The 57,479-nt window shown below is 63.5% G+C and carries 46 protein-coding genes and 2 pseudogenes (1 of these 48 running past the window's edge); 29 read left to right on the top strand and 19 right to left on the bottom strand.

Annotation, left to right across the window (positions count from 1 at the left end; translation table 11 throughout):
• Together ABD842_RS06340 and ABD842_RS06335 are read left to right on the top strand one after the other, a co-directional pair.
• Positions 1-24 carry the 3' end of a class I SAM-dependent methyltransferase gene (locus tag ABD842_RS06340; RefSeq protein ID WP_345111616.1) on the top strand. It extends 762 nt beyond the left edge of the window, so the window shows 24 of its 786 coding nt (coding positions 763-786); its start codon lies off the left edge, out of view; it ends in the stop codon at positions 22-24.
• Between the two features lie 259 nt (positions 25-283).
• Positions 284-1,030 (top strand): YqjF family protein, encoded by a 747-nt coding sequence (locus ABD842_RS06335; RefSeq protein WP_345111613.1) that lies wholly within the window; start codon positions 284-286, stop codon positions 1,028-1,030.
• Positions 1,031-1,048: 18 nt separating this feature from the next.
• Here the strand turns inward: ABD842_RS06335 and ABD842_RS06330 are convergent, their stop codons facing one another.
• Positions 1,049-1,324, bottom strand: coding sequence for an acylphosphatase (locus ABD842_RS06330; protein WP_345111610.1), 276 nt, complete (start codon positions 1,322-1,324; stop codon positions 1,049-1,051).
• 131 nt (positions 1,325-1,455) lie between these two features.
• Between ABD842_RS06330 and ABD842_RS06325 the strand changes: the two genes are divergently transcribed.
• Positions 1,456-2,187, top strand: a complete 732-nt coding sequence (locus ABD842_RS06325) for a DoxX family membrane protein (protein ID WP_345111607.1) — start codon at positions 1,456-1,458, stop codon at positions 2,185-2,187.
• Here ABD842_RS06325 and ABD842_RS06320 read toward each other — a convergent pair.
• Entirely contained in the window at positions 2,150-2,956 is an 807-nt protein-coding gene (locus tag ABD842_RS06320; protein ID WP_345111605.1) for a TrmH family RNA methyltransferase, read from the bottom strand. The genes ABD842_RS06325 and ABD842_RS06320 overlap by 38 nt on opposite strands.
• A 101-nt stretch (positions 2,957-3,057) precedes the next feature.
• On the opposite strand from ABD842_RS06320, the gene ABD842_RS06315 reads away from it, so the two are divergent.
• The 7 genes from ABD842_RS06315 (at position 3,058) to ABD842_RS06285 (ending at position 8,259) form a co-directional block, all read left to right on the top strand.
• Positions 3,058-4,560: a sensor histidine kinase gene (locus ABD842_RS06315; protein WP_345111602.1), complete on the top strand. Its 1,503-nt coding sequence runs from the start codon at positions 3,058-3,060 to the stop codon at positions 4,558-4,560.
• Positions 4,561-4,641: 81 nt separating this feature from the next.
• Positions 4,642-5,052, top strand: coding sequence for a response regulator (locus tag ABD842_RS06310; RefSeq protein WP_345111600.1), 411 nt, complete (start codon positions 4,642-4,644; stop codon positions 5,050-5,052).
• 95 nt (positions 5,053-5,147) lie between these two features.
• A complete protein-coding gene (locus tag ABD842_RS06305) occupies positions 5,148-6,017 on the top strand; it encodes a hypothetical protein (protein WP_345111597.1) in 870 nt (289 codons plus the stop codon).
• Between the two features lie 33 nt (positions 6,018-6,050).
• Positions 6,051-6,794, top strand: coding sequence for an endonuclease III domain-containing protein (locus ABD842_RS06300; RefSeq protein WP_345111594.1), 744 nt, complete (start codon positions 6,051-6,053; stop codon positions 6,792-6,794).
• 70 nt (positions 6,795-6,864) lie between these two features.
• Positions 6,865-7,065, top strand: a complete 201-nt coding sequence (locus ABD842_RS06295; protein ID WP_345111591.1) for a hypothetical protein — start codon at positions 6,865-6,867, stop codon at positions 7,063-7,065.
• 8 nt (positions 7,066-7,073) lie between these two features.
• Complete coding sequence (locus ABD842_RS06290; RefSeq protein WP_345111588.1) at positions 7,074-7,349, top strand: DUF167 domain-containing protein; 276 nt, start codon at positions 7,074-7,076, stop codon at positions 7,347-7,349.
• A 112-nt stretch (positions 7,350-7,461) separates the two neighbouring features.
• A complete protein-coding gene (locus ABD842_RS06285) occupies positions 7,462-8,259 on the top strand; it encodes a ZIP family metal transporter (protein ID WP_345111586.1) in 798 nt (265 codons plus the stop codon).
• A 77-nt stretch (positions 8,260-8,336) separates the two neighbouring features.
• Here ABD842_RS06285 and ABD842_RS06280 read toward each other — a convergent pair whose 3' ends face one another.
• The 3 genes from ABD842_RS06280 to ABD842_RS06270 all read right to left on the bottom strand — a co-directional run bounded on the left by ABD842_RS06280 (position 8,337) and on the right by ABD842_RS06270 (position 12,246).
• The gene (locus ABD842_RS06280; RefSeq protein WP_345111584.1) at positions 8,337-9,716 is read right to left on the bottom strand and encodes an ammonium transporter; all 1,380 of its coding nucleotides are present in this window, start codon (positions 9,714-9,716) and stop codon (positions 8,337-8,339) included.
• 363 nt (positions 9,717-10,079) lie between these two features.
• Complete coding sequence (locus ABD842_RS06275) at positions 10,080-11,276, bottom strand: threonine synthase (protein ID WP_345111581.1); 1,197 nt, start codon at positions 11,274-11,276, stop codon at positions 10,080-10,082.
• A 64-nt stretch (positions 11,277-11,340) separates the two neighbouring features.
• Positions 11,341-12,246, bottom strand: coding sequence for a LysR family transcriptional regulator (locus ABD842_RS06270; RefSeq protein WP_345111578.1), 906 nt, complete (start codon positions 12,244-12,246; stop codon positions 11,341-11,343).
• Positions 12,247-12,452: 206 nt separating this feature from the next.
• Between ABD842_RS06270 and ABD842_RS06265 the strand changes: the two genes are divergently transcribed.
• Positions 12,453-16,769, top strand: a complete 4,317-nt coding sequence (locus ABD842_RS06265) for a bZIP transcription factor (protein ID WP_345111575.1) — start codon at positions 12,453-12,455, stop codon at positions 16,767-16,769.
• 26 nt (positions 16,770-16,795) lie between these two features.
• On the opposite strand, the gene blaOXA is transcribed toward ABD842_RS06265, so the two are convergent.
• A complete protein-coding gene (blaOXA, locus tag ABD842_RS06260; protein WP_345111572.1) occupies positions 16,796-17,653 on the bottom strand; it encodes a class D beta-lactamase in 858 nt (285 codons plus the stop codon).
• A 121-nt stretch (positions 17,654-17,774) separates the two neighbouring features.
• Between blaOXA and ABD842_RS06255 the strand changes: the two genes are divergently transcribed.
• The 4 genes and pseudogenes from ABD842_RS06255 to ABD842_RS06240 all read left to right on the top strand — a co-directional run bounded on the left by ABD842_RS06255 (position 17,775) and on the right by ABD842_RS06240 (position 22,395).
• A complete protein-coding gene (locus ABD842_RS06255) occupies positions 17,775-19,958 on the top strand; it encodes a penicillin acylase family protein (RefSeq protein WP_345111570.1) in 2,184 nt (727 codons plus the stop codon).
• Positions 19,959-20,032: 74 nt separating this feature from the next.
• Positions 20,033-20,173: a hypothetical protein gene (locus ABD842_RS06250; RefSeq protein WP_345111567.1), complete on the top strand. Its 141-nt coding sequence runs from the start codon at positions 20,033-20,035 to the stop codon at positions 20,171-20,173.
• A 310-nt stretch (positions 20,174-20,483) separates the two neighbouring features.
• Positions 20,484-21,914: an amidohydrolase family protein gene (locus ABD842_RS06245; RefSeq protein WP_345111565.1), complete on the top strand. Its 1,431-nt coding sequence runs from the start codon at positions 20,484-20,486 to the stop codon at positions 21,912-21,914.
• A 24-nt stretch (positions 21,915-21,938) separates the two neighbouring features.
• Positions 21,939-22,395, top strand: a pseudogene (locus ABD842_RS06240) (peptide deformylase).
• Positions 22,396-22,490: 95 nt separating this feature from the next.
• Here ABD842_RS06240 and ABD842_RS06235 read toward each other — a convergent pair.
• From ABD842_RS06235 to ABD842_RS06225, 3 genes are all read right to left on the bottom strand, one after another.
• The gene (locus tag ABD842_RS06235; protein ID WP_345111562.1) at positions 22,491-23,024 is read right to left on the bottom strand and encodes a hypothetical protein; all 534 of its coding nucleotides are present in this window, start codon (positions 23,022-23,024) and stop codon (positions 22,491-22,493) included.
• A gap of 133 nt (positions 23,025-23,157) precedes the next feature.
• The gene (locus tag ABD842_RS06230; protein ID WP_345111559.1) at positions 23,158-23,967 is read right to left on the bottom strand and encodes an aquaporin; all 810 of its coding nucleotides are present in this window, start codon (positions 23,965-23,967) and stop codon (positions 23,158-23,160) included.
• A gap of 257 nt (positions 23,968-24,224) precedes the next feature.
• Complete coding sequence (locus tag ABD842_RS06225) at positions 24,225-24,530, bottom strand: hypothetical protein (RefSeq protein ID WP_345111556.1); 306 nt, start codon at positions 24,528-24,530, stop codon at positions 24,225-24,227.
• A gap of 109 nt (positions 24,531-24,639) precedes the next feature.
• On the opposite strand from ABD842_RS06225, the gene ABD842_RS06220 reads away from it, so the two are divergent.
• Entirely contained in the window at positions 24,640-30,222 is a 5,583-nt protein-coding gene (locus tag ABD842_RS06220; protein WP_345111553.1) for an alpha-2-macroglobulin, read from the top strand.
• Between the two features lie 430 nt (positions 30,223-30,652).
• Here the strand turns inward: ABD842_RS06220 and ABD842_RS21180 are convergent.
• The 4 genes and pseudogenes from ABD842_RS21180 to ABD842_RS06205 all read right to left on the bottom strand — a co-directional run.
• Positions 30,653-30,829, bottom strand: a pseudogene (locus tag ABD842_RS21180) (transposase); the annotation flags it as partial.
• A 171-nt stretch (positions 30,830-31,000) separates the two neighbouring features.
• Positions 31,001-31,621 carry a hypothetical protein gene (locus ABD842_RS06215; protein WP_345111550.1) on the bottom strand — a complete coding sequence of 207 codons (621 nt, stop codon included), beginning with the start codon at positions 31,619-31,621 and terminating at the stop codon, positions 31,001-31,003.
• 35 nt (positions 31,622-31,656) lie between these two features.
• Entirely contained in the window at positions 31,657-33,237 is a 1,581-nt protein-coding gene (locus tag ABD842_RS06210) for a SusD/RagB family nutrient-binding outer membrane lipoprotein (protein WP_345111548.1), read from the bottom strand.
• A gap of 15 nt (positions 33,238-33,252) precedes the next feature.
• A complete protein-coding gene (locus tag ABD842_RS06205; RefSeq protein WP_345111742.1) occupies positions 33,253-36,399 on the bottom strand; it encodes a SusC/RagA family TonB-linked outer membrane protein in 3,147 nt (1,048 codons plus the stop codon).
• Between the two features lie 328 nt (positions 36,400-36,727).
• Between ABD842_RS06205 and pbpC the strand changes: the two genes are divergently transcribed.
• The 6 genes from pbpC (at position 36,728) to ABD842_RS06175 (ending at position 43,321) form a co-directional block, all read left to right on the top strand.
• A complete protein-coding gene (pbpC, locus tag ABD842_RS06200) occupies positions 36,728-39,031 on the top strand; it encodes a penicillin-binding protein 1C (RefSeq protein WP_345111545.1) in 2,304 nt (767 codons plus the stop codon).
• A 422-nt stretch (positions 39,032-39,453) separates the two neighbouring features.
• A complete protein-coding gene (locus ABD842_RS06195; RefSeq protein WP_345111542.1) occupies positions 39,454-39,642 on the top strand; it encodes a nitroreductase family protein in 189 nt (62 codons plus the stop codon).
• Between the two features lie 315 nt (positions 39,643-39,957).
• A complete protein-coding gene (locus ABD842_RS06190) occupies positions 39,958-40,674 on the top strand; it encodes a hypothetical protein (protein ID WP_345111539.1) in 717 nt (238 codons plus the stop codon).
• Positions 40,675-41,103: 429 nt separating this feature from the next.
• Entirely contained in the window at positions 41,104-42,024 is a 921-nt protein-coding gene (locus ABD842_RS06185) for an alpha/beta hydrolase (RefSeq protein ID WP_345111536.1), read from the top strand.
• A gap of 200 nt (positions 42,025-42,224) precedes the next feature.
• On the top strand, positions 42,225-42,767 hold the full coding sequence (locus ABD842_RS06180; RefSeq protein ID WP_345111533.1) for a glycine zipper domain-containing protein: 543 nt from the start codon (positions 42,225-42,227) through the stop codon (positions 42,765-42,767).
• An 86-nt stretch (positions 42,768-42,853) separates the two neighbouring features.
• The gene (locus ABD842_RS06175; RefSeq protein WP_345111531.1) at positions 42,854-43,321 is read left to right on the top strand and encodes a YybH family protein; all 468 of its coding nucleotides are present in this window, start codon (positions 42,854-42,856) and stop codon (positions 43,319-43,321) included.
• Between the two features lie 53 nt (positions 43,322-43,374).
• Here the strand turns inward: ABD842_RS06175 and ABD842_RS06170 are convergent, their stop codons facing one another.
• The 3 genes from ABD842_RS06170 to ABD842_RS06160 form a co-directional block, all read right to left on the bottom strand.
• Positions 43,375-43,683 carry a hypothetical protein gene (locus tag ABD842_RS06170; RefSeq protein WP_345111529.1) on the bottom strand — a complete coding sequence of 103 codons (309 nt, stop codon included), beginning with the start codon at positions 43,681-43,683 and terminating at the stop codon, positions 43,375-43,377.
• A 70-nt stretch (positions 43,684-43,753) separates the two neighbouring features.
• The gene (locus ABD842_RS06165; RefSeq protein WP_345111526.1) at positions 43,754-44,164 is read right to left on the bottom strand and encodes a DUF779 domain-containing protein; all 411 of its coding nucleotides are present in this window, start codon (positions 44,162-44,164) and stop codon (positions 43,754-43,756) included.
• A gap of 156 nt (positions 44,165-44,320) precedes the next feature.
• Positions 44,321-45,850 (bottom strand): aldehyde dehydrogenase family protein, encoded by a 1,530-nt coding sequence (locus ABD842_RS06160; RefSeq protein WP_345111525.1) that lies wholly within the window; start codon positions 45,848-45,850, stop codon positions 44,321-44,323.
• Positions 45,851-46,035: 185 nt separating this feature from the next.
• On the opposite strand from ABD842_RS06160, the gene ABD842_RS06155 reads away from it, so the two are divergent.
• Both ABD842_RS06155 and ABD842_RS06150 read left to right on the top strand, forming a co-directional pair.
• Positions 46,036-46,965: an AraC family transcriptional regulator gene (locus ABD842_RS06155; protein WP_345111522.1), complete on the top strand. Its 930-nt coding sequence runs from the start codon at positions 46,036-46,038 to the stop codon at positions 46,963-46,965.
• A gap of 226 nt (positions 46,966-47,191) precedes the next feature.
• On the top strand, positions 47,192-48,409 hold the full coding sequence (locus ABD842_RS06150) for an MFS transporter (RefSeq protein WP_345111519.1): 1,218 nt from the start codon (positions 47,192-47,194) through the stop codon (positions 48,407-48,409).
• On the opposite strand, the gene ABD842_RS06145 is transcribed toward ABD842_RS06150, so the two are convergent.
• The 3 genes from ABD842_RS06145 to ABD842_RS06135 form a co-directional block, all read right to left on the bottom strand.
• Positions 48,383-49,327, bottom strand: coding sequence for a TIGR03915 family putative DNA repair protein (locus ABD842_RS06145; protein ID WP_345111516.1), 945 nt, complete (start codon positions 49,325-49,327; stop codon positions 48,383-48,385). The genes ABD842_RS06150 and ABD842_RS06145 overlap by 27 nt on opposite strands.
• Before the next feature lie 73 nt (positions 49,328-49,400).
• Positions 49,401-49,580: a hypothetical protein gene (locus ABD842_RS06140; RefSeq protein WP_345111513.1), complete on the bottom strand. Its 180-nt coding sequence runs from the start codon at positions 49,578-49,580 to the stop codon at positions 49,401-49,403.
• A gap of 96 nt (positions 49,581-49,676) precedes the next feature.
• Complete coding sequence (locus ABD842_RS06135) at positions 49,677-50,942, bottom strand: putative DNA modification/repair radical SAM protein (protein WP_345111510.1); 1,266 nt, start codon at positions 50,940-50,942, stop codon at positions 49,677-49,679.
• Between the two features lie 255 nt (positions 50,943-51,197).
• Here ABD842_RS06135 and ABD842_RS06130 point away from each other — a divergent pair, with 255 nt between their 5' ends.
• From ABD842_RS06130 to ABD842_RS06110, 5 genes are all read left to right on the top strand, one after another.
• The gene (locus tag ABD842_RS06130; protein ID WP_345111507.1) at positions 51,198-53,117 is read left to right on the top strand and encodes a BamA/TamA family outer membrane protein; all 1,920 of its coding nucleotides are present in this window, start codon (positions 51,198-51,200) and stop codon (positions 53,115-53,117) included.
• 99 nt (positions 53,118-53,216) lie between these two features.
• Positions 53,217-54,053: a CvfB family protein gene (locus ABD842_RS06125; protein ID WP_345111505.1), complete on the top strand. Its 837-nt coding sequence runs from the start codon at positions 53,217-53,219 to the stop codon at positions 54,051-54,053.
• Positions 54,054-54,152: 99 nt separating this feature from the next.
• On the top strand, positions 54,153-54,833 hold the full coding sequence (locus ABD842_RS06120; protein WP_345111502.1) for an NAD-dependent epimerase/dehydratase family protein: 681 nt from the start codon (positions 54,153-54,155) through the stop codon (positions 54,831-54,833).
• Between the two features lie 93 nt (positions 54,834-54,926).
• Positions 54,927-55,496 (top strand): hypothetical protein, encoded by a 570-nt coding sequence (locus tag ABD842_RS06115; RefSeq protein ID WP_345111499.1) that lies wholly within the window; start codon positions 54,927-54,929, stop codon positions 55,494-55,496.
• 328 nt (positions 55,497-55,824) lie between these two features.
• The gene (locus ABD842_RS06110) at positions 55,825-57,195 is read left to right on the top strand and encodes a T9SS type A sorting domain-containing protein (protein ID WP_345111496.1); all 1,371 of its coding nucleotides are present in this window, start codon (positions 55,825-55,827) and stop codon (positions 57,193-57,195) included.
• Positions 57,196-57,479 lie beyond the last annotated feature (284 nt).

Here is a 57,479-nt window from a genome sequence, read left to right as displayed (position 1 = left end):
TTGCTTGGCATGCCGAAAGCCTAGTGCTTCACAAAGAGCATTTTCTGAAGCAGCGGCCCGTAGTACGGGCCACTCGGTTGGGGTTGCCTCGGTGAAACTGCAGCACCCAGAGCAGTCCTCAAATTTGGGTACTGCTTTTTTCGGCAGTAGTTCAACCGGCAATGATTCCGGTTGAACTACTGCTCACTCTTTTTATCGGTAAGCGGGCAGCCCATTGGCGGGCCCGGCGGTTGTACTGGCGTTGCCAGGCCGCCTCAACCGCCGTGGCCATTCCCCTTCGCCAATGCCATCCGACTCCCTCATCCCGACTTCCCGCCGCCTGCACCTGATGCAGCAGCGCTGGAGCCAGCTGCTCTTTGCTCACTGGCCCGTAGACCCGGAAATACTGCGGCCCTACCTGCCCGCCCGGCTGGAACTGGACTTGTTTGAGGGGCAGGCGTGGCTGGGCGTGGTGCCGTTTACCATGAGCCACATCCGGCCGCTGGGGCTGCCCGCCGTGCCGGGCCTGAACCGCCTGCACGAGCTGAACGTGCGCACCTACGCCACGCTGGACGGCGTGCCGGGCGTGTGGTTTCTGTCGTTGGATGCCACCCAGCCGCTGGGCGTGTGGGCGGCCCGCACCCTGTTTCACCTGCCCTACCTGCACGCCCGCATGAGCCTGACGGAAACCGACGGCACCTTGCGGGCCATGGCCGAACGGACCCACCGGGGCGCCGCCCCCGCCCGCTTTGCCGCTACCTGGACTCCGGGCGCAGTGCTGCCCCCTGCCCGCCCCGGGTCACTGCCGCATTTTCTGACGGAGCGCTATTACCTCTACACCGCCGGCGCCGACCTGGCCGCGGCGGTGCGGGGCACCGATCTGTGGCGGGGCCGGCTTTTCCATGAGCCCTGGACGCTGCGCGCCGCCACGCTCAGCGAGTGGGAGTCGACGCTGCTGGAAAGCCACGGCCTGCCCACTCCCGCCGGCCCCCCACTGCTGTACGCCGCCGACGCGCTGGACGTGCAGGTGCAGGAGCTGCGGCGGATTTAGGCTGCCGCGGCCCCGCGCCTACTCCCGGCGGACCTCAAACCGCTGATACCCTTGCAGCGGCCCGGCGGTGGCTTCCATCTCGTCGACCCGGGCCGCCGGTGGGCCGTGCCGGCACCAGGCTTCGAGCGTATCCAAGGCTGCCGCCGGGCCTTCGGCCTCGATGGTGACGGTGGCGTCGGAGTTGTTGCGGGCGTAGCCGGTCAGGCCTAATTTCTCGGCCTGCTGCTGGGCGCTCTGGCGAAAGAATACGCCCTGCACGCGGCCGTGAATGCGGAATATGCGGTGTTCAGTCATGGCAAAAAGGGGGTGGCGGCGGTTAGGCAGCACTAACAGAAGTGGCCTACGGCTACCGGAGCTATGCGGCGACCAGCTGCTGGTATCAAGGAGTAATTTCTTTACTTGGCGTCAATAAATACCTTGTGCCGATGCTGAATCCTGCCCCTACCCTGGTCTACAGCCTCCTTATTATGCTGCCAATGCTGGCAACCGCAATAGCCCTGTGGGCCGGCGGCTGGCTGCGGCGGCTTTACGTGCTGGCCGCGCGGGTGCTGCTGGGCGCGTTTATGCTGGGCGGCGGCCTGTATAAGCTGTCCGACAACCACCTCCACGGCCTGATGGGGCCGCCCATGGACCACGCTTTCCTGGCCAAAAACGGGCTGGAAATTTTTGCTCAGTTCGTTGGGGTGGCCCAGCTGATTATCGGACTGCTGCTGCTCACGGGCCGGTTTGCCCTGCTGGGGGCCCTGATGCTGGTGCCCATGTGGCTCGGCATCATCATGCTCACCTGGTCGCAGCACTGGGTCGGCACGCCTTACCTGACCACCGGCTTTCTGGTGCTCACCCTGGGGCTGCTGCTGCACGACTATCAGCGGCTCAAATACCTGCTCTACCCGCCTGCGGAGCCCGAAATCATCCGGGCGGTGCCGGTGCGCACCGGCCCGCGGGGGGCGGAGCTGCTGTGGTGGCTGGGCGTGGCCGTATTCATGGGCGGCAGCCTGCTGTACCCGATTTCGCTGGCCGTGATGGAGGGCACCATGCTGGCCGGCCTGGCGCTGCTGCTGGGGGCGGGCGGCTGGCTGTGGCAGTACCGGAAGGCCGCCGCGGGGATTTCCTCCGGGGCTACCCCCGCTGCCGCACCGCTTCAAAGGTCAGAATAGCCGTGGCGGTGCTCACGTTGAGCGAATCGATGTAGCCGGCCATCGGGATGATGATGGTCTGGTCGCAGGCGGCCATCAGCTCGGGCGTGAGGCCGTCGGCTTCGGTACCCATCACGAAGGCGGTGGGGCCGCGAAAGTCGAACTCGGTGTAGGGCCGGGCCTGGGGCGTGAGGGCAGCGGCGTAGGTGCGGATGCCGCGCTGGGCGCACCAGGCCAGCAGCTCGGCGCGGGTGGTGGCCACGGTGGGCACCGTGAAAATGCAGCCGATGCTGGAGCGGATGGCGTTGGGGTTGTAGAGGTCGGTGCGCGGGTCGCAGATGATGACGGCGTCGGCCCGGGCGGCATCGGCGGTGCGCAGGATGGCGCCCAGGTTGCCGGGCTTCTCCACCGCTTCCAGCACCAGCAGCAGCGGATTGGAAGGCAGCGGCAGGTCCTGCAGCGTGTGGTGGGGCGGGCGCACCAGGGCCAGCACGCCGTCGGAGCCTTCACGGTAGGCCACTTTCTCAAACACCGCCTTCGACACCACGAACCAGTCCTGAAGCGTCCCAAACAGAGTTTCCAGCGCGCGCAGCTGGACTTCGCCGGCCAGCTCAGGACACACAAACAGCGCCTGTACCGCCACGCCGGCCTGGTGGGCAATGGTCAGCTCCCGGTGGCCTTCAATGATGGTCAGGTTTTGCTGCCGACGCTCCGACGACTTCTGCTGCAGGCGCAGCAGGTTTTTGATGCGCGGATTCTGGGGGCTGGTAATGTGGTCAGCGGCGGGCATGGTGGAGAGGGACGAAAACGGCCCCGAAGATACACCAGCCGCCGGTGCCGGCCCCACCCCGGGCTAGCGTATGTAAACGGAAGGGCGTAGGTTTGTGAGCTATGCGCCTAAAACTCAATACGAAAATTCTGATGGGCTTTGCCATTGCGGCGGGAGTGCTGCTGCTCACAGCCCTTGTCTCTTTTCGCACTATCCGCCAGCTTACCATTCATACCCGCTCGGTAGAAAACACCTACCAAGTGCTGCAGGAAGCCGAAGAGCTTACGTCGCAGGTGCGCGAGGCCGAGCGCCGGGTCCGTGGCTACCTGCTCACCAACGACGTGGACTATCTGCAGGACTACCCGTCGTCGGAACAGCAGGTAGAGAAAAGCTTCGTCCACCTGCGGCAGCTCATGGTCGATAATCCGGTCCAGACTCAACGCCTGGACTCGATGCGGCTCCTGGTACGGCAGCAGTTTCGAAACATGCAGACGCTTATCACCCCCCAGACGGCCCTGACGCCACCCGTGACCCGAACCATTCTGGATACTGGCCGCCAGACCATGCGGGCGATTCGTGGGCTTTTCAACCGCCTCAAAGCCTCGGAGCTGCAGCTGCTGACGCTCCGCAACCGCCAGCAGAATATCTACGAAACCATTGCTCCCATTACCATTATCGTTTCGGCCGTGCTGGCCATTCTGATTGCCCTGTGGCTGTTTTTCAAGATTTCCCGCGAGCTGACGGCCAACGAGCAGCTCCAGCAGCAGCTCACCCACGGCAACCAGGAAACCAGCCGCCGCATTGAGATTGTGGAGCACCTGGCCGAGCAGGTGCTGGGGGGCGACTACAAGGTCAAAATCAAGGACAAGGAGAAGGACAGCCTGGGCAACCTGGCCAACCTGCTCAACCGCATGACCCAGAAGCTGGACGAAAGCTTCGGGGCCCTCGAAAACCGCAACAAGGAGCTCGACCAGTTTGCCTACGTGGCTTCCCACGACCTGAAAGCGCCCCTGCGCGGTGTGACCACCATCGTGAAGTGGATTGAGGAGGAGCTCTCGGGAGAACTGAGTCCGCAGATGCGCCAGTATCTGGACATGATGAAGGGCCGCCTGGCCCGGCTGGAAGACCTCATCAACGGCCTGCTGGCCTACGCCCGCATTGGCCGCACCGAGCAGAAAATCGAGCCGGTCGACGTAGCCGAGCTGGTCCGCGAGGTTACCGACCTGGTTGTGCCCCCGGAGTTTACCGTAGCGGTATCCGGTACGCTGCCGACGTTTCTGGCGGACCGGCTCAGCCTGCAGCAGGTATTTACCAACCTGTTCAGCAATGCCGTGAAGTACCACCACCAGGGCGCCGGCACCATCACCGTGCGCTGCCAGGAAACCAAGAAGGAGTACGAGTTCAGCGTGGCCGACGACGGGCCCGGCATTGCGGCGGAGTACCACGAGAAGATCTTCCTGATGTTTCAAACCCTGCGCGACCGGAACACGGCCGAAAGCACCGGCATCGGCCTGAGCATCGTCAAGAAGATAATTGATGAGCAGAAAGGCACCATGCGCGTAAGCTCCGAGGTAGGACACGGCACGGCGTTTATCTTTACCTGGCCGAAACTACCCAGCCAGTGACCAATCGGCGTAAGCCCTACTTATCGGCCCGCTTTGTGCTAGCCGCCCGCTTCCCTTTTATCCCTTTTTTCCGTTCCCGCTATGCGTTCCGTTCTACTCGTGGAAGACGACTTTTTTGACACGATGACCGTGCAGAAGTCCTTTGAGAAATTCAGTGTTCAACACAAGCTCTACACCGCCTTCAACGGCCTGGAGGCGCTGGATCTGCTGCTGGGCCGCAACGGGGCCGCAGCCCTCAGCCCACTGCCCGAGGTGATTCTGCTGGACCTGAATATGCCCAAGATGAACGGGCACGAGTTTCTGGCCGAAATCCGCCAGCACGACCAGCTGCGCGACATTCCGGTTTTTGTCATTACCACCTCCGCCATGGACGTCGACCGGCTGAGCGCCCAGAACCTGGGCGTGGAAGGCTACATCATCAAGCCCCTGGACTTTGAAACCAGCACCAACATGGTCGACAGCATCAGCCTGCTGGAACGGCTGCTGAAGTAGCCCCGGCTGCTTCTTCCACTAGCCAGTCCGGCCGCGGCGCCGTCCGGGCGGCCTGCTTCTACTTCCCCCACCGGATCTTTCCCTGCTGCTCTCCCGTGAAACTCCTGCCCGTCCGCCGCTTTTGCCTGCTGCTCCCGCTGCTCGTTGCCCCGGTGGCGCTGACGCTGGCCCAGACCACGCCGCGCCAGCTCAACACCCTGCCCACGGTATCCGATTCGGTGCAGCCCGCCGCCACCCACCAGCCGGCCCCGGCACCCGCCGCGGCGCCGCCCATCGAGGCCTCGCGCTATTCGGTGGGGCTGAAAAACGGCCAGACCTACCGCGTGTTCGACGTGGAAACCAAGCAGCCCGTCTTTGGGCGCTCCTTCCTGCTCCTCGACGGGCAGCAGCGCATCGACCTGAGCGAGGTGAAATACTACGAGGACGAAACGGGCCACTACGTGCGCACCAAGCTGCCCAAAGGCAACCGCGACGTGACGCTGCGCCGCGAGAAAGTGGGCCGTATCAGCCAGTACTCAGCCTACACCAACCAGTTTTCGGGCGGCTACCCGGGCGGCTTCAGCCCCTACGGCTACGGGGGCCGGTACGGGGGGTTTGGGGGCTACGGCATGGGCGGGCCGATGTACCGCCCCATCAAGGTGGAGTACTTCACCAAGGACAATGGCCCGGTGCAGGACCTGAGCCTGAAAAACCTGAGCCTGGCCACGGCCGACAACCCGGCCAGCACCGAAATGCTCCTGCAGGCCCGCCGCTACCAGCAGTACGCCACGGCCAGCTACGTAGTCGGGGGCGGACTGCTGGTGGCCGGCCTGCTGAACAGTCTGAGCACGCGCGACGGCGGGACGTTGATTTCTCCCCTGATGTACGCGGCCGTGCCGTTTCTGATTGTGCCCGTGGTGGTGCAGGGCAAGCAGCAGCGCAGCATCAGGCAGGCCATTTCGCTGTATAATCGGGGGCCCCAGTAACCCCGCCCGGGCCGCTCTGCGTAAGCCGCTACCATGCCTACCCCTGCTGCTGCTGCCCAGCCCGATTTTGCCAGTTGCCAAACCAAAGCCCTGCTGGTGCACGAGCGGCTGTGCCAGGCCTATGGCGCCCCCTTCCGGTTTTTCAGTGACAAGGATGCGCTGAGTGAGCTGATCAGCGCTCTGCTTTCCCACCGCACCAAAAACGCCGACTCCCACCGTGCCTACCAGCAGCTGCGGGCCCGGTTTCCGACCTGGGACGAGGTGCGCGACGCCCCGACGGCCGCGGTGGAAGCCGCCATCAGCACCTGCACCTGGCCCGAGCAGAAGGCCCCGCGGCTGCAGGCCGTGCTGCGCGAAATCGGTACCCGCTGCGGCGGCCCCTGCAACCTGGACTTTCTGGCCGACCAGCCCGTAGCGGAAGCTCGGGCCTGGCTGGAGTCCATTTCGGGCGTCGGCCCCAAAACCAGCGCCGCCACCCTGCTCTTCAGCACCCTGCGCATCCCGGCCATGCCCGTCGACAGCCACCACCACCGCGTGGCCCAGCGGCTGGGGCTCATTGGCCCCAAGGTGGGCGAAGGGCCGGCGCACCGGCTGCTCGAAGCCCTGCTCCCGCCCGGCTGGGATGCCCAGCAGGTGTACGACCACCACGAGGCGTTCATGTTTCACGGGCAGAAGTGCTGCTACTTTCACTCCCCGGCCTGCGCCCGCTGCGTGGTGCTGGACCAGTGCCCGTTTGGGCAGGCGCGGCTGGGGCCGCCGGTAGCGGCCGCTTCGTAGCCTTCCCGGGCGTTTCACGCGGGGCCGGCGCCCGCAACTTCCTATCTTCGCTCTTCAACTCTGCACTGCCATGAAAGCTACCTACGGTGTTCCCGCCCTGTTTTCCTTTTTCATTCCCGGCCTGGGTCAGCTCATCAAGGGGCATATTCTGAAAGCGTTCCTCATCTGGGCCGTGGGCGGCGTGGTGGGCTTCCTGCTCGCCTGGACGCTGGTGGTACCCTTCCTGATCTGGGCCTGGAACGTGTACGACGCCTACAACTCCCAGGCCTGAGCTGCCCCGTGGCCGTCCTGCACCTCAAAGCCCGGCCCAACGCCCGCGCCAACCAGCTGCTGGTAGCCCCCGACGGCACCGTAACCGTGCGTCTGAAGGCCCCGGCCCAGGACGGCAAAGCCAACGCCTGCCTGCGGGCTTACCTGGCGGAAGTGTTCGGCGTGAGCAAAGCCAGCGTCACGCTGCTGACCGGCCACTCGGCGCCGTTCAAGAAAGTAGGCCTCAAAACCGTGGACGACGCGACCCTGCACGCCCTGCTGGCCCGCCACCAAAGCGCGGCCTGACCTGCGGGGAGCCAACGGAGCAACTCTGCCGCGCCCGCACGTATAACGGCGCAGCTACCCGGCGCAGGGCCGGCATTTCATCCGCTTTACTCTTTCCGGCTTGCTTGTTTCCATGAACTTTCCCACCTGGGCGCTGGCCGGATGCTGGGGCCTGGTGTCGGGCTCGGCGCTGCTGCTGGGCGCCGCTATTGGCTACTACGCCCACGTGCCCCAGCGCCTTATTGCCGCCGTCATGGCTTTCGGCAGCGGGGTCCTGATTTCAACCCTTTCGCTGGAGCTGATGGAGGAAGCCTACAAGCAGGGCGGCCTCGACTCCACTTCCCTAGGCTTCGTGGGCGGCGCAGTAGCCTACACGCTGGCCAACTGGCTGCTGGCCCGCGCCGGCGCCAAGCACCGCAAACGCTCCGGGCAGCATCAGCACGAGGAGCGCCAGAAAGTAAAAGCAGGCAGCAAGCCGGGCGCCGACCCCGGCGACGACAACAGTATGGCCCTGGCCATCGGCGCCCTGCTCGACGGCATCCCCGAAAGCATCGTCATTGGCCTGAGCATGCTGGTGGGCGGCAAAGTAAGCGTGGTGGCTGTGGTAGCCATTTTTCTGTCGAACCTGCCGGAGGGGCTGTCCAGCTCGGCGGGCATGAAAAAGGCGGGACGCTCGGCCCGCTACGTGTTTTTGCTCTGGGGCGGCATCATGCTGATATCCGGGGTATCCTCGCTGGTCGGCTACTCGGTGTTCAGTCACTTCTCCCCCGATGTAATAGCGGCCACGACGGCCGTAGCCGCCGGTGCCGTGCTGGCCATGATTGCCGACACCATGATTCCGGAGGCCTTCGCCACGGCCCACAATTTCACCGGCCTGATTACGGTGCTGGGCTTTCTGGCCTCATTTTTCCTGAGCAAGATGGGCGAATAGCCGAACAGGCCGCCGGAACTACTTCCGGCGGCCTGTTCGCTTGCGCTAACTATTCGTTATAAACTCCCCTTTCCTGCTCAGACCTGCTCCGCTACCGTTTCCTTGCGGTAAGTCTGCTCAAACTCTTCGTCGATATGGTAGGTTGACTCCTCGTGCTGGCTCAGGTCGAGGCCCAGCTCTTCGTCGCTGGCCTTTACCCGCAGCCCGAAGCAGGCATCCGTGATTTTGAGCAGCACCCAAGAGCCGGCAAAGGTGTAGGCAATGACAATAATCAGCCCCAGCACGTGGTAGCCGAACAGCGTGGCCGTGCCGTGCACCAGCCCGCCCTTTTCGGCAAACACGCCCGTCAGCAGCATACCCACGATGCCGCCCAGCCCGTGGCAGGGAAACACGTCGAGCGTGTCGTCGATAGAGGTGTAGCTGGTTTGCCAGTGCACCGCCGCCTGGCTGACCAGGGCAGCCACTACGCCAATCAGAATGCTCTGCCCGTAGGTGACGTAGCCCGCCGCGGGCGTAATGGCGACCAGACCCACCACCGCCCCAATGCAGGCCCCGACGGCCGTTGGCTTGCCGCCCTGGGCCAGCTCAATCAGCATCCAGGCAATAAGGGCGGCAGCCGACGCCAGGTTGGTGTTGGCGAAGGACTGGGCCGCCAGCTCATTGGCCCCGAGGGCCGAGCCGGCATTGAACCCGAACCAGCCAAACCACAGCAGGCCGGTGCCCAGCAGCACGTAAGGCACGTTGGGGGTAGAAAACGACTGCTTTTTGGCACCACCGGAGCGGGGCCCCAGCACCAGCGCACCCGCCAGTGCGGCGATGCCGGCCGAAATATGCACCACCGTGCCGCCCGCGAAATCGAGGACGCCCCAGCGGCGCAAGAAGCCTTCGGGATGCCACGTCCAGTGGGCCAGCGGGCAGTAGATGAAGAGGCAGAACAGCACCATAAAGGCCAGGTAGCCCTTGAAGCGCACCCGCTCGGCGAAGGAGCCGGTAATCAGCGCCGGGGTGATGACGGCGAACTTGAGCTGAAAGGCGAAGAACAGGATAAACGGGATGCCGGGCGACAGCAGCGGGTGGGGCGCCGTGCCCACGTTGCGCAGCAGCCCGAAGGTGAGCGGGTTGCCGATGAGCCCGCGCCAGGAGTCGCCGTAGGCCAGGGAGAAGCCGACGAAGTACCACACCAGCGAAATCACGCCCAACGCCACGAAGCTCTGCAGCATCGTGGAAATAACGTTTTTGGGTCGCACCATGCCCCCGTAGAAAAACGAGAGGCCGGGCGTCATAATCAGCACAAAGGCGGTGGCGGTGAGCATCCAGGCTACGTCGGCCGCGTTCAGGGAGCCGGGCGCCGCCACCGGATGGGCCACTTCGGTGAAAGCCGCTACGCCGCTGAACAAAACCAGGCTTACCAGGGCAAACAAGCCGTAGCCAACACGAAAACCCGAAGCAGCAGCCATTAGCAGAATCAACCAGCCTGAAATATTGGCACCTTGCCATTTGATATGCAATATAGCATAAACATGTACTTATCTTCAATACACCCCTTTCAAAATCAACTTCTTTAGTCTTATATCTTATGCAAAATCCCAAAATACCCTTTACTTTTGAAGGCATTTAGCAAATTTCGCTGCAGACAGCGGCCAAACCTGAAGGCGCAAAACCAGCAAAGCCCGTAACGCCTGGTGGGCGCTACGGGCTTTGCTGGTTTTGCTGTCTTACCAAGCCGCTTTTTGGGTCTGCGGCGGTAGTACTATCAGTGACCGTAGCCACTGGCCGGTTTTTATGAAAAGCCTTCGTCTGAGCCTACCACGCCGGGCTCCTTACCCGTGCTGCCCGGCCACATTTTCCAGATACTTCTGTCCCGAGCCGGTGTTGAGCAGCAGGATCTGCTCGTCGGGCTGCAGCCAGCCCGCGGCCAGCAGCTGCCGGGCCGCCATCCACACGGCCGCGCCTTCCGGGGCTACGAACAGGCCTTCCAGCCGGCCCAGCTCACGCATGCCTTCCACCATTTCGGCATCGGTGATGCTAAGAGCCGTGCCCTGCGACTCGCGCAGCACGTCCAGCATCAGCAGCTCGCCCAAAGGGCGCGGCACCGCCAGGCCGTTGGCAATGGTGGGCTGGCCCACGTAGCTGTGGGCATTGGCCTGCCGGCCCTGGTAGGTTTCTACCAGCGGGCAGCAATTGGCCGCCTGCACGGCCACCATGCGCGGCAGCTTCACGTCGGGAGCAAGCCAGCCCAGCGCTTTCATTTCCTGGAAAGCCTTCCAGATACCGATAAGGCCGGTGCCGCCGCCGGCGGGGTATAGGATAACGTCGGGCAGCTGCCAGCCCAGCTGCTCCGCAATCTCGTAGCCCATGGTTTTTTTTCCCTCAATGCGGTAGGGCTCCTTCAGCGTGGATACGTCCAGCAGCTCACCCGCAGCGTTGACCTGCCGCACCCAGGCGGCGCAGTCGTTGATGAGGCCGTCGATAAGCTGCACTTCGGCCCCGTACCAGTAGCATTCTTCCTTAAAGGCCTGGGGCGTGTGGCGGGGCATGGCTACCACGGCCCGCATCCCGGCCTTGGCACAGTAGGCCGCCAGGGCCACGCCCGCGTTGCCGGCCGTGGGGATGATGCAGCCCTGCACGCCCAGCTCCTTGGCCTTGGAAACCGCCATGCTCAGCCCCCGGGCCTTGAACGAGCCGGTCGGATTCTGGCCCTCGTCCTTGAGCACCACGGACTGCAGGCTGTAGCGGCCGGCCACGTTTTTCAGGTCGAGCAGGGGCGTGAAGCCTTCCCCGAGGCTAACCTGGTTTTCGTCGTGGAGCAGCGGCAGCACCTCCCGGTAGCGCCACATCGTGCCGTCGAGGCTGCGGATGCTGGCGCGGGGCAGCGGCTCGTGCAGGTCGTAGGAGACCAGCAGCGGCATCTGGCAGCAGTCGGATACGCGCTGCAGGGTAAAGGCCGGGTGCGGGGCGCCGCAGACCGAGCAGTGCAGCGCCTGGAGGCGGGAAACGGATTCGAGGGTGTCGTTCATAGTGGATCTGGAACGCAAATCTCTCCCCGCGCTATTCCCAAATCAAATAGTGTTTCGGAATAGGCTATGCCGGTTTGGCATAATGGCGCCGCGCAAACTGGACGAACTCCCGGTAGGGCATGTTGTTTTCGGTGCCCTTGCGCTGCACAAATTCGAAGTGGCGGACCAAGTTCAGGTCGCGCAGGGGCACTTCTACCAGCTCGCCCGAGGCCAGCTCCTTCATCACGGCCTGCCGGGGCAGAAAGGCCAGGCAGGTATCGACGCGCACGAAGTTTTTCAGCGCCTCGGTGCCGCCCAGCCGCACTTTCACCGGCAGGTCGGTGAGCTTGATGTGCTTTTCGGCCAGGGCCTCTTCCAGCACCGCCAGCGTGCCGGAGCCGGCCTCGCGCAGGGCCACGGGCACCTCGAGCAGGTCGTGGGCCCGCAACTCCTTTCTCTTGAGCGGATTGCGGGCCGAGCACACGGCCACCACCTCGTCGGTGAGCAGCGGCGTGTAGGTCACGTTGCTCACCTTGTGGATGCCTTCGATAATGCCCAGATCAATTTCGTGGTCGAGCAGGGCCTTGAGGATATTCTCGCTGTTGCGGTTTTTGAGGGTGAGCTGGGTGTTGGGGAACTTGCTCAGGTAAGCCGACAGGATCGGGGGAATGACGTAGAGCGAAATGGTGGTGCTGGCCCCAATCACCATGTGCACCTGGGGCGAAAACGTAGGGCTGAGGGTAGTAAACTCCTGGTGCAGCTCGTGCTGGAGCTGCGTGGCCAGCAGCAGCTTCTGGTAGAGCAGCTCGCCGGCCGCGGTGAGAATCACGCTGTTGCCGAGGCGCTCAAACAGGCCGGTTTTGTAGTATTCCTCCAGCGCTTTCACCTGCTTGCTCACCGCCGACTGGCTCACGAACAGCGCCTGGCTGGCCTTGGTAAAGCTGAGCTGCCGGGCTACTTCGAGAAAGATTTCGTGCCGGTGGGAGAGCATGGCGGGTTGGATATGGGGCTGGCCGCAGCCAATGGGTGCCCCAACATACGCAGGGCGGCGGGGAAGGCTGCCCGGCCACCGCTCCCGCGCTGCCGGCGGCCAACCGAATAAATCACTAAGTTTCCAGCGCCGGCCCTGCGCCCCGGGCCGGGCGAGGCGTGCTTTCCGGCCGCTTGACCTGCCTTCTCCGGCTGTAAAACTACCCTATGGATAGCGGAATATGGATTGTGGTGGTGCTGGTGGTCGGCTACCTGCTTTACCAGCGCCTCAAGGACCGCGTCCAGACGCTGGAGCAGCAGCTGCGCAAGCACGACGCTGACCACGTGCAGCTGCTGGCCCAGGTAGACCAGCTGCGGCAGGAAATGAAGCTGCTCCAGCCGCCCCCCGCCGCCGCGCTGCCCGCCCGCCCGGCGGCGCCGCTGGCCACGCCCCCGGCGACCAGCACCCCGACGGCACCCGCCCCGGTGGCACCCGCCGGGCCACCCCCGGCTGCTCCCGTGCCCGCCGCTGCGCCGCTTCCGGTGGCACCTGTTGTGCCCCCAGCTCCGGTGGCGCCCCGGCCGCCGGTGGCTGCGCCCAGCCCCACCCCGGCTTCGCCAACGGCTTCCGCACCGCCAGCCGCGACTCCGACGCCACCAGCGGCGCTGCCGCCCGTTCCGAAAACCCAACCCGAACCCGCTGTTATCCCGCCCCCACCGCCCCGGCCCGTAGCGCCGCCGGTGCCCGCCGAGCCCATCGGGCCGACGTGGTGGGAACGGACTGAGCACCTGCTGCTCGACAACTGGACCGGCATTCTGGGGGCCGTGGTGCTGGTGACGGGCGTGGGCTTCCTGGGCGTGTACACCGCGCTGCGGCTGGCCCCGCCCTTCCGCTTCGCCCTTATTTCCGCCTTTGCCGCGGCCCTGCTGGCCGTGAACTACTACCTGCGCCCCAAGCCTTTCGCGGCCCGCCTGCACGTGTGGCTGCAAAGCAGCGCGGCCGCCATCTTCCTGTTTGCCTGCGTGGGCGCCGTGAGCGTGCCGGGCCTGCAGTGGGCCGCGCCGCCGCTGAGCTACCTGCTGCTGCTGGCCGGCGTGGCAGCCAACCTCTGGCTGGCCTGGACCAGCAGCCGGGAGTCGGTGGCTACGCTGCACGGGGTGCTGAGTCTGGTGGCGCTGGCCGTCATTCCGCCCGACCTGCTCACGCTGGGCACGGCGGCGGGCATCACGGCTTTCTGCATCGCCATTACCTACCGGCAGCAGTGGCGCTACCAGCTGCTGCTGAGTATCGTCAGCTTTTTCGTGTTCCACCAGTACTGGCACTTCCACCTGGCCGCCCCGCTGACGGGCGCGCCGCGGCTGGCGGCCATGGCGTTGGTGGTGCTGGTGGGCGTAGCCGCGGCCGTGGTCCAGTACCGCCGCGTGTATGCCGATGCCCGCTTCGACGCCCTGCTCTTCGCGGCCCACGTTCTGAACTGGACCACGCTGGGCTTCAACCTCTACCAGTACAGCACCGGCTCGCCGTGGAAAACCATTCCGCTGGGCCTGGGCGCGGTGCTCACGTTTTTCGTGGCCCGGCGCGCCCGGCAGCTGGGTATTCAGTGGCTGTTCCAGACCGACACCATCATTTCCCTGCTGCTGGCCCTGGCTACGGCCTTCTCACTGCAGGGCTGGCACGCGACGGGCAGCGTCGTGGCGCTGTTTATGCTGCTGGAGGCGTTGCTGATTGCCTTTATCATGGGCCGGGAGCGGGAGACGCTGGTGTTTCAGGTAGCCGCCGCGGGGGCCCTGCTGGCCGGTGTGGGGCTGCTGGGGCTGGTAGGGGCCCAGCTGACCTCCTACTCGCCGGCGGAGCTGCACCGCAACGCGTTCATCGTATTGCTGGCCGCCGGCCTCGGCACAGCCTACTTCCGCCTCACGGCCGCCCAGTCCGTGCTGGCGCCGGAGGCCGGCGGCGCGGTAATCAGCCGGGCGCTGCACCAGGGGCTGGGTGGCCTTTTCGGCGCCCTGTACCTAGGTAGTGCCGCCTTGGTGCTCCAATCGTTATTTGGCCGCCCTAATCCCCCGGCCGGGGCCCTGATCGGGGCGGCGGCGGCCGTGGCCGGGGGCATTTTCGGGCTGGCGTGGTGGCTGCGCGGCGGCCCCCAGTGGTTTCGTACCCTGCACCTGGCCCTCGGGCAGGTGCTGCTGGCAGTGGCCATCATCGGCCTGCATGAGCTCGGACTGACCTGGCCCGCTACGCTGACCCTGCTCTACCTCGAAACCCTGCTCCTGGCCGCGCTGCTGGCCCGGGCCACGGAAGTGGCCGCCTTCCGCCTGCTGATGGGCGGGGCGCTGCTGGCGGGCTTGGTGCTGCTGCTCACCGGCCTCTTCGACTGGCCGCAGCTAACGCCGGCTACCGGGGCCCGCAACGCCGCCCTGCTGCTGCTGGCCGGCGCCGGCGGCGCCGTGTTTTTCCGACGGCTGGGCCGGCACCTGTGGCTCAGCGCCCAGGCCGTCGCCTCGCCCGACCGCACCCTGCACCTGGGGGTGGGGGGTATTTCCGGTCTTGCCTATCTGGGCGGCGCGGGACTGCTGCTGCAAGCTTTGTTTGGCTTTGCCCATCCGCCGGCCCTGGCCTTGGTAGGCGGCAGCGCGGCGGCGGCCGGCGGGTTGGTTGGGCTGGCGTGGTGGCTGCGGGGCAGTGCGGAGTGGTTCCGCATCCTGCACCTGCTGGCCGGGCAGCTGTTGCTGCTGGTAGCCGTACTGGGTCTGCACAAAGCCGGGCTGAGCTGGCCGCTGACCAACGTGCTGCTCTACGCCGAGCTGCTGCTGATGACGCTGCTGCTGGCCGGCCGCCGCGAGTGGTGGACCTACCGGGTGCTGCTCTACGGCACGCTGCTGCTGGCCGCCGCGCTGCCGGCCCTGGTGTATTGGCCCGGGGCGCTGAGCGACAACCAGCGGGCCTTGCTGCTGGTGTTGCCGGCGCTGGCCACGGTGGCGGCCCAGCTGCTGCTGGTTCGGCTGGCCGCCCCGCCCTACGACCTGCTGCCTTTCTCTTACAACCCCAACTACCGGCTGCGCGTGCTGGGCACGGTGCCGGGGCTGCTGCTGCTGGCGGCGGCGGGGCTGGTGTATGAGCAGCCGTGGGCCAGCTGGGCTGCCGTCGGCCTCGGGGCCGGGCTGCTGGGACTGCGACGCTTCCGACCGGTGCCGGGGTTGTGGGTGGGCGTGCTGCTGGCCGCGGTGGGCTACCACCTGCTGCAATGGGAGCACGCGCTGTTCGAAAATCAACCCGCTACCACCGGCCACACGCTGGCCTACCTGCTGCCGCTGACGCTGCTTTCGGCGGCGGGGCTGGCCTTTTCGTGGTGGCAGGCGGCGGGCCGGCAGGTGCGCTGGCCCTGGCTGTACCTGCTGGCTCTGCACCTGGCCGTGACGAGCTGGGCAGCTTTTGCCCCGCATTCCGAAGCGCTGCCCGTGCTGCTCTGGACCGCGCTGACCGCAGCCGCGGCGCTGGCTGCCCAGGAGCTGCGGCGCCGGCTGGCCGACCCGGCAAGCCTGGCCCGCGCGGGCAGCCCCGACCGGTTTCTGCTGCACGTTTCCTACGGCCTGCTGGGCTGGGCGCTGCTCGGGCACCTGGTGCTGCTGGTGCCCGGCACCGACCAGCTCTGGCACCTACCCGCCCGTCGCCTGACGGCCGTGGCCCTGCTGCTGGCCCTGGCCGGACTGGCGTGGCGGCAGCCGCCCGCCGCGGAGCCGCGCTACCGCTCCTGGCAGCGGCTGCACCCGTATCTGCCCGAGCTGACTTTGCTGTTTGCCACCTTCACGCTCTGGCACGAAGTGCAGGTCACCTGGCAGGCGTTGCTGTCGTTGGCGCTGGCCCTGGGCCTGAGCCTGGGGGGCGCGCGGCTGCCCGCAAGGCTGCGGCGGCTGCAGCTGTACGGCATCCTGTTTTTCGGGCTGGCCACGGCCTGGATCATTTACGTCGCGCTGGTGTACCTGGCGCCCGGGCAGCTGCTGAGCGTGCGCTGGCTGACCACGGCCGGCGCGGTGGCCCTGCTGTTTGCCTACGCGGCCCTGACGCTGGCAGCTCCCGTCCCGACGGCCCCGCTGTACTGGCCCCCGGGGCTGGGCGGGCTGGCGGCCCTGGGGCAGCTCAGCCCGCGGCAGCGGGTAGCCGTGCTGCTGTACCCGGCTTTCGGGGCCCTTACGGTAGTGCTGGTGCAGTCCTTCGACCGCTCGGTGCTCACGGTGCTGCTGATGCTGGAAGTCATTGCCCTGTTTGTGAGCAGCCTGCTGCTGCGGCGGCAGGATTTCCGCTACGCGGCCCTGGCCGGCGTGGCCATCTGCCTGGTGCGGCTGGTGTTCTTCGACCTGAGCCAGCGCGGCACCATTACCCGCGCCGTGGTCTTCATTCTGATGGGGCTGCTGCTGCTGGGCATGAACGCGCTGTACGCCCGCTTCAAGGACCGCTTTACGCCCGTCGCGGCGGCGGAAGACCCGGCTTCGGATGCGCCGTCTTCCGCCGGAGCCAAGCTGACTGCTGCCGAGCCCGCCGAATAAAGCCAGGCCCGCGGCCCGCTGGTAAGCTACTGGTGGGCCGCGGCGGGCAGCAGCCCAAACTCCTGCCGCAGAATCTGCTCCGTAACGGCCCGGCGGCCCTGAATAAAGTTGGCCGCGGCCGGACCACCGTTTTGGGGCTCCGCGTTCAGGGCGAAGAAGTAGGCTTTACCGGCCTGCTCCACCCAGCCCACAAACCAGCCGTTGTCGTGGCCCGCCTGCATGGTCCAGCCGGTTTTGCCGCGCAGCGTCCAGCCCGGCCCCCGGCCGAGGACGAGCAGCGCTTTGGTGATGTCTGCGCTGCGGCGGGCTACGGGCAGCTTATTCCGCTGGAAGCGCTGCAGAAAGTCTATCTGCTCGAACTGGGTGATGCGTGAGGGGCCGGCCAGCCAGAACGTATCGACGGTGGCCGGCGTGACCTGCATGCGGCCAAACTTCAGCTTCGGCAGCTGCTGCTGGTAGCGGGCCGCGCCCACGCGCCGGGCCAGCTGCTGGTAGCAGGGCACGCACGACACCCGCAGGGCCCGGGCCATCGTCATGTCCTGGTTCCACTGCGGAAAGCTGCGCTTCACGCCGTCCCAGCGGCAGAGGTCGGTGGTATCCCGGATAGCGCCGGTTTCGAGTCCGATGAGGGTATTCGGAATTTTGAAGGTGGAAGCGGGCAGGAAGCCCTGGCGGCAGCGCGGCAGGTTGTAGGCCGTGTACTGCCCCGTCGCGGCGTCGAGCAGCAGAAACGAGCCCTGCAGGTCGTAGCGATCGAAGTAGCGCTGGTAGTTTCGCTCGGTGATGCGCGGGGCCGGCGGCACGGCAACCGTCCCCAACAGCCCGAGCAGCAGCATTATACTCCCGCAGGCCCGCAGGGCAGATGATTTCAGGCAGCTTTTCATAGGGCAAAGATTGGTAGAAAGTTGCTCCCCCGGTTGCCGGCCGGGGCTTCTTCGGCTCCGCTACCCGCAAAGCCAAAGCGGCGCGCTACCTTGGCGGCCAATCCGTTTTATGCTCCTTCCGATGCGACTCCTCGTTCTTCTGCTGATTCTGCTTCCCCCGCTTAGCGCCCGCGCCCAGGCTTTCCGCCCCGCCGAAATAGCCGCCTGGCAGCAGCAGGCCCGGCAGGTCAGCATCACCCGCGACACCTGGGGCGTGCCGCACGTAACCGGCAAAACCGACGCCGACGCCGTATTCGGGCTGCTCTACGCCCAGTGCGAGGATGATTTTGCCCGGGTCGAGGACAACTATATCGTCTCCATCGGGCGGTTGGCGGAGGTGGAGGGTGAAGCGGCGCTCTACCAGGACCTGCGCGCCCGCCTGTTCCTCGACAGCACCCAGGCCATCGGCATCTACCAGAAAAGCCCCGCCTGGATGCGGCAGCTGCTCGACGCGTTTGCCGCCGGCACCAACTACTACCTGCACACCCACCCCACCGTGCAGCCCCGGCTGCTGCGCCGCTTCCAGCCCTGGATGCCGCTCATGTTCAGCGAGGGCAGCATCGGCGGCAACATCAGCGTGGTGTCGGTGCAGCGGCTGAAGGCATTCTACAGCCAAAAGAAGTCCAGCTCCTGGCTGGATACCGACTTCGAGAAAAAGGACCGGGAGCCGACGGGCTCCAACGGCTTCGCCATTGCCCCGCAGCGCAGCGCCTCGGGCCACGCCCTGCTGCTCATCAACCCTCACACCTCGTTCTACTTCCGGCCCGAGGTGCAGATGACCAGCCAGGCCGGCCTGAATGCCTACGGGGCCGTGACCTGGGGGCAGTTTTTCGTCTACCAGGGCTTCAATGCGCACTGCGGCTGGATGCACACCTCCAGCTACGCCGACTCGATGGACGAATACCTGGAAACCATCGAGAAAGAGGACGGCAAATTCTTCTACCGCTACGGCAAGCAGCGGCGGCCGGTGCAGGCGGGCACGGTGTCGGTGGCGTACAGGAAAGACGGCCAGCTGCTGCGCCGCGAATTCACGACTTACCGCACCCACCACGGCCCGGTAGTGGGCCAGAAGGACGACGCGCATTGGGTGACGGTGCGCATGATGGACACGCCGCTGGAGGCCCTGGAGCAGTCGTACCTGCGCACCAAGGCCACCGACTACGCCAGCTTCCGGAAAGTAATGAAGCTCAACGGCAACGCCTCCAACAACACGGTTTTTGCCGACAGCAAGGGCACCATCGCCTACTGGCACGGCAACTTCATGCCCCGGCGCAACCCGGGCTTCGACTGGAGCCAGCCCGTAGACGGCAGCAACCCCGCCACCGAGTGGCGCGGCCTGCACCAAGTGAGTGACATCGTGCAGGTGCGCAACCCGGCCAGCGGCTTCATTCAGAACTGCAACTCCACACCCTTCACCGTGGCGGGCCCCGGCAGCAGCCCGAACCAAGAGAAATATCCGGCCTACATGGCCCCCGACGCCGAAAATTACCGGGGCATCAATGCGGTGCGCGTGCTGACCCGGCCCCAAGCCGGCTTCACGCTCGACTCGCTGATTGCGGCGGCCAAGGACCCCTACCTGGCTGGCTTCGAGGAGCTGCTGCCGGCGTTGCTAGCCGCCCCGGCCGGCTCCCAGCCGCCGGCCGTGACCGAGGCCCTGGCCGTGCTGCGCGGCTGGGACCGGCGCTACGGCCAGCAGTCCGTGGCCCAGACCCTGGCCATCTACTGGGGCGAAAAAATTCAGAAGCTGGCCCGCACCCGCGCGGCCCCGGATCAGGTATTCAACCAGATCAGCTTCAACCTCTTTACGGTTCAGAATACCACGGCCCAGGAAAAACTCACGGCCCTGGCCGAGGTGCAGGCCGAGCTGACCCGCGACTTTGGCACCTGGGAAATGGCCTGGGGCGAAGTAAACCGCTTCCAGCGCCTCACCGGCCGCATCCAGGAAACCTACGACGACCGGCAGCCCAGCCGGCCGGTCGCCTTTGCGTCGTCGGCCTGGGGCTCGTTGGCGGCCTTTGGCTCCCGCTCGTTTCCCGGCACCCAGAAGCGCTACGGCACCGTGGGCAACAGCTTTATTGCCGTCGTCGAGTTCGGGCCGCGCCTGAAAGCCCGCTCGGTGCTGACCGGCGGCCAGAGCAGCCACCCCGATTCCCGGCACTTTACCGACCAGGCCGCGCTGTACTGCGAGGAGAATTTTAAGGACGTGCTGTTTTACCCCGAAGACGTGCGGCAGCACGCCGAGCGGACGTATTCGCCGGGGCAGTAGGGCTATAACCGCGGCCCCAGGCTAAACCATGTGCCAGAGAAGCGTATCTTTGGGCAGAACTTAACTTTTTTCATATGTCGACTAAGACCACCAAAGCCGAAAATAGCCAGTCGGAAACCGTTGAGCGGGTAGAAACGGCTCAGGAAGCCCTGCACCGCCGCGTAAAGCAAAACCAGGAGCGTCGTCGCCTGAAGCTGAAGCATGTGAATCCGTAAGGACGGTTTACTCCCCTCAAAAAGCCCTGACTACACCCGTGGTCGGGGCTTTTTGGTGCCGTATCCGGAGCTGCCGCTTCTGCTGCTCAGGTACCGTCGTCGTCCGGGCGCAGGCTGCGCCGATGGCGAGTACCGTCGTCTGCGCGCAGCTCCCGGCTGGTTTTCGGCGCACCGCCGGGGAGGCGCGGCGCCTCCCCGGCAGCCGTCCGTCATTGCCCGGGCTTTGCCGTTCAAATCATTTGCGGCAGTATCTTCCCCGGCGCCAGTGCGGGGTCAGGACTTTTCCCCGGTTACTGCGGCCTTTGTTTGCATGAGAAAAATTTCTGGAAATCTGCTGGTGGCGGCCGTGCTGGGGAGTAGCAGCGGCTTTGCGCCCGAAACCTACGACGTGGTTATTCAGCACATCAACGTGGTGGATGTGCTGACGGGCCGGCAGCTGCCCAACCAAACCGTAGCCATTTCCGGCGGCACCATTCGGCGCGTGGAGCCCACCGGCACCCGGACCTATGCCGCCGCCCAAACCCTGGACGGCACCAACAAGTACCTGCTGCCCGGCCTGTGGGATATGCACATGCACTTCCGGGGCGGCGACAGCCTGATCCGGGCCAACCAAAGCGTGCTGCCGCTGTTTCTGGCCCACGGCATCACCACGGTGCGCGACGCGGGCGGCGACCTTACGCCGGCCGTGAGGCAGTGGCAGCAGCGCATAAAAGCCGGGACGCTGCCCGGGCCACGCATCTTCACTTCAGGGCCCAAAATAGACGGTCCGGGAGCTTACTGGCCCGGCTCGCTGGAAGTGGAAACGCCCCTCCAGATCAGTCGTGCCCTGGACTCGCTCCAAAAGCTGCGGGTAGATTACGTCAAGATCTACGACAGCAAGATTTCGCGCGAGGCGTATCTGGCCGTGCTGGCCGCCGCCCAGAAACGCGGCCTCCGCACCACCAGCCACATGCCGTATTCGGTGAAGCTGAGTGAGGCCATCGGGCAGGGCCTCGACGCCACGGAGCATCTGTATTACGTTTTTAAGGCCTGCTCGGGCAAGGAAGACAGCCTCACGGCGCTGGTGCAGCAGAGCCTGCGCACGGCCAAGCCGCTGGGGCTGTTTGCGGTGCTCCCGGCGCTGTACGCCACCTACGACCCCGCCGCAGCTGCCCGCACGTTCAAACTGATGGCCGCTCATAAAACGGCCGTCGTCCCCACGCTGTTTATTCAGAAAACCCTGGCGGAGATAACCGAAGTCGATCATAGCCGTGATTCGCTGCTGGCGTACATCTCCCCGCAGATTCAGGCTACGTACGCCCGCCGCGTGGCCAGCGCCCGGCAGCAGTCGGGCACGGCAGTGGCTTTTGGCAAAAAGCTTACTGCCCGCTTCATGACGTTGGTGCCGCAGCTACAGGCCGCCGGCGTGCTGCTACTGGCCGGCTCCGACAGCGGGCCTTTCAACTCATACATCTACCCCGGGGCCTCCTTGCAAGGCGAGGTGGAGCTGCTGGTAGCCGCCGGGCTCACGCCGACGCAGGCACTGCAGGCCGCCACGATCAACGGGGCCCGCTTCATGGGCGCAGAGAAAACCAGCGGCACCGTTACCGTTGGCAAGGACGCAGACCTGGTGGTTCTGCGCCAAAATCCCCTGCAGAACATTGCCAACATCCGGCAGATAGATGCCGTGCTTACCCGCGGCAAAGTCTATTCCGCCGCCGAGCTGGCGGCGTTGGTACGCGCCATTCGTACCAAGCCCTAATCTCCAACCCCGGCCGACTGCGCTATGCCCATTCGTGAAATTCTGCAGCTTGGCAACCCCCTGCTGCGTACCGTTGCCGCCCCCGTCGCCGACCCCACCTCGGCGGAAACCAGCCGCATCATCGCCGACCTGGCCGATACCGTAGCCCACTGGCGCACGACCACCGGCTACGGCCGCGCCATTGCGGCCCCCCAGATCGGCGAGCCGCAGCGCCTTATTCTGCTGCGCCTGCCTGTCCTTTTTGGCGATTTTCATGCAAGTGGAGCGCCACGCGTGGATTAGCGTCCGCTACCAGGACCCCGCCGGCGCCTGGCACGAAACCCGGGTTGGGCAGGAAGATGACCTGGCCGAGCTGATTCAGCACGAAATCGACCATCTGGACGGTGTGCTGGCCATTGACCGGGTAACGCACGTGTCGTCCATCTGCACCCGCGAAGAGTTTGAGCGGCGGTTTCGGTCCGACAGTCCGTACGGACGCTGAAGCCAAGCGGAAGCGGGAACACCGGTCGGCCGGCAAAGGCAAATGGCGGGGGTAGCCACGGCAAACAGGCTACCCCCGGCACTCCCCTAAGTGATTTACAGCAAAATATCAAACGTCAGCGCGGGCATGATGAGCAGCTTGCGGCGCCCGGTGCGCATGCTGCCCTCCACGTAATCAGCCACGAAGCCATTGGCGGCCAATACGCTGAAGCCGGTGCGAAAATCAGAGCTGAACCGCAGGTTCACGCCCACGCCGCCGCCCACGTTGAGGTCGGTTAGGTTGCCCCGGTCGTAGCCCGTATCCCAGTGGTAGAGCGAGTACACCCCGCCCAGTCCCAGCACGGGCTCGATGCGCTTATTTTTCAAAGGGATGTAGTAGGTAACCAAGCCCAGTCCGCCGCCGCTGAACTCATTCTGGCGGTGGTGGGCATCGAATACCTGCGTAGCGGCTACCCGGAGCCCAAAGTGCGACAGAAACCGGGCTTCCGTCTGCACCCCAATCACTCTGGGATTAGCCAGAATCCCGAAAGAGGCCTTGTAGGTCTTGTAAGCCGGGACTTCGGCAGGCAGATCCTGCGCCGCAAGGCTTAATGCGGATAGCAACAGAACAGGCAGTAGTAGTTTTTGCATGGTTGCGGTAGTGAAGCTTGAAGCTGGCTAAGGATACGTTCGATGGCCGAATGTACGGCCTGGCCGCGGGCGAACCAGGCGTAAGGATAGCTATAAATGAAGCCGACAAGGCGCCGCCGGAAGCAGACCCAAATCAAGGGGCCGGATTCGGATAGTGGGGCGACTCACCAGCAGACTCCCCGGCCCTCCCTGGGTCGGCAGCCCGTACCGGGTGCAAGCGCTGAAAAAGCGCGGTAGCCAGCCCCATAGCCGTCGGCGGAGCCACCAGATAGAGCCAGAGGTCGGCAAAGTTTCGGGCCGCCACGGCCGACGCCAGGCTCCGGGCCGGATTGAGGCTCATACCGGAGTAGGGCGTTTCCCAAATGATATACCCGGTAATCAATGCCCCGATGAACCAGCCGGAGGCCTTCTTGAGCCGGGCTGAGTGCAGGGTCAGCAGCAGGACCAGCATCAGCACGAAGGAGATGCCAAACTCGGCCGCGAAAGCCAGAGCCGCCCCGTCGGGCCCGGGCTGGGTAACGGTGAAATTGATCCGGGGATGCCCGAGGTAGGTACCCAGCCCGGCTTTGAGCAGCAGGGCGGCCGCCAGTCCGCCCCCGGCCTGCGCCAGGATGTACCAGAAAACATCGGCCCGGCGCATCTTTCCCAACTGCCAGAAGGCCAGCGTGACCGCCGGATTGATGTGCGCCCCCGACCGTTTGCCCCACGGATGGTAAGCCAGCCCCACAATGACCAGCCCCATTCCTACTCCCAGCGGCACGCGGCGCAGCATCTCCCCCGCTCCCTGGGCCACCAATGCCTGGTGCAGCCCGGAAGCCGGATGCTCCAGCGCCAGCGTCAGCAGGCTGCTGCTGAGCATGAACACGCCCAGGCCCACCGCTTCGGCCAGGTAGTAGGGCCAGTGGCGGCGCAGGGCCAGGATTAGTTCGGTGAGCAGCGGCATCGGTGCGGGCGGTGGAGGAAGGAGTTGATACTGTAATGCTGCCATTTGGCTGCTGCTGATGCCTTTCCTCAGTTTGCTATCGACGTAGCACCGCTACGCGGCTGCCATGCTGCTTTCCTACTGTAATCACGTCAGAACACATGAATTTCCTGCAGTTCAAGCGACACCTGGTCTTTCATATACAACACGTTGAACGTAGCCGTTAAATCGCTCCATCTATCATTTAGCGGAAGAGAAAACCAGATTTCGGCTACAGCCTAGGTCCCTTCCATGTGATGCTCACGAGGCATGTGAAATGTTACTTCTGCGGATGGCTTATCGTTGCTCTCAACAACTGCGTCCACAGAAGTGACTTTGTAAAGCGGCTCTCCTGGTTCCAATTCCGGAATTCCGTAGCCATAGATAACGTTCCGCATCAATTCAGGAGTCCACTCGTGATACGGGTCTTGGTGAGTGTATGCAAAAGCTTCGTGGTAATACTCCTGCTCCAGTAGCCTGACCCAGACGCGCACGGCATCCAGCAGATCTTCATCAGAGGAATCAAGAAGCAATTCAACCGGCATTGTCAAAGCGAATAAGAAGGTAAAAGGTCAAATTACGGGGAATCAGACTCAACTACCCAACCCCCTTTTTGCATACCTTCCGGCGTCCTTCCACTCCCCGCCTATCCGTATGATACCGTTCCGTTTATCTCGCCTGCCGCTGCTGGTGCTGCTGGCCCTGCTATGCGCCTGCTCCAAGTCTGACCCGGCGGGTGCGGGGGCCGAAGGCGAGGAAATCAGCCCCTACCAGAACATCAGCTTCACCTTCGACGAGCCCGTGGGCGAGGGCCGCGTGAGCCGCTGGGATACGCTGCAGTACGTGCAGTTTGAGCCCGCCGTGCGCGGCAAGTTCAAGTGGACCAGCGCCCGGGAGCTGACCTTCTCCCCGGCCGAGCCGTTTCGGCCCGCCACCGCGTTTCAGGCCCAGTGGCGGCCGGTGGCGCTGGCAGCACTGAAGCTGAAAAAAGAGCCCGCGCTGAGTAGAACCCGGTTTCACACCCCGGCGCTGCGCATGCAGGATCCGCAGCTGTTCTGGAGCCAGAGCCGGCGCGTAGCGGGCTCTGCCGAGATGCGCGCCAACCTGCTGTTCAACTACGCCGTGCAGCCCGCCGACCTGCAGCCCCTGCTGCGCGTCACCCAGGACGGCAAGCCCGTGGCGTTTGAAATAGTATCGGCCGAAGCCGACAGCATCGTGGGCGTGGCCCTGACCCAGGACGTGCGCCCCGGCTCCCCCGTGACGCTGGAAGTAGCGCCCGGCCTGCGCGCCCTGGGTTCTGACCAAGCGACAGTTAAGCCGCTCACCGCGCAGGTAGCCGTACCCGACCAGCAGACGCTGCTGGTGCGCGAAGTCGTAGCTTCCATCGTGGAGGGCGACCCGGTCATTACGGTGCTCACCAACCAGCCCGTATCGGCCGCCGAAATTCCGGCGTTGCTCACCGTGTCGCCGGCGGTGGAGTATTCGGTGGAAGCGCTGGAAAGCGGCTTCGTGCTCAAGGGCGGCTTCGACGTGGACAAAACCTACCAGCTCAGCTTGCGCAGCGGTATGCGCGGCTTGCTGGGCGGGCAGCTGGCCGAACCATTTACCCAAACCGCCTCCTTCGTGGATGAGCGCCCCAGCCTGAGCTTCGCCAACGGCGACAAGGCCATGTACCTCGATGCGCTGGGCAGCCGCAACCTGGGCGTGCGCATCGCGGAAGTGGAAAAGGTGCAGGTCACCATCGCCAAGGTCTACGCCAACAACATCCAGCAGCTGTTGCGCGGCGGCAAGCAGTACGGCTACAACTACGACGAGGAAGGCGGGGGCGAAAGTGAAGGCGGCGAGTACGAGGACAAATCCTACAACTACTACGACGTCGAGACGCTGGGCAGCGTGCTGACCGAGCGCACCTACCCGGTGGCCGGTTTGCCCAAACAAAACGGGCTGCGGCTGCTGAACCTGAGTCTGAAAGACCTGGAATTCACCGGGCCGATGAAGGGACTCTACATCGTGAAGGTGCAGGACACCGAGCGGCAGTGGCTGCAGGTGAGCAAGCTGATTTCGGTGTCGGATATTGGCCTGATTGTGAAGCAGGGCCAGGCCGGCCGCACACTGGTGTTTGCCAACTCCATCCGCAATGCTACCCCGCTCGGCGGCGTGAGCGTACGGTTTGTGAGTACCAACAACCAGGTAATCAGCAGCGGCACCACCAACAGCGCGGGCGTGGCCGTGTTCGACAGCACCGCCGCCACCAGCCGCTTCCGCCTGAGCATGGTCACGGCCCAGCGCGGGTCCGACTTCACGTTTCTGAACCTGCCCACCAGCCGGGTCGAAACCTCGCGCTTCGATGTGGGCGGCCTGCAAAGCAACGCGGCCCGCTACCAGGCCTTCCTCTACGGCGACCGGGACCTGTACCGCCCCGGCGACACCATCCGCACCAACACCGTGGTGCGCACCGAAAGCTGGCAGACCCCACCGAAGAATCTGCCGGTGAAAATCCGCCTGCTGCTGCCCACCGGCAGGGAATACGCCAGCCTGCGCAAGCAGCTTTCGGCCGACGGCGCGTTTGAGTCGCGCTTTATTCTGCCGCCCGCCGTCATGACCGGCCTCTACACCCTGGAAGTGCTGACCGGCAACGACGTGCTGCTGACTTCGCGCAAAATCTCGGTGGAGGAATTCATTCCCGACCGCCTCAAGGTGACGGTGCAAGCCACGCCCGCCGTGGTCCGCCCCGGCGGTATAGTGTCCGCGAATATCACGGCCCTGAACCTGTTCGGACCGCCCGCCGCCGACCGCAAGTTCGAGGTGGAATTCTCGCTCAAGGCCAAGTCCTTCAACCCCAAAAGCTACCCCGGCTACGAGTTCAACATCAGCACCGGGGAGCGGAAGCGCACAAACTTCGGCGAGGAAGAAAGCACCTCTATTTCGGACCGCTTCGAGAAAACCACCCGCGAAGGCACCACCGACGCCACCGGCCAGGGCACCGCTACCTACGAAGTACCCGACTACGCCGACCTGGGCACCCTGGAAGGCGCAGCCTTCGCCACGGTGTTCGACGAAAGCGGCCGGCCCGTGAACCGCCTGGCCACCTTCGAAGTGCAGACCCAGCCGGTGCTGTTCGGGATTCAGCGCCTGCCCGAGCTGGTGAGTACGCGCCAGGCGCTGCCGCTGCGCTTCGTGGCCCTCACGCCCCAGGGCCAGCCCGCCAGCGCCGCCGCCCGGATTAAAGTGGTGCGGCTGCTGTGGGAAACGGTTATCGAGCGCCAGGGTGGCCGCTACGTGTACAACTCCCAGAAGCGCGAGCAGGCCATCCTGACCCTGAGCCGCACCATCGGTACCGAAACCAGCCTCGACTTCACGCCCGCTTCCTCCGGCGAGTACGAGGTGCGCGTGTCCCGGCCCGGCGCCGCTACCTACGTGGCCAGCCGCTTCTACGCCTACGGCTACGGCGACACCCAGAGCAACTCCTTCGAGGTCAACAACGAGGGTGAAGTCACCATTGAGGCCGACAAGGCTAAGTACCAGCCCGGTGAAACCGCCAAACTCCTGCTCAAAACGCCCTTCCCCGGCCGCGTGCTCGTGACGGTGGAGCGGGACCGGGTGCTCGACCATTTCTACGTGACCACCGACCAGAAGTCGGCGCGGGTGAGCATCCCGATTCGGGGCAACCACGTGCCCAACATCTACGTGACGGCCACCGCCATCCGCGAAATCACCGACAACCGCCTGCCGCTCACCGTAGCCCGGGGCTTCGTGCCCCTCACGGTAGAAAAGCCCGGCACTCGCCTGCCTGTGGCGCTGAAAGCCGCCGCCCAGAGCCGCTCCCAGACCTGGCAGACCATCGAAGCCAGCACCGCGCCCGGCGCTGCCGTGACCTTTGCGGTAGTCGATGAGGGCATCCTGCAGCTGAAGGATACCCGCACGCCCGACCCCTACGGCTACTTCTACCAGAAGCGCGCCCTGGAAGTGCAGGCCTACGACGTGTACCCCTTTCTGCTGCCCGAGCTGGGTACCAGCTCCTCCGGCGGCGACGGCGCCGACCTCTCCCGCCGCACCACGCCCGTGCCCTCGCGCCGGGTGCAGCTGCTGGCCAAATGGAGCGGCGTGCTCCGCGCCGACGCCAGCGGCAAGGTGCGCTACCGGGTGCGCATCCCGCAGTTCAGCGGGGCCGTGCGCATCATGGCCGTGGCCTACAAGGGAGAAGCCTTTGGCAGCGCCGAGCAAACCATGCGCATCGCCGACCCGGTGGTTATCAGCACCAGCCTCCCCCGCTTCCTCAGCCCCGGCGACACGATTGACGTGCCCGTGACGCTGACGAACACGACAAGCAACAAGATCAAAGCCCTGGTAAGTCTTGTGCTGAAAGATGGAAAAACTGCCACGGCTGCCACTTCCGGCAGCACCTCGTATCCGCAGAGCCTCACGCAGCATGACGGGCTTTTGGAAGTCGTATATTCCAAAGAGGAAATGCGCAATGGGAACCACCCGAAGTTCACGTGGGACGCCGCGCAGGCTGTTGTGCTTATGCCCAACGCCGAGCGCCGGGTGAGCTTCCGCATAAAAGCCCGCCAGAAAATCGGCACCGATGCGGTGCGGGTTGTCGTCGTTGCTACTGACACCAAGCAGGAATTCACGGAAAGGGTAGAACTCCCAATCCGCCCCGCTTCCCCGCTGCAAAAGGTCACCGGCTCGGGCAGCGTGCAGGGCGGCAGTGCCCAGCAGCTGAACCTGAAAACCGACTTCCTGCCCGCCACGCTGCGCAGCCAGCTGGTGGTGAGCCGCTCGCCGATGACGGAGTTTGCCAAGGACCTGCGCTACCTGCTCCAGTACCCCTACGGCTGCCTGGAGCAAACCGTGTCGGCCGCTTTCCCCCAGCTTTACTACGGCGACCTGACGGCTTCGCTGGGCCAGAAAACCGGCCAGCAGGCCAAGGGCACGCGCTTCAACCCGAACTACAACGTGCAGGAAGCCATCCGTAAAATCGAGGCCCAGCAGCTCTACAACGGCAGCCTGAGCTACTGGCCCGGCGGCGACTACGACAACTGGTGGGCCACCACCTACGCCGCCCACTTCCTGCTCGAAGCCCAGCGCGCCGGCTTCGAGGTGAACAAGAGCACCCTCGACAAGACGCTCCAATACCTGCAGGCCCGCACCCGCAAGCGCGAAACCGAGGAGTACGACTACTTCGACGGGAGCAGCATTGCCCGCCGCAAGGTTATTGCCAAGAAGGAAATTGCCTATTCGGTGTACGTGCTGGCCCTGGCCGGCCGTCAGGATGCCGTGGCTCTGAACTACTACAAGGCCAACCGCCAGCTGCTGGCCCAGGACTCGCGCTTCCTGCTGGCCGCCGCCCAGGCCATCGGCGGTAACCAGCGCGGCTTCCGTGACCTGCTGCCCACCACCTTCACCGACCGTGCCGCCCGCCGCGCCCTCGACGGCAGCTTCTACTCGCCCCTGCGCGACGACGCCCTGATTCTGAACGCCCTGCTCGAAGCCGACCCCGCCAACGCCATGGTGCCCCGGCTCACGCGCCAGCTCAGCCGGCAGGTGAAGCAGGCCGGCTGGCTCAGCACCCAGGAACGGGCGTTTGCGCTATTAGCCCTGGGCAAAGTAGCCCGCCGGAATGCCACCAGCACCGCCACGGCTGCTATTACGGCCGACGCGAAGGAAATCGGCCGGTTCTCCGGCAAGGACCTCACTATAAATAACGTGGCCAACCGGCAGATAGCATTGCGCACGGCCGGCAGCGGCAGCCTCTACTACTTCTGGGAAACTGAGGGCGTGTCGCCGACCAACGTGGTGCGGGAGGAAGACTCCTTCCTGAGGGTGCGCCGGCAGTTTCTGGACCGCAGCGGCAACGCCATCGGCTCCCCGACTTTCCGGCAGAACGACCTGGTCATCGTCCGCATCACCATCCAGAGCGCCGATGCGGCCGGGGAAGTGAAGAACGTGGCCATTACCGACCTGCTGCCCGCCGGCCTGGAAATCGAGAACCCGCGCATCGGCGCCGTGCGCGACATCACCTGGGCTAAGGATGCCGCTAACCCAGACTACCTGGACCTGCGCGACGACCGGATCAACCTGTTCACCACCGTTACCACCGCGCCCAAGTCGTTCTACTACGTGGCCCGGGCCGTGTCCAAGGGCACGTTCCGGCTGGGCCCGGTGAGTGCCGACGCCATGTACAACGCCGAGTACCACTCCTACAATGGAGCCGGCGTGGTGCGGGTGCGGTGAGATTAGAACTACTGAAGTGCGCTCATCCTAAGTAAACAAAGGAGTTATCCACATTTTGCGCATTGAAACAGGAAACAGGAAGCCAATCTGCATGCACCTTCAATTCGTGTTCAGGTACCCTAGGGGTGTTCTCAGTTAAGGCAGAGCAGGCGATACGTGCGCAGAGGGATGCTTGCAAGGAGGCATCGAGGCTATCGTAGCGGTTGACGAGGCGTCGGTGTTGTTTCAATGTATTCCATTTGCTCGATGTGGTGGTGTTGAGCGTAAGCGCAGGGGTCAAAATGAAGGACGCGGCGCCGATGCGGGGTGGACAGACCAACGGCCTGGGCCCCGGCCACGACGATGAACCCGCGCAAGGCATCACTGTCGTAGGCTGTGTCGGCCATAACTGCGCAGACCGGGCCAGGTGCGGGGCCAGCAAGCAGAGCGTCTGCGGGCAGTCGCTGGCCTGGCCCGGGGTCAGGATCCAGCTGAGCACGTTGCCGGCCCCGTCGCAGCTCAGGTGGAGCTTGGGGGTGCGCCCGCCCCGGCTGCGGCCGATGGCCTGGGGCCTTTTTTTGGCAGCCCCGGCCGCGTGCTGGTGGACGCGGATGCTGGTCGAGTCGAGTTGCATCTGGCGCTGGCGGGCGTGGGGAACGCGCCAGCGGCAACGGCAGAAAATCTTCAGCCTCTGCGCTGTACAGCCCTACAATAACCAGCCTTTTCCAATCCTTCCCGAGCATAAAAAAACCCTGACGAATGCCAGGGTTTTTTTTATGCTCGGGAAGGATTGGAATCCTTAATCCACTACACGAATCCGGACTTCCATCGGGATAATCTCGCGGCCATCTTCCAGCGTAAGCATGAAGAAGAAGCGCAGCTGATTCGGGTTTTGGGCGTTGAAGGTAGTATTGGGAGCTACCACCGGAGTTTGGCCGGCATTAACCGCTGCTCCTCCCGTCAGGGCTGCTACCCGGGTACGGTAGGCACCATACTCCGCTAGGCTCGAAGTAAAGGTTATTTGATTCGTGCCGTTGCCAGGTATTACCCGATAGCCGGGGGCAGCAGCATTGCCATTGTAGTTGAGCGCTTGCTGTGCCGTGCCGTTCTGCAACAGGTTCAATCCCTGCGTACCAGTATTGATGCGGGAGATTTCCCGGATCTTTCCCTTGTCAGCCGGAATTTCGAAGGTAATGGAAAAGGGTCCATTGCCGGTGCCGGGAGCCGGCACCACAGTTTTCACGGAGGCCGTAACAATAGGCACCCGCTCGAAGAATTCTCGGTTAGTAACCGTGACGGGAATATCTGCTATACTGTCTTGAAGCGGCCCTAGTGAATCGGAACCGTAATCCTTTTCACAGGCACCCAGGCCAATGGCCAGAGTGAGCAGACTGAAGATATATGAAACTCTTTTTTTCATGACGAAGGCAAAATGAAAGTTAGGCAGTTGATCTACTAGTCGATGTCCCACCATACGCGGGCCGTAACGTTCGGCTGCGGAGTTGGCACCTGGCTGGTGTTAGTAGAGATTTCCGAGTTGGGATAGAACAAGCGCACCGGGATGCTCGAAGGGCTATCAGAACTAGGGAACAGCACAATTTGCAGACGTGGATAGCCCGTGCGACGGAAATCGTTGAACGCTTCGTATCCGTTGCCAACCCAGGCAATCCATTTCTGGGTAAGGATCTTGTTCAGGTTTTTATCTCTGTCAGCCGCTGCCGGCGACAACGTAACCAGACTCGGGTTTGCCACGAAATACGCCGTGATATCGGTAGCCGATACGCCTGCTTTCGTCATCGAAGCCCGAATACCTTCTTGAAACAAAGCCTGCGCATCTCCGGCGGTACCCAGCGTCAACGCCGATTCTGCCAGGATGAAGGCCCGCTGGAAGTTGGTGACCAGCCGTACGGGGGCCTCGCCCGAAACACCCACTACGTAGGGAGCGTAGCGTGAGCGGTTTACCCGCAACGGCACTGCCTGAGTACCGGCATTATCGTAGCCCGTGAAGAAACCGAAAGGAGTCTTCGAGGCCGCCGTGGTGCGGGGAGTAGTGGTGAAGAACCGGGGCAAACGCGGGTCGTTGCGGAACACGGTATCGGGACGTGGCGGGGTGCCCGAGGCGGGTCGTATTCTCACGATGCGCAAGGAATCCAGGAAACGCCGGCTCATCATCTGGTCATCGGGCCGGTTCACGAAGTTGTAAGAGTACAGCGGGTTCTGGTTACCAACAGATGTACCGAACGGAACCTCAAAATCATCGGTGTTCGACGTAATAATGGCAGTAGGGCCTTTGGCCAGCACTTCATTGATTACGGTGCGCGCCAGATCAGGGTTTTTGCGGCTGATGGTGTTAGCCAGCTTCAGCAGCAGGGTATTACCGAAACGACGCCATTTGACCAGGTCACCCTTGTATACAATATCATCAGCCGTCCCCGGCAGCAACAGGTTGCTGGTATTGTCCAGATCTTTCATGCCACTACGCACCAGATCAAACAGGCTTTCGATACCCAAAGCAGTATTGCCCTGGTAGATATCCTGCTGGGCATCGAAGCGCGGCTGCAGGTTAGCGGGCCCCAGGTTGGCTTGGGAGTAAGGTACATCGCCCCACAGATCCGTGGCCAGCGCGAAGTTGTAGGCGCGCATCAGCTTGCCCAAACCAGCGTATACCGGGTTGGTAGCCTGGTTCTGGTCAATTAGCAGCCGGGTGTTGATGAGGGCACCACCGTAAAGTTCGAAGTTCCACGAGTTGTCGAACGCACCGCGTAGCGCGTACGTGTCATAGGTAGCAGGCTGGTTAGCAATACCGGCCTGATGCTGAATAAGCAGGGACGTTACCCGGCCCAGTTCGTTACCTACGGCGAATCCTGTAGTGGCTTCAATACCGGTCAGCAACACGTTCGGCGTCACGGACTGGGGCAGATTGGGGTTATCGTTAACGTCCAGGAATTCATCCTTGCTGCAGCTGCTGGCGGCAGTCGTCAGCGTCAGGAGGAGCCCCAGCCGGTACAAAAAGGTCGTTTTGAGGGAAAATTTCATTAGGCTGCGGAAGATTTAGAGGGAGAAACGCAGGTTGACACCATACGTGCGGGTATTCGGAGGTCCCTGAATGTCGAGTCCGCGAATGTTGCCTGCTCCTTGGGTGTTCAACTCAGGATCGAAGTTCGCGTTTGGCGCGTAGTAGAACAGGTTGCGGGCTACAAATTGCAGGCTGATGGCACCGAAGGGAAGATTAGAAAGAACCGCCTTGGGCAGGTTGTATCCCAACGAAACTTCGCGCAGACGGTAAACGGTAGCGTCATACACGTTCAGGTCGCTTTGCAGACCGAAGTTCTGCCAGTACGATTGCGCATCTACCTGAACGTTGTTTGGCCGGGTAGTGGCGATGGAGCCGTCTGTGTTACGGGAAGTGATGATAACACCAGGAATCACCCGGGGAGCTTCGCGGTCTACGCCCGTTTCTTCCAGGGCACCCCGCGAGCGATAGAACCCGTTGGTGAAGGATACCAGGTCGCCACCGACCCGCGCATCCACCAGCATCGACAGGTTGATGCCACGGTAGGAAAGCGTGTTGGTGAGGCCACCCTGCCAGTCAGGGTTCGGATCAGCAATTACCTGATTCGGATCTTCCACTGCCCACAGGCCGGTTGCTGGATCAATGATGTACTTACCATCAGCCGTGCGGGGCTTTTTGTTGCCGCGAATCACACCATAAGGCTGTCCTACCACAAACGAAGGAATGGTGCCGGTGAAGGCGTTGCCGTTGATGGGAGCCTCACGCACGCCAGGAGCAATAGAGATTACCTCGTTGCGCAAATGCGTGTAGTTGGCAGACACATCCCAGCGGAAGTTGTCGGTCCGGATGGGTGTCACGTTCACCAATCCTTCAAAGCCTTTGTTATCCACTCGCCCTACGTTGGTCACGCGGGTCTGGTAGCCCGTACTGGCGGGCACAGCAACCGGCAGAATCTGATTGTCGCTGATGGTCTTGAAGTAGGTCAGGTCGAAGGTGAGGCGGTTTTTGAAGAAACCCAGATTGACACCACCTTCATATGACTTCGTGAACTCGGGCTTCAGGGTAGGATTGCCCAGCTGATCGTCAATGCCAAAACCACCTACGTTGTTCAGCGGGAAGTTCAGGCTGGCCACGTTGTTGCCCAGCGTCACCCGGTCGTAGGGCGTGAGCAGCTGGTAAGGTAGCGCGTCGCGTCCGACTTGGGCGGCATTGCCCCGGATTTTGCCATAAGACAGGTAATCGTTGGTAATGTCAAACGCATCCGTGAATACGAAACCAAACGAAGCTGCCGGATAGAAGAAGGTATTGTTGTCTTTGGGAAGCGTAGACGACTGGTCAGCCCGACCGGTCAGTTCCAGAAACAAGTAGTCCTTATAAGACAAGTTCAACGAGCTGTAATAGCCCATCAGACGCCGTACGTTCGATTCTTCGCCGGTACCGTTGCTGAACACGGCCCCGTTCACGGAGTTCGTAAAGCCGAAGAAAGCCAGGTTATCCGCTTGCGAAGAGATGTTCTGCAGGCGGCGCTGGTTCACGTTTTGCCCCACCAACAAATTGGCATTAAGACCCTGCGTGAGGATATCGTCCTTTTTCAGGGTCACCAGCAGGTCGCCGTTCAGCTCGCTGCGGAAGAAGGTTTCATCTAGCACCAGACCCGTAGGCAAGCGGTTGGCACCGGGCGCAAAGACTTGCTTGCGACGGTCAGTGTAGGTGTCGTAGCCAAGGCGGTACGCCACGCTAAGCCACGGGGTGATGTCGTAGCCGAGGTTGGCTACGTTGATAAAACGCGTCAGATTTGATGTGGTAGGGTTGTACTCCAGGTTCCAGCGTGGGTTGTCGCTGCCGGGGAAGAAAATATTGGCTTCCGTGGCGGTCTTGTAGGGAAGGTTGGTCAGATCGTAGCTGCGGGGAATATTAATCAGCTGCCCGAAAGCGCTGCTGCCATTGCCCACCAGCGGACCGAAGGTGTTGGTCTGGATGAAGTTAACCGAGCCCCCGATCCGCAGCTTATTCAGCAGACGGATATTACCGGAGAGTTGAGCACTGGTACGCTTGAGCGAAGAGCTGGCCGTAATGCCTTTCTGGTCGGAGTTATTAACGTTCAACGATACGTTTTGCTCAGGGGTGCCACCCACAATGTTTACACCATTGGTGAGCAGGCGGCCCGTGCGATAGAAGTCGTTGATGTTGTCCTTGTAGGGCTGATAAGGCAGTGCGGCATTGCCAGTAGGATTGTCCGGGGTCAGCAGCAGGCCATTGGCCAGCGTTGGCGTAGTGCCGAAGCGAGGTCCCCAGGAGTTTACACTACCCGTGTAGATGTTGCCATTGCCCCCGGTAGTGATAATCTGCCCGTTGATGCCCTGGCCGTACTCATTCTGGAAATCGGGCAGGCCATACGCCTTTTGAAAGTTCAGGCCCGAGGTAACCGTTATTTCTGTCTTCTTGTTAGCAGCGCCCCGGTTGCCCTTCGTGGTGATGATAATGGCACCCGACGAAGCCCGCGAACCGTACAGCGCTGCCGCCGCCGGGCCTTTCAGGATGTTGATGCTCTCAATGTTCTCAGGGTCGATATCGAGGGCTCGGTTGGAGGTCTGGGCCCCCCCCAAGCTTCCCAACGGACCACCGTTGGTGCGGTCCAGGTCGTTGCTTATCGGAATTCCATCCACTACGAACAATGGCTGGTTGCTACCCTGCAGGGAAGTAATACCCCGGATGTTGATGTTAGTGGAAGCGCCGGCCAATCCGCTGGCACCCGTAATATTCACACCAGCTACCTTGCCTTGCAAGGCATCTAGCACGTTGGGCGTACCTTTCTGAGACAACTGCTCCGCCTTCACCTCCTGAGTGGCGTAGCCTAAGGAACGGACGTCCCGCTCAATACCAAGCGCCGTCACTACTACCTCGCTCAACTGCTTGGAGTCAGTGCCCAGACCAATATTGATTTGGGATTCAGTCCCAATAGCACGCTCGGTTGTGAGATAGCCAATGGAGCTAAAGACCAGGGTTCCGCCCGTTTCGGGCACATTGCTCAAGGTATAAGAGCCGTCCGAGTTGGTGGAATTACCATTGGTAGTGCCTTTTAACAGAACCGTGACTCCAGGCAGGCCTTCACCCGACTGGCGGTCGGTTACCCGCCCGGAAATATTCCGGTTCTGGGCTGTCACCTGCTGCAACAGGGTGACCATGAGCATGAAACTCATGAGTAAGATTTTTTTCATGCAGAACGAAATTAGGTTTGAAGAAAAAAGGTGAGTGTGAGAAGGTGTAATTTACACTAAAGTGCTCAAAACACCACTAAAAGTATATTCCTCAGTAATTGTTCTTTTTTCCAGCAGAGTCAGCAAGCAACAATTCCTGGCGCTATCATATTCGTAACAAAAGGGCTATGCGGAACAAAACTTGCACTTCGCCACCCCCGCCCGGGGCAGCCAGTATCCGGCAGCGGAGGGCGCTGATGGCATTCAGCGCGCGGTATCTTCCCGGCGGCCACCCGGGCGAAGTAATCCTAAAGACATGAAACGCCCCGCTGCATTTCTGGGGCTCCTGCTGACGCTGGCCGGGCTGGGCTGGGCCCTCGACCGTTTTTTTCCGCTGCCGCCGGCGCCGCTCTATTCCCCCATCGTGCTGGCCGCCGACGGCACGGTGCTGCACGCTTTCCTGAACCCAACCCAGAAGTGGCGCATGAAAACCGAGCTGCGCGAAATCACGCCCGCGCTGCGCCGCACCATCGTTGCCAAGGAAGACCGCTACTTCTACTACCACTTCGGGGTCAATCCGCTGGCCATCCTCAAGGCCGCCGGGCGCAACCTGACGGGCTCGGGGCGCACCACCGGGGCCAGCACTATCACGATGCAGGTGGCGCGGCTGCTGGAGCCCAAGGAGCGGACTGTGGGCAACAAGCTGCGGGAAATGCTGCGCGCCGTGCAGCTGGAAGCCCACTTCAGCAAGGCCGAGATTCTGCAGCTCTACCTGAACCTGGTGCCCTACGGCGGCAACGTGGAAGGCGTCAAGTCGGCGGCCCTGCTCTACTTCCAGCAGACGCCGGACTACCTGTCGCTGGCCCAGACGGTGACGCTGGCCATCATCCCGAACCGGCCGCGGGGCCTGGTGCTGGGCCGCCACAACGCCGCCATCCAGCAGGAGCGCAACCGCTGGCTGCGGCGGTTCGGGCAGCAGGGGCTATTTCCGCCGCAGGCCATTGCTGATGCGCTGCTGGAGCCCCTCGACGTGCAGCGCCACGCCGCGCCGGCGCTGGCCCCGCACCTGGCCCGCCGCCTGGTGCGGCAGCAGCCGGGCCAGGCCATCATTGCTTCCACCCTGCAGCGCGGCAAGCAGGCCCGGGCTGAAGACCTGACCCGCAACTACGTGCGCCGCCTGCAGGGGCTGGGCATCACCAACGCGGCCGTGCTGGTCATCAACAACCGCACCCGCGCCGTGGAAGCCTACGTGGGCTCGGCCGATTTTCGGGATGCGCTGACCAAAGGCCAGAACGACGGCGTGCAGGCCGTCCGCTCGCCGGGCAGCACCCTGAAGCCGCTGCTCTACGCCCTGGCCCTGGATAAGGGCCTGGTAACACCCAAGCTGGTGCTGGCCGACGTACCCACGAATTTTAACGGCTACCAGCCCGAGAACTTCGACAAGCGCTGCGCCGGGGAAGTGCCCCTGGACCGGGCCCTGGCGTACTCGCTCAATATTCCGGCCGTGCGCGTGCTTTCCCAGCTGGGCGTACCCACCTTCACGGCGAAGCTCCGCGCCGGCGGCTTCCGCCGCGTGGCCCGCGACGCGCCCCGGCTGGGTTTGAGCACTATACTCGGGGGCTGCGGCGCTACGCTCGAGGAGCTGACCAACCTCTACGTGACGCTGGCCGCCGCCGGCCGCTATGCGCCCCTGCGCTGGGCGAGTTCCCGGCCCGGCCGCCCGGCCCAGACGACGGCCCTTTTCTCCGATGCCGCCGCCTTTCTCATCACCGACATCCTGGCCCAGCTCACCCGCCCCGACCTGCCGGTGGGCTACGAAACCAGCCTGCGGCTGCCGAAGATTGCCTGGAAAACCGGCACCAGCTACGGCCGCCGCGACGCCTGGAGCATAGGATATAATAAGGAGTATACCATCGGGGTGTGGGTAGGCAACTTCAGCGGGCAGGGCAGCCCGGCCCTCACCGGCTCCGAAGTAGCCACGCCCCTGCTGTTCGACCTGTTCAACACCCTGGCCTACAACTCTCCCAACGACTGGTTTCAGCCCCCGACCAGCCTGGATTTCCGGCTCGTGTGCACCGAAACCGGCTTGCCGCCCGGCCCGGACTGCCCCAACCAGCTTATCGACTACTTCCTGCCCGGCATTTCCAGCGCCCGACGCTGCCAGCACCAGAAGCAGGTGCTGCTTTCGGCCGACGGGCAGTACGTCTACTGCCGCGCCTGCGCGCCGGACGCGGGGTTTCGGCGGGAGCAGTACCCCAACCTGCTGCCCGAGGTGCTGGCCTTCAAAGCCGCCCAGGGCCTGCCCTACCGGCAGCTGCCGCCCCACAACCCCGGCTGCCAGCTGGTGCGCGGTGGCCGCGACCGGGCCCCGGGCATCACCTCCCCGCTGGCCAACACCGAGTACGTACTCAACCGCGGTGAGCAGCAACAGCTCCTGCTCAGCTGCACCACCGACAACGAGGTGCGGCAGGTGTACTGGTATATCAACGACGAGTTTTATCGGGCGGCGGGAGCTACGGAGCGGGTGTTTTTCCGGCCCCCGCCCGGTGCGCTGAAGATTTCCTGCGCCGACGACCACGGCCGCAATACCGACGTGCGGGTGACGGTGAGTGAACTGTAGCCGCCACCGGGAATAGCAAGGCCCACTACAACCTTTCGAATTTAATCGTGTTTACCTGTCTTGTAGCGGCGCCGGACCGGCGCTGTGACGCCGGAAGCCGGGCCACCCCTCGGCTGCCTCTGCGAAGCTGATCCGGCCTGGTCCGGAGTCATTTTCCGAGAAAGGCCCCGGCAGTCAGACTGAAAGCCTTTTCTGCTTTCCGCGCCTGCCTCGTTCTACCCACCGGCTTCCGTCTGAACGAGACGAAGCAGGTCGGCAGCCCGCTCCCCGTATTCTTACCTGCTACCGCCAACCCAGCCGCCGCCCCGCAGGGGGCGGCTGGCGGCTCCGCTTACTTGCTGTGAAGAAAAACCACCTGGCTTTGCGTTGTCTGCTAAGCCTGCTGCTGCTCAGCTCGATGCCCCCATTCGCACCTGACGGCCGTGGCCCACGGCGTGGGCGGCTACTGGGGCTCGGGCGGCATCACCTACGTGGAGGAGGTCAGGGCCTTCTTCGGCCTCGGCCCCGAGGACAAGCTGCTGGGCTTCTTCTACCTGGGCTACGTGGCGCAGCCACCCGGCCGCAATCAGCGCAGGCCTATCGAGGAGAAAGTGACCTGGGTCACGCAGTAGCTACCACCCACCAAGAAAGCCCGCCGCGTGCAGCGGGCTTTCTTGGTGCAAACCGTAGCCGGTGCTTACTCCACCACGCGGCGGGCGGTGTGCTGGCCGGCGCGCACCCGGTAAAGCCCGGCGGGCGGGCCCTGCAATTCCCCGGCAAAGAAAATTAACTGTCCGGCCTCTGGCAGTATTGCGAAATTGCTATTTTCTGTTCAAATTCAAGCCCTTACCGCTACCCTATCCGCCTGGCCCGGGCCTCCTTACACACCGCGCATATCCCCCGCTCCGGCCACTTGTCCTATCCCCTTCCTTCTTTCTTACCCCATCATGTACGACGAACGGTACGACAACCATTTCCGGCGCCTGCAAGCCTCGCGCGACGCGCTGGCCGCCTTTGCCGACTTCACCCTGGAGGCCCTGCGGCCTGCCTCGGTCACCAAACTGTTGCGCGACGAGCGGCCGGCCCTGCAAGCGGCCCTCGAAGCCTTCCGCAGCAGCCTGAGCGGGCGTACCTCCGGCAGCGGCCGGCGCCAGAGCGGCACCCAGACCGAAGACCAGGCCTTCGAAAGCCTGAAAAAGCTGGTGCAGGCCACCAACAAGCGGCTGCTTCAGCCGCGCTTCTACGACCATCCCACCGAGCAGGCCCTGTTTTACCCCGACAAGCTCAGCGGCCTCACCCAGGCGTCGAAGGCCAGGCGCCTCACCCGCTACACTGCCTACGTAGAGCAGCTGGAAAAGCACGATGATGCCACGCTGCAGGCTGCCGGCGCCCAGACCCGCGTCCTGCTCACGGCCTATACCGATGCTACCGCCACCAAAAACCAGGGCAGCAAGGCCGTGAAGGACACCATTTCGGCCCTGGGTCCCGATGCCCTGGTGCTAGCCGACGCCTTGTGGGCCGTGCATTGCGCGGCCCTCTACGTCCACCGCCAGGAGCGCGCCAAAGCCCCCACCTACTTCGACTACAGTAAGCTGCCCCAGCGCAATACGCAGCGGGTAGGACAGCGCAAGCCCGCTGCTTCACCCGTAGCGCCCACCGCCTAGCTTTTGCACCGGTGCAGATACTATCCGAAGGCGGCTGGATAGGGTCTGCACCGGTGCAAAAGCTAGGCGGAGCCCCCGGAACCCGTCCTGCACCGGTGCAGAGGCTATCCGAAGGGCTTAGCATCAGCCCTGCACCGGTGCCGACCTTATCCAAAGGGCTTGGGAGTTGTCCTGCACTGGTGCAGGGCCTGACCTGAGGGCACGAGAGCCCCCTTGCACCGGTGCTGCTGCCACCCGAAAGCCTCTGGATGGATGTTGCAACAATGCTGACACCATCCGCAGCCTTTTAGAAGACAGCAATACTGGCAGGGTTGTCAGGCAGCAGGCTTCGGACAAGGGTTGCGCCGCCGCCGCGGGCTTCCGGGGTGCCGGCGACTGGCGGGGGCGTGGAGTGCCGCCTATCTTGGGTCTTCCAACCTATTTCTTCCCATGAAAAAGCTACTTGTTACCCTCGTGATGCTCGGAGCGGCTTCCCAGCTGGCCTCGGCCCAGGCGGTGGTGTCGCTCTACAGCGGGACCATCCCCAACTCCATTGCCAGCGACCTGAAGGAAACCAGCCTCACGCTGCCCGGCGGCGGGGTGCGGGTGTCCAGCGTGGTGCAGCCCACGCTGCAGGTGTTCCGGCCGGCCAAGGACAAGGCCAACGGCACGGCCGTCATCATCTGCCCCGGCGGCGGCTACGTGCGGCTGTCGATGGACAATGAGGGTTCCGACGTGGCCAGGCGCCTCACCGAAATGGGCATCACCGCCTTCGTGCTCAAGTACCGCCTGCCCAACGACCAGAGCCAGCCCGACAAGGCCACGGCCCCGCTCCTGGACGCCCAGCAGGCCCTGCGGCTGGTGCGGCAGCGGGCCGCCGAGTACGGCGTAAGCCCCGCCCGCATCGGCCTGCTGGGCTTCTCGGCCGGCGGCCACCTGGCTTCCACCGCCGGCACCCACTTCAGCAAGCCCGCCGGCGAAGCTACCGACAACACCTCCGTCCGGCCCGACTTCCTGGTGCTGCTCTACCCCGTCATCAGCTTCACCGACAGCCTGGCCCACGCCGGCTCCCGCAAAAGCCTGCTCGGCGACGCGCCCACACCCGACCAGATTCGCCTGTATTCCAACGAGCAGCAGGTAACGCCCCAGACGCCGCCCACCTTTCTGGTCCACGCCGCCGACGACAAAACGGTGCCCGTGCGCAACAGCATCCGCTTTTACGAAGCCTGCCTGAGCCAGGGCGTGCCGGCCGAAATGCACCTCTACCCCCAAGGCGGCCACGGCTTCGGGCTGACCAACAAGACCACCAAGGACCAGTGGATAGACCGGCTTCAGAACTGGCTCGACGCCAACGGCTGGCTGACCCGGTAACCCTTGCCAGCGGCCTGAAACGGCTAAAAAGCCTCGGGCGGAGCATCCGCAGCCTGAGGCGGGCGGCAAAACCTTATGCCTGCCGGATTTCGTATAGGCAGCCCACACCGGTCGGACCCGGCAGCTGAGTTGGCACGGTGCTTGCAAAAGTCACCGCAGAACTGACCACTCCGGTTGCTTAACCCCCTAAAGATTTAGCCATGAAAAAGTTCAGTTGGATTCTCGCCCTGGTAATGATGGTTACGGCTGTCTTCAGCAAGCAAACCCAGGCTCAGGATGGTAAATGGAGCCCGCAGGCCAAAGGAGCCGTTATCGGCGCGCTGGGCGGTGGGGCCGCCGGTGCCATCATCCACAAGCGTAACCGCGTAGTGGGTGGAGCTGTAGGGGGGGTGGCCGGCGCCGGGGTTGGCTATGCCATCGGCAAGCGCACCGACAACAAGCGCAAGCAAGCCGCTGCCGCCGCTGCTGCCCGCCAGTCTGCCGCCAACCGCGCCGCCAACGAGCGGGCGGAGCGGACGGCCCTGGCCCGCCGCGTAGATGCCGCCGAGCGGAAGGCGGAGCTGGCGCAGGCCAAGCAGCAGCAGCAGTATCCGGCCATGGCCAATGGCTTTGCCGCTACCTCTACGCCCATGATGCTGACTGCCAGCAACGGCCCCGTAGCCGCTGGCTACCTGCCTAACGAGTCGTACGGTGACCGGAACAGCGCTTACTCTACCTCGGAAGTGCGCAGAAAGAGCTGGTAAGTTTGATTTTCCGCTACTTTCGCCGACTCCAGCCCCGTGCCGGAGTCGGCGAAACTCTTTTACATCGTTCACCAAAACCTGGTTTTATGAAGTCCCTTCTTTGGATGCTGCCCCTCACCGCGGCCCTCGCCACCTCCTGCACCAAGACGGCTGATACCGCCGCGGCGGGCGTTACGGCCCAGGCGTTGAATCAGCAGTTTATCAGCGCCTGGAACAGCAAAAATGCCATCCAGCTTGATACCATGTTTGCCGACGACGTGCACTTCCTGCAGGGCGAAACCCACTTCCAGGGCCGCTCGGAGGTATCGAACCGCTGGGTGCGCGAAACGATGGGCACTATCTCCAACCTGCGCCTGAACGTGGCCAGCTCCGCCACCGACGTGCAGACGGCCTACGAAGGCGGCACCTACAACGTGGACGTCATCCCGACCACGCCCGGCGTGCCCATGGGCCAGGGCGAAGGCAACTTCATCCTGCTCTGGAAGAAGAACCCCAAAGGCGTCTGGAAGCTCAGCTACGCCCAGCTGGAAGGCCTGCCCGTGCGGGTTCGGTAGTCCTGCGCTGCTCATTCCTAAAAGCCCCTCACGCTACCGTGCGTGAGGGGCTTTTACTTTGTGGGCCGGGCGCACCGATACACCCGCGTACCAACGGCTACCGCAGCTGCATTTTCGTGGGTGAGCAGCAGCGCCCGCACCGGGGTAGCTTCGGCGTCCGGCGTATCAGCCGGGCGGGTTATTTCCTCCACGCTGGCCGTGGCCACCTCCTGCCGGCCGTCGGGAAAAACGAGCTGTACTTCCCAGACGGTATGCAGGTCCAGCTCTGCCAGGCCCGGCTGCGGCCCGGCCGCCACCAGCAGCACGCCCAGGCCGGTGAGGCTGAAGCTGTCCTGTACCTGCAGCAGTAGTTCTGAGTTCATGCACGCTGATACGCAAAAGGCCCCGGCAAGTAGTTGCCGGGGCCTTCTTTTGGCTCATCCTGCGCCGGGCCTACGCCTGCGCCGGGCGCTCCAGGTACTCTTCGCCTTGGTGCACCGGCGCCATGTGCCTGGATTCTTCCTCCGTAAACAGCCGGGAGCGAATCAGGAAGCGGACGCCGAGCGGGATTTCCAGCGAGAAGCTCGCGCCCCGGCCCTTGGTTACGTCGATGGTGAGCTGGGTATGCTTCCAGTACTCGAACTGGCTGGTGCTCATGAAAAAGTCGCAGCCGTGAATCTGGCCCAGCCACACGTCGTTGCCGCCGATGCGGAACTCGCCTTTGGCAAAGCACATCGGCGACGAGCCGTCGCAGCAGCCGCCGCTCTGGTGAAACATCAGTGGGCCGTTTTCGTCGCGCAACAGGTCGATGGTGGCCTCGGCGGCGGGGGTGGCCAGCACGCGGGGAGTTGGTTCGGAAGACATTGGAGCGGGGAAAAATCCAGAAAACAGTAGAACGCCATGCGCAGCCGGTCGAAGCTGCGTCACCCCACGCGTAATCAAAGTTACCGTGGCGGCAAAAGCATTTCGCGGGGCTCCGCATGACGTTCTTTTACTAACGGCTACGGCCGGAGCAGTGGCTTAAAAGAAGCCCAGTTTCTGCTGGCTGTAGCTGATGAGCATGTTCTTGGTCTGGCGGTAGTGGGCCAGCATCATCTTGTGGTTTTCGCGGCCGAAGCCCGAAGCCTTGTAGCCGCCGAAGGGTGCGCCCGCAGGGTAGTCGTGGTAGCAGTTGACCCACACGCGGCCGGCCTGAATGGCCCGGGGCATGGCGTACAGCTCGTGCGCGTCGCGGCTCCAGAGGCCGGCGCCGAGGCCGTAGAGCGTGTCGTTGGCCATCTCAATGGCCTCGTCGTTGTCTTTAAACGTGGCCACGGACAGCACCGGGCCGAAGATTTCCTCCTGGAAAATCCGCATTTTGTTGTGGCCGCGGAAGATGGTGGGCTGGATGTAGTAGCCGTCGGTCAGCTCCTCATGCTCGTGGGTACGGTGGGCGTCGCCGCCGGTCAGCACTTCGGCACCTTCGGCCTTACCGATTTCGAGGTAGCTCAGAATCTTCTCATACTGGTCGTTGCTGGCCTGGGCGCCCATCATGGTTTCCGGGTCGAGCGGATGGCCGAGCTTAATGGCTTTCACGCGCTCAATCAGCCGGGGCATGAAGGCCTCGTAGATATCCTCGTGGATCAGCAGGCGCGAGGGGCAGGTGCAGATTTCGCCCTGATTCAGGGCAAACATGGCCGCACCCTCCAGGCACTTGTCGAGGAAGTCGTCGTCGTGGTCCATCACCGACTTGGTGAAGATGTTCGGCGACTTGCCGCCCAGCTCCATCGTCACGGGAATGATATTTTCGGCGGCGTACTGCAGGATCAGGCGGCCGGTGGTGGTTTCGCCCGTGAAGGCCACCTTCTGCACGCGCCTGTTGCTGGCCAGCGGCTTGCCGGCTTCCAGGCCGAAGCCGTTCACCACGTTCAGCACGCCCGGCGGAATCACGTCCTGCAGCAGCTCCATCAGCACCATAATGCTGGCGGGCGTCTGCTCGGCGGGCTTCACCACCACGCAGCAGCCGGCCGCCAGGGCCGGCGCAATTTTCCAGGTCGCCATCAGCAGCGGGAAGTTCCAGGGAATGATCTGCCCGACCACGCCCAGCGGCTCCTGAATCACGAGCGAGAGGGTGGTTTCGTTGAGCTCCGTGGCCGAGCCTTCCTCGGCCCTGATCACGCCCGCGAAGTAGCGGAAGTGGTCGATGGCCAGCGGCAGGTCGGCGGCCATGGTTTCGCGGATGGCCTTGCCGTTTTCCACGGTTTCGACCGCCGCCAGGTGGGCCAGGTTGGCCTCCATGATGTCGGCAATCTTCAGCAGCACGTTGCTGCGCGTAGCGGCCGACGCCTTACCCCAGGTTTTGAACGCTTCGTGGGCCGCGTCGAGGGCCAGCTCAATGTCCTCCTTGGTGCTGCGGGCTACTTTACAGAACGCCTTGCCGTCGATGGGCGAAGGATTATCGAAGTACTGACCTTTCACCGGCGCCACCCACTTGCCCCCAATGAAGTTGTCGTAGTGCGACTTAAACTTGGGGCGGGCAACGAGTGTGGAGGGGTTTTCTAACGTTTCCATGAAGTGGTTTTTAGGAGTGGGAATACGTGCGGACTTGACTGGTCCAAGCTAGCCTACTTCCCGGCTCCGACAGCTCTCTTATCGTCGCACAAAAGCGGCCTATCGTCGCAACTTTGGTGAGTACTTACTACCTTAGAAACAGGCTTCCCGCTTCCGAGTCTCTTCTCCGTCCAAGTCCGCCGCCCATGCCTTCCGTCCACCTGCCCGCCGCGCTGCCTTTGCACCCTGCTGCCCAGCTTTCCACGCTGGTTGAGAATCGCACGGTGTACAGCCTGGACGCGTTTGAGCTGAACGTGTTCGAAACCCACCAGCGGGCCCACCGCGTGCCCCTGAGCATGGGCAGCCTGGTGCTGACGACGATGCTGCGGGGCAAAAAGGTGATGCACCTGGCCGGCCGGCCCGCCTTCGAGTATCTGCCCGGCGAATCGGTTATCGTCGGGGAAGATCAGACGATGGTCATCGACTTCCCCGAGGCCGACGAAGCCCATCCTACCCAGTGCCTGGCCGTGGCTATTCCCACCGACACCATCCGCCAGACCATCGACCTGCTCAACGAGGAGCACCCGCGGGCCGAGGAGCATCTGCCCTGGCACCTCGATGCGGCTGACCACGCCCACTTTCAGAATACGCCCGAGCTGACCGGCACGCTGGAGCGCCTCGTGCAGCTCAGCCGCGACACGGGCCGCATCAAGGACGTGCTGGCCAACTTCACCATTCAGGAAATGCTGGTGCGCCTGATGCAGACCCAGGCCCGGAACCTGATTTTTCACAACTACCAGCAGCACGCTACCTCCCACCGCTTCGCCCACGTGGTGCAGTACATCAAGCAGCACCTCACCGAGCAGCTCACGGTGGAAAAGCTCTCGGAGCTGGCCTGCATGAGCAAAGCGACCTTCTTCCGGGTATTCAAGCGGGAGCTGGGCCTCACGCCCATTGAGTACATCATTCAGGAGCGCCTTGCCGAAGCCAAGCGCCTGCTGCGCCACCCGCTCAGCTCCGTAGCCGACGTATGCTTCCGGGCCGGCTTCAACAACACGGCCTATTTTCAGAAGCTGTTCAAGCAGTACGAAGGCGTGACGCCGGGCTTGTACAAAAAGCAGTATGCCGCGTCGTAGCAAAGTTTTCTGACCGCCAGCTGCGGAGCACTCCTGCCCGCTTCGGCGCTGAGCACCCGGCGCCTGGGTAGCTGCGCCAACCTTTGCCGGCGGCCGCCCGGGGCTAGGGCTACATGCTCGTTTCGGAACTGAATATCCCCCCGACGCCAACCTTCCCGCCGCCCAACCTGTTTACCGGGGCCAACTCCGCCAGCGGCACTTGTCGCCGCGGTGCTAATTCGCCCTGATGAAAGTAGCTGCAGCGGCGCAAGCCGAGCTTGTGCCCGAAGATCTTCGTCCTACCACTCCCCCGATTCCCCTGGCCCCGGCGCTGGTGTGGCTGATGGCCATCACCTGCGGCCTGGTAGTAGCCAACATCTACTACAACCAGCCCCTGCTGGCCGAAATCGGCAAGACGTTCGGCGTGTCCGACAGCCGGGTGAGCCTGGTAGCCACCGTCACCCAGATTGGCTACACCCTGGGCCTGCTGTTTGTGGTGCCACTGGGCGACAAGCGGGAGCGCAAGAGCCTGATTCTGGGGTTGCTGCTCTGCTCGGCAGTGTGCCTGGCCGGGGCGGCCTTTGCGCCCACGTTTGCCCTGCTGGCGTTGGCGAGCCTGCTGATCGGCATCTTTTGCGCCGTGCCCCAGCTGCTGATTCCGATGGCTGCCTCCCTGGCCAGCGACGAAGAGCGGGGCCGGGTTATCGGCAAGGTGATGAGCGGGCTGCTGATTGGCATTCTGGTGTCGCGCACCATCAGCGGCTACGTGGGCGCCCACTTCGGGTGGCGCACGATGTTCTGGGTGGGCGCCGGGCTGATGGTACTGCTAAGCGGCATTCTGGCCCGGATGCTGCCGCGCAGCCAGCCTACCTTTGCCGGCAGCTATGGCAGCCTGCTCAAATCCCTGGGTCCCCTGATCCGAAACCTGCCCACGCTACGCCGCTCGGCTTTGGTGGGCGCCTGCATGTTTGCCGGCTTCAGCGCCTTCTGGACTACGCTGGTGTTTTTTCTGGACAGCGGCACCTACCATTACCATAGCGACGTGGCCGGCCTGTTCGGCATCATCGGGGCCAGTGGGGCCTTTGCCGCGTCCTTCGCCGGCAAGTCGGCGGACAAGAAAGGCGCCGACTATGCCCTCAACCTTGGCATTGTGATGTTCCTGGGGGCCTACGCCCTGCTGGCCGTGGGTGGCTACCACCTCATTGGCCTGATTATCGGCGTCGTGATTCTGGACGTGGGCCAGCAGATGACCCACATTTCCAACCAAGCCCGCATCTTCGTACTCCTGCCCGAGGCCCGCAGCCGGCTCAATACGGTGTATATGACGGCCTGCTTTATCGGGGCTTCCGCCGGCTCGTTTGTCGGCGCCCTGGCCTGGACGAGCTTCCAGTGGCCCGGCGTGTGCGGTGTCGGCTTGGGTTTTGTGAGCGCAGCGTATTTAGTCAACCGGTTTTACGGGCGGTAAGGTCGCGCTGCCCGCGCCAGTGACGGGCCGCTTGTTTTTGATGGGCTCACACCGCTGCTCCCGGGGCTGCTTTTCGCTCAGATACTTCCAGTAGCGTAGCGGCATGTGGCGGCGGTGCAGCTTGATATTCCTCCGCTCCGGGATGTTGACGTGGTCGAAATAAGACTGCCAGAGCAGCTTGAACAGCGGCTCCCGCTCGTCGAGCACCGTGGCGGAAATATCGGTGTGGCGCCGGGGGGTGTTGGCTTCGAACTGCACCACGTCGGTGCGGGTCAGGTCGTAGTAGAGGCCGTAGCGGCGGCGCTTGTCAAAAATCAGCCAGCGCTGGTCGGCGTAGCGCTTGGTGAAGTGGGGCGCAATGAGCGGCAGCACGTCAAAATCGGGCTCGATGGTGGCGTGAAACAGCCCGTCGGCAGTTTTCTCAAAGCGCACGAAGGCTTCCATGCGGTGCTTTTCGCGGTACATCTGCTGGGCCAGGCGCTGCACCCGGCGCACGTTGTCGTCGGCGTAGTTGTCGGAGATGTCGCGGGCGGAGCGCATGGCCAGATCGGCGTAGCGAAAAATGACCAGCTCCCGGTCGGGCTGCTCACTCAGAAAGGTGTGAAACAGCCGGGTGCGCGCCTCCTGATCCATGTGCCGCAGCAGGCCTTCCCACACCCGGGCCGCGGTAGCCTCGTGGGTTTCAATTGCCACCGTTTGGGCAAATAAGCCGCCCTGCAGCATCTGCGGCGGCTGGATGCTGTTGGGCGCCGCCTTCCGGTCATAAATGGCAAACAGCACCGTTAGCAAGCCCTCGAAAGACCCGTCGTAAGTGTAATCCAGAGGAGCCGCCGTCAGCGCAGGCGCTACTGCGCGCTGCGGCCGCGGGGCCGAAGCAGCAGGCACTGAAGCAGGACGTGAAAGGGAAGAGCCGCTCATGGGGACGGGTAAGCCGTATACGAGGTGGAGGCTGACTGCTGATGTGCAGCCGCAGGCAGGAAAAATCCGGGAGCTAAGCCGCTTCGGAACGCTGCCGGGCCACGGCGGTGGCGCGGGCGGCGGCGTGCATCTGCTGTACCAGCGGCAGCAGGTCGGCCAGCTTGCAGCAGCAGGCCATACGGGCTACTTTACCGGATTTAACAGCTTCGAAAGGAAGGGCCGGCGCGTCGGCAGCGCGGTGGGAGACGGTCATGGCGTTTTTGGTTTTTGGTGATTCGTTTTTAGTTTTTGGCAGTTCATTAAGGAGTCAGGGGAGGCCAAAAACCAAAAACGAACTGCCAAAAACCGATTAAGAGGCCTGAGCAAACAGGTCGAGCTGCTGGGTGACCAGCGCGGAGCGGACGGAGCCCGCGCCGAACAGAATCTGGCGGCGGATAGTCTGCTCGTCGAGCTCGCGCGTTTCGAGGGCCTGGCCGCGACAGGTCAGGAAGAACTTGGCCCGCTTGAGCACGACCCCGAATTTGTGCAGGTGGTCGAGGGTGATGGTAGCGAAGCGCCGGGCGGCCACAATGCGCTTGGCCGAGCGGGCACCCACGCCGGGAATGCGCAGGATCATCTCATAGTCGGCCGTATTCACATCCACCGGAAACACGTGGCGGTTGCGCAGGGCCCAGGCCAGCTTAGGGTCAATTTCGAGGTCCAGAAACGGGTGCTCGGGGTCCAGAATCTCGTCGGCCTCGAAGCCGTAGAAGCGCATCAGCCAGTCGGTCTGGTAGAGGCGGTGCTCCCGGATGACGGGCGGCTGGGTGAGCTGGGGCAGGCGGGCGTCGTCGGTAATCGGGATGTAGCCCGAGTAGTACACCCGCTTCAGTCCGTAGCCTTTGTACAGGGAATCGGTGAGCTGGATAATCTGCCGGTCGTTTTCGGCCGAAGCGCCCACAATCAGCTGGGTGCTCTGGCCGGCGGTGGCAAACTGCGGCACTTTCTTGAACAGAGCCTTTTCCTCCTTGTTCTGCCGGATGCCGTCCCGGATCTGGGCCATGGGCGTCAGAATCTCCTGGTAGTTTTTCTCCGGTGCCAGGGTGGTCAGGCTCAGCTCCGAGGGCAGTTCGATGTTCACGCTCAGGCGGTCGGCATACAGCGCCGCTTCGGCAATGAGCTCCTCCGAGGCGCCCGGAATGGCTTTGACGTGGATGTAGCCGTTGAATTTATGCTCGGTGCGCAGCTTTTTCACGATGCGCACCAGGCGCTCCATGGTGTAGTCGGGCGAGGAAAAGATGCCGCTGCTCAGAAATAAGCCTTCGATGTAGTTGCGGCGGTAGAAGTTCATGGTCAGATCCACCACTTCGTCCACGGTGAAGGCGGCACGCTTCACGTCGTTGGAGCGGCGCGACACGCAGTAGGCGCAGTCGAAGATGCAGTGGTTGGTAAGCAGGATTTTGAGCAGACTCACGCAGCGGCCGTCTTCGGTGTAGCTGTGGCAGATGCCCATGCCCTCGGCATTGCCCAGGCCGCGGTTCTCGTTTTTGCGCTTGCCGCCGCTGCTCGAGCACGACACGTCGTACTTGGCCGCATCGGCTAATATGCTTAGCTTTTCCTGAATCCGCTCGTTCATTAGGCTGGGTTTACGGCTTAAAAATAGTTGTTGCCTTCGGATTTAGCAACTCTTTGTTAAGCTAATTTTTTTAGGAAAAGTTTCGGCAGCGGCGCATTATTTGCCGCCCCGGGCCCTTCTGGCGCGGGTGGGAAATCGGTTGAATCTGGCGCGGGGAGTTGCGGCCCCGGCCGGGCAATTCGTACCTTGCCGTAGCCTGACCCGGCGGCCGGGTCTGCACTTTCGGCCCGGCCGCCGGGTTGTGAATTATTAATGATGCTCCGCTCCGTTTTCTCTTCGTTTCTGCTGCGCTGCTGCCTGGGCGTCCTGCTGCTGCTGGGCGCGGCCGGCAGGGCGCGGGCTCAGCAGCCCATGCCCGCGAAGCCCATCATCACCGACTCGGCCCGCACCCAGCCCGAGGTGCGCAGCGACTCGCTGCGCCGCCGCTTCGACCAGGAAAAGGTACTGCTGGGCCTCAAAAACTACACCCGCCGCAAAACGATTGCCGGCAAGGCAGCGTCCGTGCTGTTCAACTTCACGGCCCGCAGCGAGGACCGCGCCGGCCTTGACGCCCAGCTGCTCGACCGGCAGTTTGACCAGCACAACTACAAGGTCGTCCGCAGCATCAGCATCAGCACGCTCGACGCCTTCGGCTACAGCATCAGCGACCCGACGCGGCAGCCCAAAAACATTCTGGAGAAAAGCGCCAACGCGCTGCACATCAAAACCGTCCGTTCGCGGGTGCGGCAGGTGCTGCTGTTCCGCACCGGCGAAGAGCTCAAGCCCCAGGCCCTGGCCGAGTCGGAGCGCTTGCTGCGGCAGACGCCGGAAATCCTGGATGCCCGCGTGTTTGTGAACGAGGCCACCACCAACCAGGACAGCGTCGACGTGCAGATCATCACCAAGGACCTGTTCAGCATTGGCGGCTCCATCCAGCTACGCGACGTGGGCGCGGGCGTGGTGGCCCTGCGCGACGTGAACTTCCTGGGTCAGGGCCACCAGTTCCGCAACCGCTTCGAGTACGGCCGCAACGAGTCGCAGAGCTGGAGCTACGACGGCAGCTACCTGGTGCCGTTCCGCAACTTCGTGAATGCCCAGGCCAGCTACCGCAACACCTACCAGTACCAGGAAACCGGCGTGGGCGTGTCGCGGGGCTTTTATTCGGTCAACACCAAATATGCCGGGGCCGCCTCGTTCAATATGGTGGAGCAGGGCGTGACGCTGGTAGCCCCGCCGCCCGGCGAGCCGTACGTATTCGTACCCCTGCGCTACAACGTGCAGGATATGTGGATGGGCCGCGCCCTGCGCCTGCGCAGCTACGACCTGGGCTACGAAAACCCGGGCCGCGTTATCGTGGCGGCCCGGGCCATCAACACCAACTACACCCTGCGGCCCGACCCCGGCTTCCGCGACAATATGCTCATGCTGGGCACGGTGGGCTACAGCGTGCGCCGCTACTACAAGGACAAGTACCTGTTCGGCTTCGGCCGCACCGAGGACATTCCGACCGGCACGCTGCTGAGCCTGACCGGCGGCTACGAGCGCAACGCCCTCGACAACCGCCGCTACTACGCCCTGCGCGCTTCCACTGCCGGCTACAACGTGCGCAGCGGCTACCTCTACCTCAGCGGGGAGTTTGCCAGCTACGTGCGCAGCCGCGACAACGACTGGCAGCAGGGCCTGCTGCACACTGAGCTGCTGTACTTCACCCGCCTCTACCACACCGGCAACTGGCAGTGGCGCCATTTTTTCTGGAACCGCTCGGTTATCGGCTTCAACCGCCACCCCGGCGACCAGCTGCTGACCATCGACGGGGAACGGGGCCTGCGGGGCTTCCAGCCCGAAACCAACCTGCGCGGTACCAGCCGGTTTGTCATCAACTACGAAGCTACCGTGTACACGCCCGTCTCGTTTCTGGGCTTCCGCATGGCCGCCGTGGGCTTCCTGGATGCCGCCTGGCTGGCCACCAAGCCCGGCTACGAGCTGCCTTTCCGCCAGACGCCCTATAGTGGGCTGGGCCTGGGGCTGCGCTTCCGCAACGAGTACACCGCCATTCGCACCGTGCAGATTCTGCTGGGCTTTTACCCGCGCGGGCAAAACTCGCCCAACGGCGTGCGCATCTTCGAAAGCTCCCGCCCCTACTACGACTTCAGCGACTTCAGCTTCGGCCAGCCCGGCCTGGTGCGCTACGAGTAGCCGGGGCTAAATGAGCAGCGCGGGCCCGGCCAGGAACGTTACCTTTGGGCGGGGAACGTCCCGCCCGACTTCCCCATCCCCCCACTTCACCACTGCCCCATGCTTGCGCTCGGCGATTTTAACGAACTGGAAGTAGCCCGCGCGGTCGACTTCGGCCTCTACCTCACCTCCGACGACGGCGACCTGCTGCTGCCCGGCAAGTACGTGCCCGAGGGCACCCAGATCGGCGACCGGCTGCGCGTGTTCGTGTACCGCGACTCCGAAGACCGCCTGATTGCCACCAACCTGGTGCCGCTGGCCAAGGTGAACGAGTTTGCCGCCCTCACCGTGCGCGACGTATCGGAAGTAGGCGCTTTCCTGGACTGGGGCCTGGAAAAGGATCTTTTTCTGCCCTACCGCAACCAGCGCCGGGCCCTGCGCCCCGGCCAGCGCGTCACGGTATTTGTGTACCTCGACGAGACGTCCGACCGGATTGTGGCCAACGCCAAGTGGGAGCGGTACCTGCCCGACGTGGATTTCCCGGGCCAGGCCGGCGACCAGGTGGCGCTCTTCGTGGCCGATGACACCGAGCTGGGCTACCCCGTTATCGTGAACGGCGTGCACCAGGGGCTGCTTTACCACAACGAGGTGTTTCGCCCCCTGCGCCTCGGCGACACGCCCACCGGCTACGTGCGCCAGGTGCGCCCCGATGGCAAGCTCGACATCAGCCTGCAGAAAGCCGGCTACGACGAAGCCCTGGACGCGGCCGACACCCTGCTGGAAGTACTGCGCAAAGCCGGCGGCACGCTGCCGCTGTCCGACAAAAGCGAGCCGGACGATGTCTACCGGCGGCTGGGCATGAGCAAGAAGGTATTTAAAAAGGCGCTGGGCACGCTCTACAGGCGCGGCCTGGTACAACTCTCGGCCGAGGAAACGCGTCTGGTAAGCGGAGAATAGTCCGCGCTGTATTCTTCGGCGCGGGTTTCGTTCCCGGGCGGCCTTCCTGCGTATGGAAAGGCCCGGCCGCCGACCACCCGACGATTTCGCCTCCGCGCTATGAAACTCCAGAAAACCGCCCTCATTGCCGGCGCCAGCGGCCTGATCGGCTCGCAGCTGCTGCTCCTGCTGCTGGCCTCCGACCGGTACGCCAAAGTCATTGCCGTGGGGCGGCGCCCGGTTCCGTACGTGCACCCCAAGCTGGAGCAGCGCGTGCTGGAGCTGGACTACCTGGAAGAACACCGCCTCTCGCTCATCGCCGACGACGTGTTTTGCTGCCTGGGCACCACCATGCGGCAGGCCGGCTCCCGGGAGGCGTTCTACAGAGTCGATTACCTCTACGTGGTGAAGCTGGCGGCCGTGACGGCCGCTAACTTCGCCGCCCAGCTCATCGTCGTGTCGGCCATGGGTGCGGATCCCGCATCCCGCATCTATTACAACCGGGTGAAGGGCGAGATGGAGCAGGCCGTGCGGCAGACGCCATTCCGGGCCATCCACATCTTCCGGCCCTCACTGCTGCTCGGGGAGCGGGGCGAAAAGCGCACCGGGGAGCAATTTGGCGCCGTGCTGCTGCGCGTGTTCCACCCGGTGCTGGTCGGGCCGCTGCGCAAATACCGGGCGGTGGCGGCGGCCGTGGTAGCCCGAGCCATGGTGCGCGCGGCCGAGGACGACGGTGGCGGCGTGCTGGTGCACTCTTCGGATGAAATAGCGGCAGCAGGCGAATTAACCCGGCAGGTTTAGGGCGGTTTGCTTACTTTTGTCCTACTTTTCATCATTCTCCTTTCGGGTTGCCCTATGAAGCAGTTGCGGTTTACTTTCTTTTTTCTTCTTCTTTTGTTACCCGGCCTCCTGGCCAATGCCCAGTCCAAGAAAAAGTCCGGCAGTGGCAAAAGCGGCGGCAGCAGCAACTCCGGCTACAATACGGGCATCGGCCTGCGCGGCGGGGGCTATTCCTCGGGCCTTACCATCAAGCACTTTCTCAGCGGCAAGAACGGCGTAGCCATCGAAGGCCTGCTCACGACGGAATACAAAGCCAAGGGCGGCCGGCTCACCCTGCTCGGAGAGAAGCATCTGAGCGTGGCCGACGTGCAGGGCCTGCAGTTCTACTACGGGGCCGGATTTCACGCCGGCGCCTACCAGGGCCGCTACTACTTCGCCGATGATCGGTACTACTACAAAGGCCGTAAAGGCGACATTTACCTGGTGCGGAGCAACCGGGACAGCTATTTCTACGACGAATCGACCTACCTCGCCGTGGGCGCCGACCTTATTCTGGGCCTCGAGTACAAGCTGCAGGACCTGCCTTTCGTGGTCGGCGTCGACTACAAGCCATTCTTCGAAGTATTCAACGGCTACACGGGCTTCTACAACGATGCCGCCGTCAGCCTGCGCTTTACGTTCTAGTCCTGCACCCCGCCCGTTCGGGCTGGTAGTCTGCAGCAGAACCTGATTTTTCCTAAGCCCGGCCGGAGCACTGCTTCGGCCGGGCTTTTTTGCAGTACCCGCCCGCGCGGGCGGGGGCCGGGCTCAGCGGAACTGGTTCGCATCTTTTTATATAACAAATTGTATATATAATATCATGCGTGCTAACAACTAAAGTATCTGGCCTACTATAGCCGCAGGCAACATCTTCTGAAAATCAAATACTTAGCGCCATTTTTTTATATTTACTGAATTCAATATAGAGCTTTCGGGCTCGGGTCCTTTTCTCCTCCTGCTTTCCCATCCGGCCATGAAAACGCTCTGCCTGCTTGTTCTGCTGCTGCCTTTGCTGGCAAGCCTCACTCCCGGGGCGGCCCAAACCCGCCACCTGCCGGCCCCGGCGCCCACGCGGCTCGAAGCCGCTTTGCAGCACTACTCCCCCCGGCTACGGCTGGCGGCGGCCCCCAGCCCGGCCCGGCGGCCCGGCCAGACCAGCCTTACCCGGCCCGGCCGCGGGGTCGTCTACGACTGGAACGCTGCTGCCGGCGCGTGGCAGGACCCGCAGGTTATCCTGTATGCCTACAACGCCCAGGGCCAGCCCAGTCTGGAAACCCGGGCCGACTCGGCTACGGCCGTTCCCAGCTTCCGCCTGCAGTACACTTACAATGCCCAAAACCAGCTCACCGAAGCCCTGCAGCAGGATTACTTCGGCACGGCCTGGACCAATTCTTTCCGGCAAACCACCGCTTTTGATGCCCAGGGCAATGCCACCGAAGAGCTGGGCCAGGACTGGATCAGCGGGGCCTGGAGCACCACGTTTGGCTCCCGCTACGTTAATACCTACACGGCCGGCAACTTCCTGGCCCAGCAGGTAGTCCAGACTTTCGACGCCGCTACCACAACTTTCGCCGACGACTACCGGGTGTCCTACAAAGTGCCGGTGGCGGGGCCCTACACCGAGTTTACGGTCCAGCGCTGGAACGCCGGGCAGTGGCAGGACGAGTCGCGGGTGACGGCCATTGTGTGGCACAGCGCTGAGCGGCAGCTGCCGCTCAGCCTGGAAGTACAGATTCCCATCAATGCGGTCTGGGTGAGCGTGCAGCGCCTGACGGCGGCCTACCAGCCCAACGGCAGCAGTGTGGCCATCACCGAGCTGCGGCCCAACCCCAGCGGCCCCTGGCTGAACGACGCACGCACCACCGATACCTACGACGCCTACGACAACCAGACGGACCTGCTACACGAAACCTGGGACGGCACCGCCTGGATCCTCAACGACCGGTACCACGCCCTGCTCACCTACGACGCCCAGCACGTGGTGCTGCGCCGGGATGAGCAGCTGGCCACCGGCAGCAGTGGCGGACAACTGATAAATCAGCGGCGCTTCAACTTTGGCAGCTTCCTGGTTATTCCGCTGGCCACTACGGCGGGCCAGCTTCCGGCCCTGCGCCTGAGCCTGTATCCCAACCCGACGGCCGGCCCGGCCACGCTGGAACTTACGGGCCCCGGCAGTCCCGGTCCGCTGACGGCCGAGGTCCGTAACGCGCTGGGGCAGGTGGTGGCCACGCTGCTTGTTCGCCCGGGGCAGCCCACGCGGCTGCCCCGACTTCCGGCCGGAGTGTATGCCGTGCTGGTGCCCACCGCGCAGGGTCGGCTGGTGGGCCGGCTGATGCAGCAGTAACCTCCGCCCTGCGCCGCCGCCGCGGGCGGCTGCTGGGGCTCCTTCGCAGTGCCTACCATGCTTTATATCCCGGGCCGACGCAACTATTGTCCTTTCCGCCGTCTCATAGCTGCAGCACCCCGGCTTTGCCTTATTTTTGCCCGTTACTTCTTTACCCGTCTTCATGACTACTTATCTACTAGAGTTGTTCCCAAATAGTATTTTTGGGCATGCTAGATGTGAATACGATTACAGACGACCGCCAAATGCGGGCGTTGACGGGCTTGGATTTGGAAGCGTTTTGT

The sequence above is a fragment of the Hymenobacter algoricola genome (genome assembly GCF_039539525.1).
Lineage (GTDB): Bacteria > Bacteroidota > Bacteroidia > Cytophagales > Hymenobacteraceae > Hymenobacter > Hymenobacter algoricola.
Note: the sequence above shows the minus strand (reverse complement) of the source record. Positions and strands in the feature narration are given on the sequence as shown.

What these genes read in the sequence shown, in the direction of transcription:
- ABD842_RS06335 (WP_345111613.1), top strand. Translation starts at nt 284, where the DNA reads ATGCCATCCGACTCCCTCATCCCGACTTCCCGCCGCCTGCACCTGATG.
- ABD842_RS06330 (WP_345111610.1), bottom strand. Translation starts at nt 1,324, where the DNA reads ATGACTGAACACCGCATATTCCGCATTCACGGCCGCGTGCAGGGCGTA.
- ABD842_RS06325 (WP_345111607.1), top strand. Translation starts at nt 1,456, where the DNA reads ATGCTGAATCCTGCCCCTACCCTGGTCTACAGCCTCCTTATTATGCTG.
- ABD842_RS06320 (WP_345111605.1), bottom strand. Translation starts at nt 2,956, where the DNA reads ATGCCCGCCGCTGACCACATTACCAGCCCCCAGAATCCGCGCATCAAA.
- ABD842_RS06315 (WP_345111602.1), top strand. Translation starts at nt 3,058, where the DNA reads ATGCGCCTAAAACTCAATACGAAAATTCTGATGGGCTTTGCCATTGCG.
- ABD842_RS06310 (WP_345111600.1), top strand. Translation starts at nt 4,642, where the DNA reads ATGCGTTCCGTTCTACTCGTGGAAGACGACTTTTTTGACACGATGACC.
- ABD842_RS06300 (WP_345111594.1), top strand. Translation starts at nt 6,051, where the DNA reads ATGCCTACCCCTGCTGCTGCTGCCCAGCCCGATTTTGCCAGTTGCCAA.
- ABD842_RS06295 (WP_345111591.1), top strand. Translation starts at nt 6,865, where the DNA reads ATGAAAGCTACCTACGGTGTTCCCGCCCTGTTTTCCTTTTTCATTCCC.
- ABD842_RS06285 (WP_345111586.1), top strand. Translation starts at nt 7,462, where the DNA reads ATGAACTTTCCCACCTGGGCGCTGGCCGGATGCTGGGGCCTGGTGTCG.
- ABD842_RS06280 (WP_345111584.1), bottom strand. Translation starts at nt 9,716, where the DNA reads ATGGCTGCTGCTTCGGGTTTTCGTGTTGGCTACGGCTTGTTTGCCCTG.
- ABD842_RS06275 (WP_345111581.1), bottom strand. Translation starts at nt 11,276, where the DNA reads ATGAACGACACCCTCGAATCCGTTTCCCGCCTCCAGGCGCTGCACTGC.
- ABD842_RS06270 (WP_345111578.1), bottom strand. Translation starts at nt 12,246, where the DNA reads ATGCTCTCCCACCGGCACGAAATCTTTCTCGAAGTAGCCCGGCAGCTC.
- ABD842_RS06265 (WP_345111575.1), top strand. Translation starts at nt 12,453, where the DNA reads ATGGATAGCGGAATATGGATTGTGGTGGTGCTGGTGGTCGGCTACCTG.
- blaOXA (WP_345111572.1), bottom strand. Translation starts at nt 17,653, where the DNA reads ATGAAAAGCTGCCTGAAATCATCTGCCCTGCGGGCCTGCGGGAGTATA.
- ABD842_RS06255 (WP_345111570.1), top strand. Translation starts at nt 17,775, where the DNA reads ATGCGACTCCTCGTTCTTCTGCTGATTCTGCTTCCCCCGCTTAGCGCC.
- ABD842_RS06250 (WP_345111567.1), top strand. Translation starts at nt 20,033, where the DNA reads ATGTCGACTAAGACCACCAAAGCCGAAAATAGCCAGTCGGAAACCGTT.
- ABD842_RS06245 (WP_345111565.1), top strand. Translation starts at nt 20,484, where the DNA reads ATGAGAAAAATTTCTGGAAATCTGCTGGTGGCGGCCGTGCTGGGGAGT.
- ABD842_RS06235 (WP_345111562.1), bottom strand. Translation starts at nt 23,024, where the DNA reads ATGCAAAAACTACTACTGCCTGTTCTGTTGCTATCCGCATTAAGCCTT.
- ABD842_RS06230 (WP_345111559.1), bottom strand. Translation starts at nt 23,967, where the DNA reads ATGCCGCTGCTCACCGAACTAATCCTGGCCCTGCGCCGCCACTGGCCC.
- ABD842_RS06225 (WP_345111556.1), bottom strand. Translation starts at nt 24,530, where the DNA reads ATGCCGGTTGAATTGCTTCTTGATTCCTCTGATGAAGATCTGCTGGAT.
- ABD842_RS06220 (WP_345111553.1), top strand. Translation starts at nt 24,640, where the DNA reads ATGATACCGTTCCGTTTATCTCGCCTGCCGCTGCTGGTGCTGCTGGCC.
- ABD842_RS06215 (WP_345111550.1), bottom strand. Translation starts at nt 31,621, where the DNA reads ATGAAAAAAAGAGTTTCATATATCTTCAGTCTGCTCACTCTGGCCATT.
- ABD842_RS06210 (WP_345111548.1), bottom strand. Translation starts at nt 33,237, where the DNA reads ATGAAATTTTCCCTCAAAACGACCTTTTTGTACCGGCTGGGGCTCCTC.
- ABD842_RS06205 (WP_345111742.1), bottom strand. Translation starts at nt 36,399, where the DNA reads ATGGTCACCCTGTTGCAGCAGGTGACAGCCCAGAACCGGAATATTTCC.
- pbpC (WP_345111545.1), top strand. Translation starts at nt 36,728, where the DNA reads ATGAAACGCCCCGCTGCATTTCTGGGGCTCCTGCTGACGCTGGCCGGG.
- ABD842_RS06190 (WP_345111539.1), top strand. Translation starts at nt 39,958, where the DNA reads ATGTACGACGAACGGTACGACAACCATTTCCGGCGCCTGCAAGCCTCG.
- ABD842_RS06185 (WP_345111536.1), top strand. Translation starts at nt 41,104, where the DNA reads ATGAAAAAGCTACTTGTTACCCTCGTGATGCTCGGAGCGGCTTCCCAG.
- ABD842_RS06180 (WP_345111533.1), top strand. Translation starts at nt 42,225, where the DNA reads ATGAAAAAGTTCAGTTGGATTCTCGCCCTGGTAATGATGGTTACGGCT.
- ABD842_RS06175 (WP_345111531.1), top strand. Translation starts at nt 42,854, where the DNA reads ATGAAGTCCCTTCTTTGGATGCTGCCCCTCACCGCGGCCCTCGCCACC.
- ABD842_RS06170 (WP_345111529.1), bottom strand. Translation starts at nt 43,683, where the DNA reads ATGAACTCAGAACTACTGCTGCAGGTACAGGACAGCTTCAGCCTCACC.
- ABD842_RS06165 (WP_345111526.1), bottom strand. Translation starts at nt 44,164, where the DNA reads ATGTCTTCCGAACCAACTCCCCGCGTGCTGGCCACCCCCGCCGCCGAG.
- ABD842_RS06160 (WP_345111525.1), bottom strand. Translation starts at nt 45,850, where the DNA reads ATGGAAACGTTAGAAAACCCCTCCACACTCGTTGCCCGCCCCAAGTTT.
- ABD842_RS06155 (WP_345111522.1), top strand. Translation starts at nt 46,036, where the DNA reads ATGCCTTCCGTCCACCTGCCCGCCGCGCTGCCTTTGCACCCTGCTGCC.
- ABD842_RS06150 (WP_345111519.1), top strand. Translation starts at nt 47,192, where the DNA reads ATGAAAGTAGCTGCAGCGGCGCAAGCCGAGCTTGTGCCCGAAGATCTT.
- ABD842_RS06145 (WP_345111516.1), bottom strand. Translation starts at nt 49,327, where the DNA reads ATGAGCGGCTCTTCCCTTTCACGTCCTGCTTCAGTGCCTGCTGCTTCG.
- ABD842_RS06140 (WP_345111513.1), bottom strand. Translation starts at nt 49,580, where the DNA reads ATGACCGTCTCCCACCGCGCTGCCGACGCGCCGGCCCTTCCTTTCGAA.
- ABD842_RS06135 (WP_345111510.1), bottom strand. Translation starts at nt 50,942, where the DNA reads ATGAACGAGCGGATTCAGGAAAAGCTAAGCATATTAGCCGATGCGGCC.
- ABD842_RS06130 (WP_345111507.1), top strand. Translation starts at nt 51,198, where the DNA reads ATGCTCCGCTCCGTTTTCTCTTCGTTTCTGCTGCGCTGCTGCCTGGGC.
- ABD842_RS06125 (WP_345111505.1), top strand. Translation starts at nt 53,217, where the DNA reads ATGCTTGCGCTCGGCGATTTTAACGAACTGGAAGTAGCCCGCGCGGTC.
- ABD842_RS06120 (WP_345111502.1), top strand. Translation starts at nt 54,153, where the DNA reads ATGAAACTCCAGAAAACCGCCCTCATTGCCGGCGCCAGCGGCCTGATC.
- ABD842_RS06110 (WP_345111496.1), top strand. Translation starts at nt 55,825, where the DNA reads ATGAAAACGCTCTGCCTGCTTGTTCTGCTGCTGCCTTTGCTGGCAAGC.